This is a genomic window from Mesorhizobium sp. M1307 (assembly GCF_040318155.1).
Taxonomy (GTDB): Bacteria; Pseudomonadota; Alphaproteobacteria; order Rhizobiales; family Rhizobiaceae; genus Mesorhizobium.
Genome location: NZ_JAMYLR010000038.1, coordinates 1 through 56,131 on the forward strand (window position 1 = coordinate 1; position 56,131 = coordinate 56,131).

A 56,131-nucleotide genomic window follows, 5' to 3' on the forward strand; every position below is an offset into this window, starting at 1 on the left:
ATGGAGCTCCGCATCTCTGCTCAGGTAAGTAGCGACGTTCGCAAGACGTTTGAGCGTTTTTGACGACTGCGGCTATACCCAAATCCGTATTGACACCAGATGAGGCCACCGACGCCTCTTATGAAAGAAACCACGGACGTCAGGTGGCGTGCAGCAATCTCTCGCGACCACTGGGAGCGATCCCCGAATGCGCATCGGAGTAGACGAGCTCGAATGTGTGTATGGTTTGCGCCGCCTTCACCTGAGGAGAATCTTTAACCGTGAGTGGCACTCATGGTCGGCCACGGCGCCTCGCCGTCATTCATGCTGCGTCGGTACGGTGGGTCCGCTGACAGGGGAGGACTCGCACGAGCCGATCAGCGATGGCAGGGCGCTCGCAGCGATGATCCCGAAGGACACTCACTCGAAAGAGACCACTCGTTTTCTCGCTCATCTAATGGAGGGGCTCGCCCGCTAGCTCCAGGGACAACACCGGCCAAAACATCTATCTCGGAAATCCGGCGCTTGAACAAAGATAGAGCGGCGGACACCTCGAGTTGAAGGTCCGCCGTTCCGGGTCGTTCAGATCACAAGAAACGAACCTGCTGCAAGCGACAGACCTGGAGAGAGGGTGGCGAACTGTATTTGAGCTGCGCCACCGATCCCGTCGCTGTCGAAAGAGAGCGCCCCGGTTGAGCTGTTGTAGATTATATGGTCGGAGCTGTCATGCGCAGCCGTGCCAGCAAAGAAAGCATCGGATGAAAGGCCACCCAGCTTAAGCCCGGCAAAAACGGCGTCGTCGAGGTGGATCTTGTCGTGGAGTTTGTTGAAGTCGGTGACCTTGTCGATATTGCCGGCTCCAAGGGCGCTATTGAACACGAAGGCATCGTTGCCTCCGTTACCGCTCAAAATATCGGCACCGCCGCCACCGTTGATGATGTTCGCGCCGGCATTGCCTTGGATGGTCTGGGCAAAGGCGTTTCCGGTCAGGTTGATTGCCGTGGTGGCGGAGGGATACCTCGTGGCGAGAAGCTCGACCTCCGAGCCGGCCGCAAGCGCATAGCTCACCGTGGTGGCTATGTTGTCGCGACCGCCGCCTACCGCCTCGATCACTCTGTCGCCGACATTGTCGACATAGTAGCCGTCGTTGCCGCCATAGCCGACCATCGTGTCGGCACCACCGAGGCCATTGAAGACATTGCTACCGGCATTGCCTTGGATGGTCTGGGCGAACTCGTTGCCGTTGAGGTGGACCGGCGCCGTGCCGGACGGATTGCTGGTGGCGAGAAGCTCGATCTGCGAGCCGGTGGTAAGCGCATGGCTCATCGAAGTGATCACCTTGTCGGTGCCGCCGCCTACCGCCTCGATCGCTTTGTCGCCAGCATTGTCGACATGATAGGTGTCGTTGCCGCCATAACCGATCATGGTGTCCGCGCCGCGTCCGCCGTTGATGACATTGGCGCCGGCATTGCCCTGGATGGTCTGGGCGAACTCGTTGCCCGTCAGATTGATCGCCGTCGTACCGGACGGGTTCGTGGTGGCGAGGAGCTCAATCTGCGAGCCGGCCGAAAGGACATAGCTCACAGAGGCGAGCACCTTGTCGGAGCCGCCGCCAGCGGCCTCGACCACTTTGTCGGCAGCATTGTCGACATAGTAGGTGTCGTTGCCGCCATAGCCGGTCATGGTGTCGGCGCCACCGCCGCCATTGATAACGTTCGCGCCGGCATTGCCCTGGATGGTCTGGGCGAACTCATTGCCGGTGAGGTTGATTGCCGCCGTGCCTGATGCATTGTTGGTGGCGAGAAGCTCGATCTCGGAGCCGGCCGCAAGGGTATGACTTACGGAGGCGAGTGCTTTGTCGGTACCGCCGCCCGCAGCCTCGATCTCCTTGTCGCGGATGTCATCGACATAATAGGTGTCATTGCCGCCATAGCCGATCATTGTGTGGCCGCCGGCCCCGTGAAACACATCGTCGCCGCTGGTGCCATACAAGGTGTCGCTTGTGTCGACGGGAGGCGGAGTGGTCCCCGTCGTTGCAAGGTTGTGTTCCCGGAAAACGGCCTGCAGTTCCGAAGAACTCTCCAACGCTGTGTCGCCTCGCTGCGAACCCCAGGCGTATGCGTAGTCGAAGGCGGGTGACGGAACCAGCTTGGCCCAGTGCTCCATCATGATTTCCATCTGGGCGGCGGTGGGCACCACATATTTGCCACCCATATCGGTGTTATACTCGCCGCCTCCAAACGCCTGGTAGCCCGGAACGATCTGGCTCGTCGGGATGCCCGATGCCTGAGCGGCAGCGACGAATTTGTCGATCATGTTGTAGTCGACCGGGCCATCCGTGCGGACCGGATAGACATCTATGCCGTAGTAATCGATACCCGTATTGGCGGGATTGTACGTGCCCCTGAAATCCGGATTCGCCGACGTCCCCAAGCTCATCATTGTGATGTAGGTCTTGGCGCCTGGAAAATGCTCATGGATCCAGTCGGATTCTGCCTTCAGATTTGCGGCAGAGGCGTAGGTACCCCATTGGCCGGTGGGATCCGGCTCGTCAACCAGGAAGAACCCAAATACGTTCGGATTGCCGAGGAAAGGAGTAACCTTGTCGATAAAGGATTGGGTTACTCCGTTGGCCTCGTCGAGGTAGACCAAGCCTTTCATGCCCTCTGGCAGCTCGTTGACCTGGTCAACATATTGCACGCTAGCCAGATTGAATCCGGCTTTTGCAATGTCCGTGCCGGATCCGCCCGACGTGTAATGGAGAGTCGCCATCCATAATCCCTCATTTTGATTCGATAGCGCCCCGCGGATGCCTGCCTACTAGAAGGTGTATATTAGCGCCAAATCACATACCTGCACGCCCTGATAGAATGATTGATCGGCGGCAGGATTCTCACGTTGCGGCGAAAAATATACTTACGGATAGTCGACATTGTGCGATAAAAGCAAATTTATCTTCAGAGATGCCCCACGTCTTTTTCCAAACGATGCTTATTGATATTTCTACGACATTCTACTTGTTGCTGACAGCACAAGATAACATGATCGCCGTCGTTAAAAACGAAATTGAATTTTATTAAAAATTAGTTTGATGATTGCGCCGGTTGCTACTAGATAGGCGTTGAGCGCTGACTTATCTGAAGAAAAGCGACAAAAAATCCCGATGTTTTTGATTATAAAAGTCTCAAACTATAAGATCGAACGCCAAGCCGTGGCAGAAAAACTGCTTTTCTCCACAAGATGCATTTGACTGCCGGCCAATTGAGCCGACATTAAACTAAGATGCCAGCCGGATCGCGCTCTCTGCCGGAGACACCAATTTGTTGTGGACAGATACCGCAGATACCAGTCCGCGACCAAGGTGTCTGCAACTGAGATTACGACTCGGGGGATCGTCAGAATTGGAGAACTGGCTGGGGCGCCAGGATTCGAACCTGGGAATGTCGGTACCAAAAACCGATGCCTTACCACTTGGCGACGCCCCAACAGCCGGAGCGTGCCCGCTGTGCGCGCGGCCTTATAGGACGAGCCGCGAGAAAGCTCAATGCCGACATATCGACTATGCGCGACCGACCCGCCAGTTTTGCAATCGTCACTTTGAACGGACCTATTCACCCCACACCGCCACTTCATTGCCGGCCGGATCGACGAAATGGAACCGCCTGCCGCCGGGGAATGAAAAGATCGGCTTGACGATGGTGCCGCCGGCATTTTCGACGGCGCTCAATGTTTCCTCCAGCCTTTCGGAATAGAGCACGGGCAGCGGCTTGGCCGGCGCATCTTGCCCATCCGCCTGAAAACCGCCGTCCAGCCCTTCGGCAAAAGCTGAATAGGTCGGCCCGTAATCGGTGAACGTCCATGAGAAGGCCGCGCTGTAGAAAGCCTTCACGCTGTCCAGCGTTCCGCCCGTCGCTGGCATTTCCAGATAATCGAGCTTTCCGGTCATTCTCATCGCTCTGCCTTTTGTTCTCGATATGTTCTACAACAAAGCTTTCCAAAAAGCAAGTCTTTTCGGCGCCGGTTTTCCTTAATCGATTGTAGAGGCCGGCCGGCTTGGTCGATGCCTTGCCTTTCGCACTGCAGCATCATATCGCTCGATTTGTCAGTATTTCCAATCTCCTGCAACCGGGGAGCAAGCATGACCAAATGGGTCTACACCTTTGGCGATGGAGCGGCGGAAGGCCGTGCCGGCGACCGCAATCTGCTCGGCGGCAAGGGCGCCAATCTTGCCGAAATGTGCAGCCTGGGCCTGCCGGTGCCACCAGGATTCACTATCACCACCGAGGTCTGCAACGCCTATTACGCCAACGGCCACGCGTATCCGGCCTCGCTGGAAGCGGATGTTGCGGTCGCCCTCGACCATATCGGCCGGCTGACCGGGCGCCGTTTCGGCGATCCCTCGAAACTGCTTTTGGTGTCGGTGCGCTCCGGTGCCCGCGCTTCCATGCCCGGCATGATGGACACCGTGCTCAATCTCGGCCTCAACGACGAGACGGTCGAAGCCCTGGCCGCCGATTCAGGCGACGCGCGTTTTGCCTATGACAGCTATCGCCGTTTCATCCAGATGTATTCCGATGTCGTCATGGGCCTCGACCATGAGGTCTTTGAGGAAATTCTCGAAGACCAGAAGGGCGGCCTCGGCCATGAGCTCGACACCGAGCTGACGGCCATCGAATGGCAAGGCGTGATCGCGCTCTACAAGGCCAAGGTCGAGGAGGAGCTCGGCAAACCGTTTCCGCAGGATCCGAACGAGCAGCTGTGGGGCGCCATCGGTGCGGTGTTTTCCAGCTGGATGAACAACCGCGCCATCACCTACCGGCGCCTGCACGATATTCCCGCAAGCTGGGGCACGGCGGTCAACGTTCAGGCCATGGTCTTCGGCAATATGGGCGACACTTCGGCCACCGGCGTTGCCTTCACCCGCAATCCTTCGACCGGCGAAAAGCAGCTTTACGGCGAGTTCCTGGTCAATGCGCAGGGCGAGGATGTCGTTGCCGGCATCCGCACGCCGCAGAACATCACCGAGGCGGCGCGCATTGCCGCCGGCTCCGACAAGCCGTCGCTGCAGAAACTGATGCCGGACGCCTTCCAGGCTTTCGTCAGCATCTCCGACCGCCTGGAAAAACATTACCGAGACATGCAGGATCTCGAATTCACCATCGAGCGCGGCAAATTGTGGATGCTGCAGACCAGGTCAGGCAAGCGCACCGCCAAGGCAGCGCTGAAGATTGCCGTCGACATGGCCAAGGACGGGCTGATTACGAAGGAGGAGGCCGTCGCCCGCATCGATCCGGCCTCGCTCGACCAGTTGCTGCATCCCACGATCGATCCGAAGGCGGCGCGCGATATCATCGGCGTCGGCCTGCCGGCATCGCCAGGTGCTGCCACCGGCGAAATCGTGTTTTCCTCGAACGACGCCGAGGAGGCCAAGACACAAGGCCGCAAGGCGATCCTGGTGCGCATCGAGACCAGCCCCGAAGACATCCATGGCATGCATGCGGCCGAAGGCATCCTGACGACGCGCGGCGGCATGACCAGCCACGCCGCTGTTGTGGCGCGCGGCATGGGCAAGCCTTGCGTTTCGGGCGCCGGCTCGCTGCGCGTCGACTACAAGGCCGGCACGCTGATGGCGATGGGATCGACGTTCCGCAAGGGCGATATCATCACCATCGACGGCGGCAACGGCCAGGTGCTGAAAGGCGCGGTACGGATGCTGCAGCCGGAACTCTCGGGCGATTTCGCCGCCATCATGGAGTGGGCCGACGGCGCGCGCCGCATGAAGGTGCGCACCAATGCCGAGACGCCGCTGGATGCGCGCATGGCGCGGTCCTTCGGCGCCGAAGGCATCGGTCTTTGCCGCACCGAACACATGTTCTTCGACGGCGACCGCATCGTTGCTATGCGCGAGATGATCCTGGCCGATACGGAAAAGGATCGGCGAACGGCGCTGGCCAAGCTGTTGCCGATGCAGCGCTCGGATTTCCTCGAGCTGTTCGAGATCATGGCCGGGCTGCCGGTGACGATCCGATTGCTCGATCCGCCGCTGCACGAATTCCTGCCGAAGACCGAGGAGGAGGTGGCCGAGGTCGCCGCCGCCATGAATGTGTCGCCGGACAAGCTGCGGCGGCGCACCGAAGCGTTGCACGAGTTCAATCCGATGCTCGGCCATCGCGGCTGCCGGCTTGCCGTCTCATATCCCGAAATCGCCGAGATGCAGGCACGAGCCATTTTCGAGGCGGCCGTGGAGGCCGGCAGGAAGGCCGGCGCGCTGGTGGTCCCCGAAATCATGGTGCCGCTGGTCGGGCTGGCGAAGGAGCTCGACTACGTCAAGGCGCGGATCGATGCCGTCGCCAAGAGCGTGATGGAGGAGACCGGTGTCAGGATCGACTATCTTACCGGCACGATGATCGAACTGCCGCGCGCCGCGATCCGCGCTCATATCATTGCCGAGGCGGCCGAATTCTTCTCTTTCGGCACCAACGATCTGACCCAGACCACCTTCGGCATCTCGCGCGACGATGCGGCCTCGTTCCTCGAGACCTACCGGAAAAAAGGCATCATCGAGCAGGATCCGTTCGTGTCGCTCGATATCGAGGGCGTCGGCGAACTGGTGCGGATGGCGGCCGAAAAGGGCAGGGCAACGCGACCGGACATCAAGCTCGGTATTTGCGGCGAGCATGGCGGCGACCCGGCCTCGATCCATTTCTGCGAGAAGGTCGGCCTCGACTACGTCTCGTGCTCGCCATACCGGGTGCCGATCGCCAGGCTGGCCGCCGCGCAGGCGGCGGTACAGGCTGCGAAAGAACGGCCGCGGATAGGAGTTAAGGAGTCCACCGGCATCTGACCTTGCCGATTTGTGACCGAATTCACGCGAACGTGCGTCTGTCGGCTCCAAATCCCGACATCGTTTCTGCCCAGTTTCCGGCCCCCGAACCCGGCCCGGTGCCAGAAACAGATGTTGCAGAACCCGCCCACGCACGTCCGCTCGATTCTCATCCTCCAGACGAAATTCATCGGCGATCTTGTCCTCGCTTCCGCGCTCGCCAGAAACCTGCGCCTCCAATATCCAAATGCCAGGATAGTGTTCCTTTGCGAGGCGAACTTTGCCAGTTTCCTGTTGGCTCATGGCATCGCCTCGGACGTGGTGGCGTTCCGGCGCGTACGGATGCGTGGCACCCCTGTGCAGCGTGGTCGCGAGCTTTACGCGATGGTGCGCGCTCTGCGCCGGTTCCGGTTTGACCTGACCATCGACCTGGCGATTCCAAAACCTCACGCAACATCGTCAGGTTCGTCAACGCCAAGACCCGCGTCGGATATGATCCTCCTGAAAAACCGTTGCGCTGGCTGGAACGCCAGCCCGCCAACGTCCTAGCCAAGCCGTTTGGCTTTGGTGGCCAGCATTATCTCTACCGCTATCTTTCGCCGCTTGAGGCGCTTGGCGTGGAGTTGCGTGCGCCGGTCCCAACGATTGAGCCGCTGCCGCTGGAGACCGCCAGGGCTTTGGCGCTCCTCGACCGGCATCATCTTCGGCGTAACGCCTTCATAGCCGTTCATGCAGGAGCGAGCTTCCGGGGGCGGCAATGGCAGCCGGAACGTTTTGCGCTGGCGATCGACGAGATCTCGCGGCAGACCGGGTTGGACTTCCTGCTTGTCGGCGGCCCCGATGAACGGGCATCTGCCGAGCGCATCGTCGCCAAGGCCGCTTCGCCGGTCGTCAACGTGGTCGGGGCGCTGTCGCTGGCAAGGCTCCTGGCGGTCCTCGGCCAGGCACGCCTGTTTCTGGGAAACGAGAGTGGCCCGATGCACATGGCCGCCGCCGCCGGAACGCCGGCTGTCGGCCTGTTCGGCCTGACCGACCCGGCCGTCTGGGGGCCTGTCGGCGGGGTCAGTGTTACGCCGCGGCCCTCCATGCCTTGCGAGTGCATAGCCAGGGACCTGTGCCGCCGACCCGATCCGAGCAAGGCTTGCTGCGTCTGGCGACTTGAGGTCAAAGCGGTGGTCGACGCGGTGCTCGCGATCCTTTCACGTAAGGTTAAGGACGTGGAGCACGCATTGTGACCTCGCGCTTGCCAAAGGTCAGACCGGCGGTCAAATTGCTCCTGCCGACGCTTTTGCAGGGGCATCGTCCCGATTTCCGCCTTGATGGCGGTCTTGGGGTCGCCGCTTCAACTTTGATCCGGCCGACCTGGAAATAATCGATGCGCCCGTTCCAAAAGTTTTTTTGCGCCATTGCGATATCGCTGTGGGCTGTTTCTCCTGGCAACGCCCAGTTGCTCGTCGCACCGACGCTGCACATCAAGGCCGAGGCGGGCGGCGGCCGCGTCGCGCTGACGCTCGATGCGTGCGGCGGAAGGACCGACACACGGATTCTCTCGGCGCTGGTGCAAAACAAGATTCCTGCCACTATTTTCGTCACCGGCATCTGGCTGAAGCACAACGCCGCCGCCGTCGAGTTCATGCGGGCGCATCCCGAACTGTTTGAATTGGAAAACCATGGCGGCCGCCATGTCCCGGCCGTCGACACGCCGCAAAAGATCTACGGCATTCGCAGTGCCGGCAGCCCGGAGGCCGTGCTGGCCGAGGTCGAATCGGGTGCTGCCGCGCTTGCCGTGACCGGCGAACCGGCGCCGAAATGGTTTCGCGGCGCAACCGCCGAATACAGCCCGTCGGCAATCGCGATGATACGCAAGCTTGGTTTCAAGATCGCCGGATTCTCAATCAACGGCGATGGCGGCTCATTGCTCGGCGCAAAAGAAACCGCCCGGCGCATTGCCGCGGCGAACGACGGCGACGTCATCATCGCTCACATCAACCAGCCGACCCATGCGGCCGGCGAAGGCGTGGTGCAGGGACTTCTGGCGCTGAAGGCCAAGGGCCTCACCTTCGTGCGTCTCGACGATGCCGACGGCGTCGGCGATGAAGGCACCACCGACTGATCAGTCGGGCGTGGCCTCGATGGTCACCTTGTTCGGATAGAACGCGCCGTGGTCGCGGATATCGGCCATCTCGTCGAACGGCCGCTCATAGGCCCACATCGCATCCTTGCCTGCATCGCCGGCGGGCAGCACGCTCCAATAGCTGGCATCGCCCTTATAGGGGCAATGGGTCGAGTGTTCGGTCTTGCCAAGCTGTTTGAAGTCGATGTCGCCGAACGGAATGTAGAAAACCGGGGGGTAGGGCGATTCGGTCAGCACTTTGACCTTGTTGGACGAAGCGATGACGACATCGCCGGCGCGCACCATCACGGTGCCCTTGTAAGGCTCGACTGTGATGACCTTGCCCGGATTGCGCTGAAAGCCGGGTGAGGGGTTTGCGATCTGGTCCATATCGGATCTCCTTGCCTCTACCCCAAGATGTGTCTGGCAAGCGCGTTGCGCAAGACCTGCCAGCCACCAGCGGGCATCGCCCGCAGGTGGCAGTCTTGCGCATTCCTCCGGTATCCCGGCTAAAATCAGGCGGCGGCCTGGAAAGCGTCCATCAGCCCGGCATAGGCGGCGGCAATGCCGGCCACCGGATTGGTGCTTTTCGAGGTGGTCTCGACCTTCAGCGCACCACCGCTGGTCGGCAAGGTGAGCAGCAGGAACTGGCGATTGCCGGCATCGCCGACCGATGCGGCGGCGACGTGCTGGGCTTCGCCCTCGTTCTCGACGCACATCTTGAACAGGAGTGTGCCGCCGACCGCCTCGAGAGCGCCGCCAACGACCTCGACGAATTCATCTTCGGAAACGGTTTTGGCGCCGGGAACCAGATCGGCCGGCGCCACATCGGTCGCCACCAGATCGGCCAGGCTTTCGGCAAGCGTATTTTCCAGGGCTTTGTCGTCGAGCTGCGCGTCCATGCGAACCTCTTTCATTCGCCAATCGCGCCCCACCTTTTAATCAACGTTAACGCCGAGCATGGCCGGATTGTGGCGAATTCGGCCTCAATTGGCTCCATGCCCCGCTCCAGCCCGATCCTGGCTGGACAATCCGCCGGTTCGTCCCACAATGGCGAAAAAATAACGGGAGGATCAAGATGCTCGGGCTGATGCAGGAATGGCCGCTGCTTTGCCATAAGCTGATCGACAATGCCGAGAGGCAGCACGGCAGCCGCGAAATCGTGTCGCGTTCGATCGAGGGGCCGATCGTGCGCAGCACATATGCCGAAATCCATGATCGTGCCCTGAAGGTCGCCGAGCGGCTCGAGCGTGACGGTTTCGGGCTTGGCGACCGCATCGCGACCCTGGCCTGGAACACCGCGCGCCACATCGAGGCCTGGTACGGCATCATGGGTGTCGGCGCCATCTATCACACGCTCAACCCGCGGCTCTTTCCCGAGCAGATCACCTGGATCATGAACAATGCCGGGGACAAGGCGATCTTCGTCGACCTGACCTTCCTGCCGCTGCTCGAAAAGATCGCCGGCGCGGTCAAGTCGCTGAAGCAGGTTATCGTGCTGACCGACAACGCGCATATGCCGGAGACTGCGCTGCCCAATGTGGTTGCGTACGAAGAATGGGTTGCTGAAGCCGACGGCAACTTCGCCTGGAAGACATTCGACGAAAACACCGCCGCCGCTATGTGCTACACCTCGGGCACGACGGGCGACCCGAAAGGCGTCCTCTACAGCCATCGTTCGAACGTGCTGCACGCCATGATCGCCGCCATGCCCGACGCCATGGGCCTGTCGTCGCGCGACACCATACTGCCGGTCGTGCCGATGTTTCACGCCAACGCCTGGGGCCTTGCCCAGAGCGCGCCGATGATCGGCGCCAAGCTGGTCATGCCCGGCTGCAAGATGGATGGCGCTTCGCTCTACGAGCTGCTCGATACCGAGAAGGTGACCTTCAGCGCCGCCGTGCCGACGGTGTGGATGATGCTCCTCCAGTATCTGGAAGAGACCGGCAAGAAACTTCCCTATCTGCAGAAAGTCGTCATCGGCGGTGCGTCCTGTCCACGCGCGATCACGACGAAGTTCCAGGACAGTTACGATGTCCAGGTCGTCCACGCCTGGGGCATGACCGAGATGTCGCCGCTCGGCACGCTGTGTACCCTGAAGCCGGATTACGCCGGGCTGAAGGGCGAGGCCCGCCTCGGCGTCCAGCAGAAACAAGGCTTTACACCGTTCGGCATCGAAATGAAGGTGACGGACGACGCCGGCAACGAACTGCCATGGGACGGCAAGACCTTCGGCCGGCTCAAGGTCCGCGGGCCGGCCGTCGCGCGCGCCTATTATGGCGGCATCGGATCCGAACAGTTCGATCAAGACGGCTGGTTCGATACCGGTGATATCGCGCATATCGACCCCGGCGGCTACATGCAGATCACCGACCGCGCCAAGGACGTGATCAAGTCGGGCGGCGAATGGATCTCGACCATCGAGCTCGAAAACCTCGCGGTCGGCCATCCCGATGTGGCGGAGGCCGCCGCCATCGGCATTCCGCATTCGAAATGGGGCGAGCGGCCTTTGCTCGTGGTCGTGCGCAAGCCGGGTAGGGAGCCGACCAAGACGGATATCCTGGCTTTCATGGACGGCAAGGTGGCGAAGTGGTGGATGCCGGACGACGTCGCTTTTGTCGGTGAAATTCCACACACCGCTGCCGGCAAGATCCAGAAGATTACCTTGCGCCAGCAGTTCCGGGATTATCACCTGCCGACGGATTGACCGGAGATGCGGCGTCTTTTCGCCTTCAAGCCGCCGCTGAAAGGCACTATGCCTTTGTTCGGGTTGGGGCAGCGCAGAAAACAATGATGGTAATTCCCGAGCGACAAACGTCGAGGGCTGCCGGTTGGTCGCGGCGCACCGGCGCTTTTTCGGCGGTGCTGCTGCTGACGGTTGTCATCGGGCACCGATATGATCTCGTCGAGACGCCGGCTTTCCTATGGGTGCTCGGCGTTGTCGCCTTGCTGGCCGCGTTTGCGCTTTTGTTTGCCGGCTTTGCCTTTGCGCGATTGTGGAATTTCGGTGATCGCGGCGGCCACGACCTGACCGCCGGCGCTTTGTTGGCGCTTCTGGTGCTCATCCCTTACGCTGTCGCGGCCTATTGGGCGGCGACCTATCCGCCGCTGCGCGACATCTCGACGGATTTGGACGACCCACCGGTGCTCGATATTTCTACCCGGACAAAGGACATGAACGAGCTTTTGCCGCCGACGCCGGGCGAGCAGCGCCTGCAAATCGAAGCTTATCCGCTCGTTAGCGGACGCAGCTACACCTTGCCTTTCGATCGCGTTCTGGAGGCGGTCAAAACCGTGCTCGATCGGCGCGGCTGGGAGCTCACGGCGCCGTTTCCAGACGCAGCAGGGCAAAGCGACGTGACGGTCGATGCGCTGGCCAAGAGCTTGCTGCTTGGTCTTCCCGCCGATGTCGCCGTCCGCGTGACCGACGACGGCGATGCGGTCATCGTCGATATGCGCTCGGCCTCGCGTTACGGCCGCTACGACCTTGGCGACAATGCAGCGCGCATCACCGATTTCCTTTCCGAACTCGACCAGGAAGTCGCCGGCCAGGTGGGCGTGGCGCCGGCGGAATGATACCCGAAGTGTGCTACGTTGCCGGCGAATAGATGCCGTCGATAGCCGGCGCGCCATCGGTGTGGACCAGGCCGCGCGCCACCAGGTCTTCCAGATGGGCAAGCACCGACAGGCCGGCCGCGCCATGCAGGCGGGGGTCTGTGTCTCGATAGATCGCGTCCACCATGTCCTTGATTGTCCGGTCGCCGCTGTTGATCCGCTCCAGAATTGCGCGTTCGCGCATTTTGCGATGCGTTTTCAATCCGCGCATGAAGCTGCGCGGCTCGGTCACCGGCCCACCATGACCGGGCAGCAGCAGCCGGTCGTCACGTTCGATCAGCCGATCGAGCGATGTCATGTAGTCGGCCATCGCGCCATCCGGCGGTGCGACGATCGTGGTTGCCCACGCCATGACGTGATCGGCCGAGAAAAGGATGCCGGTTCCCTCCAGCGCGAAGGCCGCGTGATTGGCGGTATGGCCGGGCGTCAGCACCGTCCGGATCGCCCAGCCGTCGCCGTCGATCACCATATCGTCCGGCAGCGCGATATCAGGAACAAAGTCGGTGTCGGCGCTGGCATCGAGTGGATTGACCTCACCGGTGCGCAACGGCCGCGCCGGGCGATGCCGGCCCTCCGCCAGAACCACCGCACCAGTATGCTGCTTTAACCGAGCCGCCAGCGGCGAATGGTCGCGATGCGTGTGGCTGATGAAGATATGGCTGACCGGCCTGGTCCCGATCGCTTCGAGCAGTGTTCGAAGATGTGCCTCGTCATCCGGTCCGGGATCGATCACCGCCAGCGTCTCGCGCCCGACGATATAGCTGTTGGTTCCGTGAAAGGTGAACGGGCTTGGGTTCCTGGCGGTGACGCGTTGAATACCAGGCGCAACGGCTACGCCCTGGCCATAGGCCGGATCGAAGCGTGTATCGAATTTCAGCGCCATGCGAACGTCGCGACCTTTTTTGGGACGAGGCCAAAACCGATTGCCGCATAGCACGGAAGCCAATATAGGAAAACGCAAGGCCGCGTTCGGCGGCAATCCGGAACGGGGAAGACTATGGCAATTGCAACGACGATGCGTCCGCTCATTTCTCTCGCTTTGCCTGAAAAGGGCGCGGCCCGGCTGGCAGGACAGCTTTTGCTGGCGATCGCCGGAACGTTGCTGCTGATCTTGTCTGCCAAGACCAAGGTCATGCTCGGACCGGTCGATATCTCGATGCAGACGCTCGCCGTCCTGCTGATCGCCGCCGCCTTCGGCATGCGCCTTGGCGTCGCCACGCTGCTTCTCTACATGGCTGAGGGCGCGCTGGGCTTTCCGGTCTTCCAGAGCACGCCGGAAAAGGGCATCGGCATCGCCTACATGCTCGGTTCGACCGGCGGTTATCTTGCCGGCTTCGTCGTCATGGCGGCGATCGTTGGCTGGGCTGCCGACCGGGGCTGGGATCGCCATCCTATCAAGCTCTTCAATGCCATGCTGGTGGCCGAGATCGTCATGATGGCAATGGGCTTTGCCTGGCTGGCGCTGTTGATCGGCCCGGAAAAATCCTGGCAGTTCGGGGTGGTGCCCTTTATCGTCGGTGATCTGATCAAGGTTGCGCTGGCCGCGAGCCTGGTGCCGGCTGTCTGGTCGCTGCTGAAGCGTTCGTGAAGCCGGTCGAGCGGTGATAACCTGTTCTGCGCGACAGTGATTTTTCGCCGTGGCCGTGCAGGATCTTTGTCGCTGGCGGCAGGCGCGACGCCATCCGTCACATTAGCTTCAAGTCGACGGACTAAGTACCAGAACCAACGGGCGATTCGTCACGACCAGCGTAACCAAGCACCTACGTATGGAAATAAATTGCTCGACATAGCATCTCAGCCAGCTGAAAAAGAAAGCGGCTCGGTGATTATTTAGGCACAGCTAAATTTCTGGACAATGTGTAGGAAATTCTTAACCCAACCGCCTTGACTTTAGTGGCTTGGTTGCTTGCTGGTATCCACACACTGTCGTAACCGTTGACCTGAGATCATGCCGCCGACCGCCGAAGGAAGACACGTGAGTAGCGCGGAAAAAACAACGAGCAAGGCAACAGCCCTGTCGCCTGAGCCGACCGCCGCGCCGGCAACGCGCTGGTATGCGGCCAGCGTCTTTCCCGGGAAGGAGCATGTCGCAGAGCGGCATCTCCGGATCCAGGGATTCGAGCCCTTTGTGCCTCGCTGCGAGAAAACCGTGCGTCATGCCCGGCGGCTCGAAACACGGTCTGCGGCTTATTTCCCGGGTTATATGTTCATCGCCCTTGACGTTGCGCTGCAACGTTGGCGCTCGGTCAATGGAACATTCGGTGTGCGTTCCCTCGTCACGCAAGGCGACCGGCCTTTGCCGGTCCCCTCGGGTCTGGTAGAGCGTTTCATTGCGTTGACCGGTAAGGACGGGCTGCTTGATTTCAGTGGAGGCCTCGCAGCAGGCGCCTCGGTCCGAATCCTTTCGGGCCCTCTCGCGGAAACGATCGGTCGCCTTGACCGGCTTGATCCAGCCGGAAGGGCTCGGGTTCTAGTTGCCATCATGAATGGCGAGATCCCTGTCGATCTGGATGCCAGGGATCTAGTAGCCATCGCGTAGTCGCAAGGGTAAGGCGCGGCGAGGCGATGTAAATCGTTGTAGGATCGGCTCTCGGGTTTTCACCCGGGAGTGCGGTAGCCGTTGTTAATGGGATACGCGCTGTGTGGCGAAGTTGCCTCATCGGCGCTGATTGAGAGTACGCAATATGCGAATAACAATGATTGGTGCCGGCTATGTAGGGCTCGTCTCCGGCGCCTGTTTCGCCGATTTTGGCCATCAGGTCTGCTGCGTCGATCGTGATGCGGAAAAGCTTGCCATGCTCAAGCTTGGCAAGATACCGATCTACGAGCCAGGGCTCGACGATCTCGTCACGACCAACACCCTGCAAGGTCGCTTGCGATTCGACGACAATCTGGCGGATGCGGTTTCTCAATCGGATGTCGTCTTCATCGCCGTGGGCACGCCGTCACGGCGTGGCGACGGGCATGCCGATCTGTCCTTCGTTTACGACGCGGCCGCCGAAGTTGGTCGCGCACTCAAGGGGTTTACGGTCGTGGTGACGAAATCGACCGTCCCCGTCGGTACCGGCGATGAGGTGGAGCGAATCATCCGCGAGCAAAATCCCGCTGCCGATTTTGCGGTGGTTTCCAATCCGGAGTTTCTTCGCGAAGGATCGGCGATCGAGGACTTCAAGCGGCCCGATCGCATCATTGTCGGGACCGATGCCGAAAGGGCCAGAGCGGTGATGGGCGAGATCTACCGCCCGCTCTCGCTGAACGTCGCTCCGATTTTCTATACGAGCCGGCGTACGGCGGAACTCACCAAATATGCCGGCAACGCGTTTCTTGCCATGAAGATCACCTTCATCAACGAGATTGCCGATCTCTGCGAGCGGTTGGGAGCCGATGTCCAGGACGTCGCGCGCGGCATCGGCATGGACAACCGCATCGGCTCCAAGTTTCTTCACGCCGGGCCAGGCTACGGCGGCTCCTGTTTCCCGAAAGATACCCTGGCGTTGGTCAAGACCGCGCAGGACGCGGCAAGCCCCGTCCGTCTTATTGAGACGACGGTATCGATAAACGACCAGCGCAAACGGGCGATGGCGCGCAAGGTTGTCGAGGCCTGCGGCGGCTCGGTGCGCGGCAAAACCATCGGTATCCTGGGCCTTACGTTCAAGCCAAACACCGACGATATGCGCGATGCCCCCTCATTGGCCATCATTCAGGCGCTCAAGGATGCCGGCGCTTCGATCAAGGCCTATGATCCGGTCGGCATGGAGCAGGCGCGCAAGATGATCGAGGGCATTGAATTCGGGGAAAGCGCCTACGCCGTGGCCGACGGCGCGCACGCGATCGTCATCGTCACCGAGTGGAACGCGTTTCGGTCACTGGATCTGAAGCGGCTTCGTGCAATGATGGCGACGCCGGTGATGGTCGACCTGCGAAACGTCTATCGCGGCGAGGACGTCGTGAAGGAAGGCATAGCCTATTCGAGCGTCGGCCGAGAGCGGCATCCTGTCCAGTGAGCGTCCAGCAAGAGCCTGCTGCAATTTGGAATCTTCGGGGTTAAACGTTCCTGCAGAGAACAAGGTAAGCAGGCAAAAAGCATTTGAAGAGACTTAGAATTCAGTAACTCGCAACAGAGATTTTGAACTTGAATATAGTGATGATGAATCGGCCAAGACAGCGCCACCTCGTGCACAGGGTCAGGTTTCAACTCCTGGGCGGTTTGGCTTTTGCAATCATGCTCCCTGTTCTTGTGAGGATTTTATTTGATCCATCAATTCTATATTATTCAAACCTGCAGATTACCATATTCGCAGGCGTTATCGCGCATACAATAGGTTATTTTGCTTTTCGACGTATAGGTAATTTCCCGGGCATCGCAGCCTCGGGCTACATATTTCCGACATTTGCTTTTTCTTACGGGATTGTATATTTAGCGATTTTCCTGTTTAGGATTGAATATAGCGGTTTCCAGGCGGCCAGCAGCTTGACGTTGTCAATTCTCTGGTACTTTGTCTTGACCATCATAAGCCGGCGCCTTGACCCTTACAGTCTTGCTGTGGTTCCAGGCGGCGCCGTTGATCGCCTAGAGGAGATAGGCGGGGTAAACTGGCATTGGCTTGTATCCCCTGAAATGATCATTGAGCGCGTCAATGGCGTCGTTGCCGATCTGCGCGCTGATCTGTCGGGCGATTGGGAGCGCTACATAGCCGACCGGGCGCTTGCGGGCGTTCCGGTCTACCATGTCAAGCAAATCACCGAATCGCTGACTGGTCGCGTCGAAATCGAGCATTTATCCGAGAACACGCTGGGCTCGCTTAATCCCAATCAGGCCTATATCAAGATCAAACAGGCAATTGACTGGGTCTGTGCGCTGTTGGCGCTGATCGTGCTGGCGCCCTTCCTGTTGTTGATAGCGATGATGATCAGGCTGGAATCTCCCGGACCCGCCATATTTCGACAGGAGCGCCTCGGTTTCGGCGGAAAGTCCTTTACGGTCTACAAGTTCCGGACGATGACCGTCAGTGAACCTGAGGCGGCAAACGTTCGCAGTCTCGCGGTCACCAAGCCGGGTGACAGCAGGGTTACCCGGCTCGGCCGCTTCCTTCGCAGAAGCAGAATTGACGAACTGCCGCAGCTGATGAATATCGTTCGTTCGGAAATGAGCTGGATTGGACCTCGCCCTGAGGCAACAGTTTTGTCATCCCACTATTCGGTGGCGTTGCCATTCTACCGCTACCGAAATATCGTCCGTCCCGGAATTTCAGGGTGGGCTCAAGTGAATCAAGGATACGTCTCGGAGGACGACGACGAGACCGAGAAGCTGCACTATGACTTCTATTACATCAAGAATTTCTCGCCGTGGCTTGATTTCGTTATCGTGTTGAGAACGCTGAAAACTCTGCTAAGTGGGTTCGGATCTCGATAGAGACCGTTCTGGATTTTGGCTACCATCGAAATTTATCTGTCGAACACTGCGCCAGGATAATGCTTGGCGGTCATGTTTCTTAAGCTGCCGAAGGGTATGAAATGAGCCGAAAAACCGCGCTAATTACAGGCATCACCGGCCAGGATGGGGCTTACCTCGCCGACCTCCTGCTAGCCAAAGGATACGCAGTCCACGGCATCAAGCGCCGGTCGTCGTCCTTCAATACGGGCCGTATCGATCATCTCTATCAAGATCCGCATGAAACCGGGGTCAATTTTTCACTGCACTATGGCGACATGACCGATGCGACGAACCTGATCCGCATAATCCAGGAAGTGCAGCCGGACGAGATCTACAATCTCGCCGCTCAATCGCACGTCCAGGTGAGCTTCGAGACCGCGGAATACACGGCGAATGCCGACGCGATCGGTACACTGCGCCTTTTGGAAGCGGTCCGGCTGCTTGGCCTGACAAAAAAGACGCGTTTTTATCAGGCGTCGACTTCCGAGCTCTATGGCAAGGTGCAGGAAGTTCCACAGAAGGAAACGACGCCCTTTTACCCCCGTTCGCCCTATGCCGCCGCAAAGATCTATGGCTACTGGATCACGGTGAACTACCGTGAAGCCTATGGCATGCACGCTTCCAACGGAATTCTGTTCAACCACGAAAGCCCGTTGCGCGGCGAAACATTCGTGACTCGCAAGATCACGCGAGCTGCCGCGGCGATCAGCCTGGGCCTTCAGGACAAGCTCTATCTCGGCAACCTTTCCGCCGAGCGCGACTGGGGGCATGCACGCGACTATGTCGAAGGTATGTGGAGGATTCTCCAGCAGGAAGCGCCGGACGACTATGTACTGGCCACAGGGGTCAAGAATTCCGTTCGGAAATTTGTTGAACTCGCCTTCGCCGAGGTTGGGGTCCGCATTCAGTGGAACGGTTCGGGCGTCGACGAAAAGGGCGTGGATACGAAGTCCGGCAGGATATTGGTCGAGGTCGATCCACGCTACTTCAGGCCGACCGAAGTCGACCTCCTGCTCGGTGATCCTTCGAAGGCGGAACGGGTCCTCGGCTGGAAGGCGACGGCGTCGCTTGATGAGATGGTGCGCGAGATGGTTCAGTCCGACCTAAAGGTGGTGGCACGCGAATACGAACATCGCCGGCTTGACGAAGAGCGCGATCGCAAGGCGGCCCGGTAGGCGCGAAAAGTCCCGCGAACATGAAGATTTCCGTTCTAACGGTCTGCTGGAACTCGGCGGCAACAATCCGTCATACGCTCGACAGTTTCTTGGCCCAGGATCACCAGGACAAGGAGCTGCTCGTCATCGACGGAGCCTCGACCGACGAAACGCTCGCGATTGTCCGCTCCTATGCCGGGCAAGGATTACAGGTCATCAGCGAGCCCGACCGCGGCATGTATGACGCTCTGAACAAGGGCCTGGCACTTTGCACGGGCGAGGGGATCGGCGCCCTTAACGCCGACGATGCCTTTCATGACGCTTCCGTGCTCGGCAGGATCAGCGAGGTCCTTGCCGAGAACGACATTGTCCACGGCCACCTCGACTTCGTCGACAATCATGAGAGCAAGCGGGTAGTCCGCCGCTGGCGGGCAGAGCCAAGGCCTCATGATGGATTCCGTTCCGGCTGGATGCCTGCCCACCCCACCTTCTATGTTCGCCGCGCCGTTGCGGAAAAGAACGGGCTGTTCGATCTGGCGCTCAAAGTCTCCTCCGACTACGACTGGATGCTGAGAGCCGTCGAACTCCATGGATTCAGGATCGCGACGATCGATCAGGTCCTCGTCGACATGATGATCGGAGGAGCCAGCACCAGGAGCTTGCGTTCGCACATCGGGCATAATCTGGAAGCCCTGCGTTCCCGGCGCCGGTGGTTGGGTTCAGGTCCGGTCGATTACGCGCTTATTGCAAAGCCGGCACGGAAGTTGGGACAATTCTTGTCCAAACAACCTCTCAAGTCCAAGAGATAGAGACCTGGCGGTGCTCGATAGGGACGGCGTTTCATCGGACGCAGTGAAGCGGGACGGTACGCCGTGAACGACAGCAAGCCGTCCAATGCAGATATCGGAAGTGCAGCAGAGCCTCGTCACCAAAGCATGGGAATCATATATGTGAAATCGGGTTCGGGACACAGGCAATCTTATGCTGACCTGTTGGGACCGGTTTTGGGCCTGTCTCCTGTAATGGAGCCAATGTCGCGGGCTCTTAAAAAAAGACTGCTGGCGGCCGATCGTCTCTTTTTTGCGACCCTCGATGACGAACTGGTTTCTTTTGCCTCGATAGCTCTTCGACGGGCGGCTCTCGGAAGGGCGACTGTTGCATTGTTCTTGGGGCCGCAGTCCTGCTTCGGAGCCTTCAACCTCAGGCGGTTTCTCAAAAAATGCGTTTTTGTTGTTCTGAAGCATGCGCCAAAGGTCACGGTCGCGAGTATCATACCCCTCAGTCTGGCTCCGGAATACGGCACCGTTGTCAATGTCGGGCTCCATGATCCGCAGTGGTGGGACATGCACAATGGTCACATCCTGAGACGACCCGGCGATACGCCGGTCGCGACTGAAGTCCACCGCCTGGCTGCTGGTCGGCCGATTGTCTGCTGGCTTGGTGCTGCCTCGGTGCACAAAGGCTTTGCCTTCATGGTTGAAATTCTCGAGGCCAATCCGGATATCGCCCAACGGCTGTGTTTCATAAGCGCTGGGACGGCGAATTCGGAGCAGGCATTGGCTTCTCGGTTCAGGTCGACGGGAGGAATTCATATTGACCGGCGGCTCACCGATGCCGAGTGGGAAAGCCTCTATGGTGTCGCTGACGCAGTGTGGGCCTGCTACGATCCGAGATACGATCAGGCGTCGGGAGTTTTTGGCCGGGCGCTGCAATTTGGCGTTCCCGCGATTGTGCGCCGTGGCTCGTTGATCGAGACGGCAGCTCGGAAGTTCGACGCTCCGGTCCATGCGATCGATTTTGGCGACTGTCACGCGGCTGCAACTGAACTAAACAAGATTGCCAAGGCAGACCGGGGCACGGCGGCAACAAAAGAACGTGAGCAAAGGATAGGGTCGTGGCGCAGTGATTTCATCTCCTTCACAATGCGCGCCTTGGAAGGGTCATGCATGCCAGCACCGGATTCTTCGAGGGAGCGGCATGACCAAGCCTGATGCCCCATCTTATAACCCGGACCATGGCATTGTGGCTGCTCATAAATGGTGAAGAAAGTATTGTATTTCCATCATGCGACCGCCCTGGGAGGTGCGCCGAAGAGTTTGGCATTGTTGATAAAATCGCTGGATCGCAAGGAATTCTCTCCAATAGTGGCAATGCCGCTTCGCCCCGGCAATTCCGGCGTGCGCGACTTATTCGAAGGTGCCGGCGCGGAGGTAATTGAGGAGCGGGACATTCGACCTTTCCATGGATCGACAGTCGCGCCGTGCAAGGACGTGAAATCGAAGATACACGCGATACTGTCCTTTCCGCTTCTCGTTAGATGCGCTAGGAAGCTAGTCCGTGACATACGACCGGACATTGTTCACCTGAATTCCACCTGTATGGTAGCCGCCGCCAAGGGCGCGCATCACGCCGATCCCTCAATCCCCGTTATTGCTCATGTCCGTGAACCGATTCTGCACAACTGGTGGGGTAACATTCTTCGCAACTTAAATAAGACGCACGTCGATTATTTCGTTGCTATCGATAAAGCCGGTCTGGATAGCATTGGCCCTTCCGCCACCCCCGGATCGGTTGTTTACAATAGTGTCGACAGCAGTCTCTTCCGTACGCCGGACGAAGGCGTTGCTGAATTGAGGCGAAAATTTGGATGGGCAGAGGGCGATGTCGTATTCCTGTCATTGTCACGAGTTGCGGAGTCAAATGGCATTCTGCCTTTCGTTCAGGCGGTCAACTCGCTTGAGGCAAACCTTCCCGAATGCGCTCGATTTGTATTCGCCGGTTTTGGAAAATACGAAGATGGCTATGGAAAAGCAGCATTGGAGGCGATAAACGCAAGCCGCCGGTGCAGCGCCATGCCATTCATAGATGATATCGTTCCCGTTCTCACGGCCAGTGACGTCGTAATTGCACCCTTTCTGACAAGTCACAGTGCTCGGTGCATTTTCGAAGGAGCGTCGGCAGGACGCCCGGGCTTGGTCACCCGCTTGCCGAATTTGCTTGAACTGATCGAAGAAGGTAGAACCGGCTTGAGCTTTGAAATGTCCTGTTCCGGCGGTCTTCTTGAAGCGCTTGAAAAACTCTGCCGGCGCGATACCCGCCTCGCTATGGGACGGAGCGCACGCCAGTTCGCTATGGCCAGGTTCCACATCGATCAAAACGTCGCGGCAATTCAAAAACTTTATCGCGATCTGTCAGAATCAGGCCGTTGATGTCCCCCTTTAAGTTACTTGATCAAACTGAGCGCCTATTCTGGAGTGCACTTGCAACGCTTCAGTTTGCGGTGAGGGGCAGAAAGAGGCCTCGTCGCTTGTCCGTTCTCGGGCCAGTTGGGCTAGGAGGGGCGGGCGTCCTCGAGATCGGAGATCGCGTAACTATCGTCAGTAAATCCAGGTTCAATCGAGCCGGTATAAATCATCCCACTCAGCTGGTTGTTGGGTCATCAGGAAAACTCTCCATAGGGGATAATGTTGGAATTTCCGGAGCGTCTATTTTTTGTGTCGAGAACATAGCAATTGGAAATAATGTTCTGGTCGGAGTGAATTGCAATATTTTTGACACCGATTTTCACGCCGTCGATTATCTGGACCGGAGGCAAGGGCGGGGTACACTTTCCGCGCCAATCGTAATCGAGGACGATGCCTGGCTCTGCGCCAACGTGACGGTCCTGAAAGGGGTGAGGATTGGTGCACGCTCGGTCATTGCGGCCGGGAGCGTCGTCACCTCCGACATCCCGCCGGATTGCCTGGCGGGCGGCGTGCCCTGCAAGGTAATACGTTCCTTGGATACCCGCGCATGTGGGGTCGAGTGAATGATGAACTGTTTCCTCAACATCGCCCCGATGGCCGGCAACGGTTTGGTGATAACGTCCTGCATGACCATAGTATGTTGTTTCGCTAAAGGGGGCGGGCGAAGCAGATTGCGGCATATGCCACCTAGCTACGCGAATGGCCCCGTGACCAGCCGACAATTGCGCAGTGGGCTGTTATTGTGACGAAGGGCCCATCCGATCGTTCTGATACATCGATAGATTCAGCACTGTCTAATGAGCATTTAACGCGCGATCTCGGGAGACGCACGGCATCTGGAGGGATTATAGCCCTCTGCACCCAGGCCTTAATTCTTCTCACACAAGTCGGCTACATGGCGCTGATGGCACGTTTGCTCCAGCCCGATGACTTCGGTCTGGTGGCCATGGCGGCGTCCGCCACGGCGTTTGTCGGAGTCTTCGCCGACTTGGGTCTGTCGATGGTGACCATCCAGCGCAAGGAGGTTGATCATGACACCATCAGCGCTCTATTTTTCGTCAATCTTGGCGTCGGTTTCGCTCTCATGCCGCTGACATGGCTGATGGCGCCGGTCGCAACCTGGCTCTTTAATGACTCTCGCGTTTTTCACCTTATCCTGGTTCTGGCGGTAGCCATTCCGATCACTGCGACCGGTGCGCAGCACAAAGCGCTGTTGGTTCGCAACATGCGTTGGATGTCATTGCAAAGTGTGAATTTTGGCAGTCTCTTGTGTGGATTTGCTGTCGGTATTGCAATGGCATGGGGCTGGGATTTCAAATACTGGTCCCTCGCTGCGGCGACGCTCACCACGGCTTTGGTTGGCACGGTCGCCCAGTGGACGCTGTCACCTTGGCGTCCGACCAAGGTCGCGAATTGGAAAAATGCAAGATCGGCCATTAATTTTGGAATCCATTACAGTGGATCCCAATTCACAAACTACATCAACCGCCAATCTGACAATGTGCTGATCGGCTGGAAATCCGGTCCCGGCGAACTCGGATTCTACACCCGCGCTTATTCTTTGTTCATGTTGCCGATAACGCTCGTCAGTGGACCAATTGGCTCGGTTATCATTCCAATGCTGAGCCGACTCCAAACCCAGCCCGACAAGTGGGCTAGAACCTACCTCAGCGCTATGCGACTTACACTCATGATGAACACGATATTGTGTATCCTCATTACCATCAATGCGGAACAAATTGTAGCGCTCGTTTATGGAGAGAACTGGTCGAAGTCCGGTACTATTTTGATGGTACTTTCGTTGTCCCTGATTACGAGTATTTCCGGTCAGTTTGGTGGCTGGGCGCTCATCTCTGTGGGTCGAGCTCGCGAGCTATTTATATTTTCCATATTTTCGTCGGCTATTCGCTTTGCGGCCTTCTTATTTGCTGTTCAATGGGGTGCCTCTGGAGTTGCGCTTGCGTGGTCTATCACGTCATGGGTATTTACCCCAGTACTTTGGATTTATGCAACAAGAGATACAAAGCTAAGATTTGCGGACCTTATGAAGGCGGCGGGGCCCTTCTTCTTTGCTTATGTTGCGGTCGTCGCCTTGTTTCACTTTTCTGGGATTTCGTTCGGCCTCTCATCTGACACCTTATCTCTGCCAGTCGGGGGCAACATCGTGTTGAACTCGACCATCACGATCGCAATCTATGCAATTTTTGTCGTTGCTCCGTATCGTTTCGCCGGCTCCATGTTAGGGGACATGCGGCTTTTTCTGGACAAAGACGAACGTCAGAGGACCTAAATCGTTGAAAATAATTGTTGAAACCACGGTTTTTTTGAACGGCGGAGACGCCGCGATCCAAGTCGCAACAAAACGCATTCTCAGGACCGCGTTCGGAGACAATGTTGAGGTCGTTTTTGCGGACATGGACGAGAAAGTCGCTGCAAAGTATTATCCGGAAAGCAAATTTATTTGTTTTCCTTCCGCGCAGATTCGTAAGAGCATAGCTGTTCGATTGGTGAATAGATTGACCAAAGGACGGCTAGAGTTCAAGGTGATTTATTCGATTGTAATCGCAATGACTTTTGTTGAGCGGTATCTTCGATGGTTGAAATATCTTGGATATGGAGGAGCGGTGGCTCGGGCTTTGCGGGAATATATCGCCGCAGATCTTATTGTTTCGACGGGTGGCACATACCTTTCAAAGAAACATCTTGGGTCGGTTGCACTCCGTCTGCCAGAATATGCGAGGGACATTTATCTCGGAAAGCCGCCCATTTTTTTCACGCAATCTATGGGTCCGTTTGGCGACGATCGCATCTTCCGCCGACTTGCGATCATTCTGAGAAAAAGCCCACTCATACTGGTCAGAGACCAAAAATCCATGGCTTTTGCGAAAGAGCTCACCGGATACACAGGTAACATTGAGACAGTGGCAGACAGCGTTTTCGTTCTGACGGACCAGAACCAGATCGAGAAACGTCGCGCAGCATCGCGGGCTGGGACGCCGGGACGGCGGCCAAGGATCGCTGTTTCGGTGCGGCCATGGGCGGATTTCGGGGAACGAGGCTTGGAGGTTGGCCGAGCGAAGTACCACCAGTCGGTAGCTCGGGCCGCAGCGTGGCTGGTGGAGGAGGCTGGGGCCGAAGTGACGTTTGTTTCGACTTGTCAGGGGATTCCCGAGTATCGTTTCAACGACTCGGATACAGCGCGAGATGTCTTGAAATACCTACCAGATCACGTTCGAGACAGCGTAGTCGTCGATTCGCAGTTCAGGAACACTGAAACATTGCTTCGCAAGATCGATGAATTCGATGGCGCTATCTGCACACGCATGCATATGTGCATTCTGTGTCTGTGCCGCGGCGTTCCAGTCTTGCCGATTTGCTATGAGAGGAAAACCGCGGATCTTTTCCAGTCGCTTGATTTGCAGGAATACATAACTTTCATCGATAAGATTGAGCCGGATAGTTTTCGCGCTCTTGTCGAGCGCTGGTGGCAGGACCAGGAATCGATAACAGAAAAATCATGGCGGGGGACGCTTGAGTTGCGTGACAGTGCTCAATCCACTGTCGGTATTCTCAAAAACAGATTTGCACCGGTGGAATTGCAGCCGGAGACGGTGTCATGATTGCGGTTGTTTCGCAATTCTTCAACACGCCTTCCGAGACCTTTATCCGAGATCATGTTCGCCACCTTGCGCCCGGTGAGACTGTGCTCGTCTGCCAGGGCCCCGATGGCTCCGATCAGTTCGGCTATCCAGTTCTTTCCGGGGTTCCGCGGCCGTCGCCGCTTAGCCGGCTACCTGCCCGCGTCGCCAATGTGACGCGCCTATGCTGGCTTGCGTATGTCCGTGATGGGATGTCGAGGAGGGATGAAGACAGAGTTGTCGAATTTTTCAAGGCCCACAATGTGGAGGCCGCCCTTGTCGAGTATCTGACGATGGGTGCGCTGTTTGCCCCCGCTTGTCGCCGCGCCGGCGTGCGACTGTACGCCCATGCCCATGGGGCGGATTCTACCGTGATGCCTAGGAAGCACTTGTGGCGACGTCGTTACCAACATCTCTTCGCCAGCGCTGACGGCATCATCACGCCATCACGTTTCATCGCCAATCGCCTGCTTCAAATAGGCTGTCCGAATGAGAAACTGCATGTCAGTCCATGTGGAGTTTTGCCCGAGCGCTTCACATCATCGAAGCGCGAAAGCGGTCGGCTCCTTTTCGTGGGGCGGTTCGTTGAAAAGAAATCACCGCACCTGGTGATCGAGGCGTTCGCCCGGATCGCTTCAAGGTTTCCCGGGGTACGGCTTGACTTGGTTGGCGATGGGCCGCTCATGGCGCGATGCGAGGCATTGGTTAGGCAGGAAAACCTGACGGACGCTATCGTCTTCCACGGCTATCAAAGCACAGAGTTTGTTCAAGCGATGATGCAGGACGCTGCAATCTTCGTGCAACATTCCGTGACGGCCCGCAACGGGGATATGGAAGGCCTGCCGGTATCGATCCTGGAGGCCATGGCAAGCGCGCTCCCCGTTGTGGCGACACGTCACAGCGGCATTCCAGAGGCTGTTGTCGATGGTGAGACCGGCATACTTGTAGACGAACACGATGTCGAAAGCACGGCAAAGGCGTTTGCTAGCCTCTTGGAAGAGCCTCGCCGTGCTGCCGAGATGGGGCATGCCGGGCGGCGGCGTGTGCTGGATCATTTCACGCAACGGCACACGCGCGATCGCCTTCGACATGCCATGATGCTGCCGGCCATGGCGAAACCCCTCGACTTCGCTGAAGGCCAGGTTCAATGAAGAATGTCGACCAGTGGAAGCCCACGAAGTTCGAACGGACGGATAAGGGCGTTTGGCGCTCGAATCGCAAGGAGGTACCGGCGCGGTCGCGCTTGATCGCCGATCGACTGGCGTCCGTCTATGCCACTGCGATCGCTACTCATGCTAAGGGCCGTCTCGCCGATCTGGGCTGTGGGGCGGTTCCGCTTTACGGGATCTACCGCGACTATGTCAGTGATGTGTTCTGCGTCGATTGGCCGGGCAGCACACATGGCACTGCCTATGTCGACCTGTTCGCGGACCTCAATGAGCAGTTGGGCCTGGAGGAAGGGAGTTTCGATACGATCATCGCCAGCGATGTTATCGAACATTTGCATACGCCGCAGGCATTGTTCGACAGTGCAGGCCGGGCCTTGAGGCCTGGCGGTAAGCTGATACTCGGCGCGCCGTTCCTTTACTGGCTGCACGAAGTCCCTCACGATTACCATCGCTACACCCGTTTTGCACTGGACCGGATGGCGGCGAAGGCTGGCTTAAGTACAATCGAGTTGTCATCCTACGGCGGCGTCACAGATGTTCTTTCCGATCTTGCCACGAAGGCGGTGTCAACTCGGCCCTGGATTGCCGATTCTGTCTACTGGCTTACCGGGCTGATGCGAGCGTTGCCTCCCGTCGAGAAATTAGGGCTGGCGACGCGCGAGAGCATGCCGATGGGTTATCTACTTGTAGCTGAAAAACCCTCAGCCCCGTCGGCTTCGGGGGGAAGCTAAAATGCACAACCGCCGAATACCGCGCCTCCGACCAGGGTCGTCGACAGCTGTCGGGCTCGATTCATCAACCGCGCAGAAGCGAGACGCAAACGTTCCGTTACGTGCATGGCGGACATTCAGAAATCGGTGTGCGCCAATCGCGTTAGGTTCGCCGTGGGTGGACTAGTCCCATGACTCAGAGAGCCAATACTCATTTCGACACACCGGCCGGGTTCGCTCGAGCAGGGTTTGGCCCCCGATTTGCACGTTTGAAAGGTTACGTTGACCGGCGCATTTTGTTTTCTCCTGCGACGGCGTTCGCGCTCGCAATCTGTGGCGTGTACGCTTTTGCCGGGTGGGTAAACAGGTTCGATCCAGAGGGAAGTACCGGGTCGATCCTCGTAAGGTTAGCCATCGTTCTGATAACGTTTGGCTCATATGTGCTTCTTCCGTCAAAATTGAGGTCGTCAACGGCCGCGCTTCTTCCAATGAAGCTCTTTTTTCTTCTTTATCTGTGCAGACTTGTTGAGAATGTTTACTTGTCTTCGATAAACATATCGCCAGGTCCTATGATGGTATTCAGTGTTTTCCTGGTGTCCAGTGTCGGCGCAACGCTTATTATCGCATCCATGGATAGGGCCATAAGAAACACGGATATGATTCTTGTCATGAACGCGCTTTGCGTCGTCTTTCTGATTGGGCTCTATCTCAATAGAGACGTGCTCTTCGCGGCCCAAGGCGAGAGGATGTCTATGGACAAAATAAACCCCATAGCGATGGGGCATACAGCTTTCGCATTCTTGATATACTTTTTCCTTATCTTGGGAAAGACAAAAAAACTGACGATCCAATCTATGGTGCTTGGACCGATGTTATTGCTTGTTGTTGTATTCTCGAAGTCTCGCGGTGCTTATATTGCTGGCGCTGGATCTATATTGATATACATACTATTGCTTAAAGGCTCAAAAAGATTGTTCGCCGTTTTGGGAGCATTGGTTGTCGCCATGGCAATTTTGGCGACCAGCGGCGTGGAGCTCATCGACGTTGTCATTGCGAGACTTCAGACGATCAACGTGGATGCCGATCAATCCACAATGATACGCAGCCAATTGTTCGCTGGAGCCTGGAGACAGTTTCTCGAAAATCCGGTGTTCGGGCGTTATGCAGTCGAGATGCAGTTCAACTTCTATCCCCACAACATCTATCTTGAATCCCTGATGGCGATGGGCGCGCTGGGGTCATTGCCATTTGCGGCTCACATAGTCTTGGCGCTCAGATCGACGGTCGGTATCATTCGGTCCGGCAAATTCCCGCTCGCTGCAGTGCTGGCCGCCGTGCTGTTCATCAGGGAAGCGATCGCCGGCATGGCAAGCGGCAGCCTATGGGGAAATTCAGTTTTCTGGGTCACCTCCGCTCTGACGATATCGTTTTGGTATGGATATCAGGGATTCCTTGCCAAAGCTCGCAATGCGGAAATTCGCGCTTACTAAGGTGGAAGTTCCGGCATATCGGCTAAATGCCGTGTCCCTATCAGCACCCCAGAACCCGAGACCAAATTCAAATAGGAACTGCCATGCGTATTTTTCAAAATTCTGGCATCTCGACAAGTTATCGGGCCAGACTCACTGGGCTTACGGAGGGAGTTCGCGGGTTCGAACGTCAAAGAGAAGTGTTTCTGAACGACCGCTACGGGGCGTCGCATATTCTGCTGCCGGCGCTCGCAGGCAGCCCAGAAGCGTTTTTCACGAACGGAGATGACGAATCGCTGCAGCGGGCATGGGCGATCGAAAACGGGCTGGGCGAAGACGCATCGCTGGCCGATATCCTTCTTGCGCAGATCGAGCATCACAGGTCCGACATCTTCTACAATCTTGATCCATTTCGTTACGACGGCTCTTTCGTGCGTCGGCTGCCGGGGCATGTGAAGCGAAAGATTGCCTGGCGCGCTGCGCCTGGCAGGATCGATTTTTCGGGATATGATCTCGTCGTTTGCAATTTCCCGTCAATGCGAAGACTCTGGGAAGAGCAGGGGGCCAAGACGGCTCACTTCTTTCCGGCCCACGATCCGGAGCTCGATGCCGTTGCCGCAAACCGGAGCAGGGATGTCGATGTGCTCTTCTTCGGCGGCTACAGCCGCCATCACCAGCGTCGGCGACAGATTCTGGAAACGGTCGCGCGACTCTCCGACCGTCGCAAGGTCGTTTTCCATCTGGATCTGTCGCGCTATACACCGCTCGCCGAGACGCCGCTTGGCTGGTTCGGCCCTTTGCGAGCGGTCCGCCGGCCGCGCTTGATTCGTGCCGTCAGTGCGCCTCCGGTATTCGGCCGCGCCATGTATGCCGAACTCGGAAGGGCGAAGGTCGTGGTGAACGCCTCAATCGACATGGCGGGCCCGGACCGCGGCAATATGCGCTGTTTCGAAACGATGGGTGCCGGCGCGCTGCTGATTTCTGATGGCGGCAACTATCCCGCACCGATGCGCAATGGAGAAACCATGGTCGTCTATGACCAGCCGCAGGAGGCGTCGAAGGCAATCGAACGTCGGCTGGAGGACGGAAGCTGGGACAGGATCGGTTGGGCCGGCAATCGCGTCATGCGTGAGGAATACAGCAAGAAACATCAGTTTGAGCGGTTTGTCCAATTGGTGTAGCGGACGATTTGAACCTTCGTTGTAATTCTGGCTCTAGCCCAATACTCCCTCGCGCCTAAGTAACAAGCGAGTCAGCCTAGCGAATCTTGCCCTGCTCTCGAAGGAATTTTAAGGTAGCCTGCCACCACTCCGCTTTTTCTTCCCATTTCGCAGGCCCATCCCGTGGGCCGCCACGCATCGTGCCCCAGATCACGATTCCGTCGGCCAGCCTTCTGCAGGTGTCCAGTTGAGCATACCAGAGGTCGCCTGGCAGGAAGGCAATGGTCTTGTGAAACTGAGGCCATAGGAAGCAATAGACCGGCTTCCCCTGTGCTGTCCTTCGCGCTTCCCCGATGTTGGCTTTCGCGTAGGCGACCCAGGCATCCTTGTCGCCGTAAAATGTATAGAGAGAGGGGAAGAGCGCATCGACGTAAGGGACGAGAGAGGAAGCAACAACCGTGTTTTGCTGCTTCCAGTCGTTCAGGGCCGCGGGCCCATTGTGGCCGATCGCTCTCCAATGATCCCTGATCGGCAAAACACTATAGAGCCCAATCTTGACGTTCGGGGCCGCCTTTTTGAACGCGCCGAGCGTCTTCTGGTATTTCGCCAGGGATGATGCCTGATCGGGACCTTCCAACGGCCAGCTTTCGATGTCGATATTGAGGTATTCATTGGTCCTCGGCAAAGCCAGCGCTTGCCGCACCTGGCCGGCATCAGGAACATCCGGTCCGAGAACATGAGGGTCGGCAATCGTAAGATGTTCGAAACCAAACGCCTGGAAATTGGGCCCGCCGATGAACCGTATGGCTTCGAAAAGCTTGAACGGCGTGTGCGTCTGCGAGGTCGCGGGCACTACGCCGGCCAAAAGGCACAACATACAAAACACTGTCTTGAAAAACATTACGCTCGGTATCCAGCGTCGCCAATTGGCGAATTTTTGCGCGGCCGAAATTTGCACGATTTGAATCCCTATAAGCTGAACTTGACGAGTCGAGAAACGGTAGCGTAGCTGGGAGCTTCGGACAACGTCTTGACGGAAGCGTGATCGACGCGCCGCTGCAAGTTGATCGAGGCGAGGCCCTGTCTCTTTTAGAGTTCGGGTCATCCCTCTGGAATAATGGACCGCGAAGCATGAAGGCCTATGACCAAAGGTACCGTAGGGCTCGTCAACCTAGCATGGCGACGCACAGTGCGGGCACATCTGAAGGGGAGATCGAGATCGTCTTGACGCGTCCGACTTGCACATTTGTTGCTGGCAATCCGGCCCAGGTGATCCGGCAGATCGGTCGTCTCTATGCCTGAAATGGCCATGACCTGGGAAGATGCCGTTCGCTGGTGCATGAACGAGCCGTCGATGAAGGATCTGGCCCGCGCCGCATATTTCGATGATCCGGTTGTTGCGGCGCGGCGTTACTACGAAAGCGCGGAGTTTCAGGCGGTTCGGAGCATGATCCCGCGCAAGGCCGGCCGTGCTCTCGATCTCGGCGCCGGCAACGGCATCCTCTCCTATGCCCTGGCGCGCGAGGGCTGGTTGGTTACCGCCGTCGAACCCGATCCAAGTGCACTTGTCGGTGCTGCTGCAATCCGGACGCTTGCTGAGAAGACAGGCACGAACATCGATGTGATCGAGGCGTTCGGCGAAGCTATTCCGTTGTCGGCCGCCGGCTATGATCTGGTCGTTGCAAGGCAAGTGCTTCATCATGCGCATGACCTGCCGGCATTCTGCCGCGAAGTTGTGCGGCTCTCCCGCAATGGCGCGACGTTCCTGTCGTTGCGCGACCATGTGATTTCCGGACCGAAACAACTGGAACCGTTTCTGCGCGCTCATCCATTGCATCATCTCTACGGCGGGGAGAATGCCTTCACGCTGGCAGACTACCGCACTGCGCTCGAAGGGGCGGGGCTGACGATCGATTGTGAAATGAACTCCTTCCAATCGGTTGTGAATTATGACCCGACGACAGCAGCCGAAATTCGCGAGAGGCTCGCCGCGGCCTTCGGTCCTCTGTCGAGGCTCGTCCGCCGGGCGCTGTCGCCTCTGCCCTTCGGTGCCATTGCTGGAGCAGCGGCATTGCTTGACCGCCGGCCCGGGCGCCTGGTCTCTTTCCTTTGCCATAAGCAAGGGAAGGGTTGATTGGTGATGCGGCTGAAAGAGGCGAAACCTGTCTGGGTGACTGGAGCCGGTGGTTTCATCGGCCTTCACCTGTCCCGGTTCCTTGCCCATGAGGGGCATCAGGTTGTCGGCTTCGGCCGAAGACAAGCACCCGGATTCGTGACCACGACCGGCGGTGCATTTTTTTCCGGCGGCGTAACCGAGGAAGCGTTGAATGCGGCTCTGGCTGCGCACGGCCGCCCGGCGGCCGTCTATCATTTGGCGGGAGGCGCAACGGTTGGCCAGTCGGTTGCCGAACCACTGAGGGATTTTGAACAAAGCGTCGTTTCAGCCGCTTGTGTCCTTGATTTCCTGCGCCATCACGCACCCGATGCACCCGTCGTTCTTGCATCTTCCGCTGCGGTCTATGGTGGCGGGCATGTCGGCTCGATCAGGGTCGACGCCACGCTTGATCCCTACTCCCCCTACGGCTACCACAAACGCATGGTTGAGGAGCTGGGCCGGTCATATCGCGCGGCATACGGGCAACCGGTCTCGGTGGCACGGCTTTTCTCTGTCTATGGCGAGGGGCTGCGCAAGCAACTTCTCTGGGATCTCTGCGGCAGGCTCGCGGCAGGCGAAACCGACATTGTGCTTGGTGGCACCGGAGCGGAAATGCGCGATTGGCACCATGTCTCGGATGTCGTGCGATTGATCCATCGCGTCTTGCCCGCCAACGCGGCAAGCTTTGCCGTCTATAACGGCGGTGCCGGCGCCGCCGCGTCCGTCAGGACGATTGCCGCGATGGTCTTGGAAGCCTGGGGCGGGAACTATCGCCTCTCGTTTTCTGGGGAGTCCCGACCCGGCGACCCTGTCAATCTGATCTCCGATCCCTCCGGCGTCCCGGACGGACTCCAGTTGCAGGTGCCGCTCAGCAGGGGCATTGCCGGCTATGTCGATTGGTATCGTGCTGAAATTCTCGCCGAACCGGTCCACCGTCTGCGCTGCGCTGCGCCTTGATTACCGTCGGCTTCACGCTCATTGGCCGCGGATCCTGGTCAGGCGGCGAGTCCTATCTACGCAACATGTTGAGCGTCATCGCCTCCGAGTTGGGCGGTAGGGTTCAGGCGAAGCTGTTTCTCACACCCGAGCAGCGTTCAACTGTTGGCGCGTCCTTCGATCATATGTTGGCTGCGCCCGCTATCGTTGATGAGCGGGTGATAGGCGCCGGGCTCGGCAAGCGAGGGCTGATCGCACTCGCTGGCGGAAGCGATCGGGCTTTTGCCGATCTTATGGTCGCACACGCTGTCGATCTCGTATTTGAAGTCGCTCAGTGGTTAGGCAACCGATTTCCACTGCCGGTCATTTCGTGGATTCCGGATTTTCAGCACCGTCGCCTACCGCATCTGTTTCCGCGTCGCGCCTGGTGGCGCAGGGAACTCGGGTTCCGTCTGCAGACGTCCGGCAATCGCACGATAATGCTCTCGAGCGAGGATGCGCTCGCCGATTGCGGAACATTCTACCCGGCCTCGCGCGGCAAGACTGCCGTGGTGCGCTTCGCCATCGATGTCGATCCAGGCGCCGTCATGGCGCGCACCGAAGCCGCACGCCGGGCGCACGATCTGCCCGAGCGCTTCTTTTTCCTGCCCAACCAGTTTTGGATCCACAAGAATCACGGACTGGTTGTCGACTCGTTGAGGCATATAGACCGGCTTGGGGCGTTGGGTTCAGTGCCACCGATAGTCCTCACGGGGCGCACGACCGACCCACGCGATCCGACCTTGTTCAAGCGTCTGATGGGCCTGGCGCAAACGTATCGGGTTGAGAGCCATTTTCGACACCTCGGATTGATCCCCTATGACGACGTCGTCGCCCTGATGGGTGCAACGGACTGTCTGATAAACCCGTCCCATTTCGAGGGGTGGTCGACCACCGTTGAAGAGGCGAAATCGCTGGGCGCGCCCATGTTGCTGTCCGACATCCGGCTGCATCGCGAGCAGGCTCCGGACGCGCTCTTCTTCCCGCCGGACAACGCCGAAATCCTGGCGCAGCGTCTCCTTGAAATCGGGCGGCAGCCGACTGTTGTCCGCGACAGTGTCACCGTGCTGCAAGGCCGGCAACAGGTCCGCCGACGGGGTTATGCGGCAGCACTGCTTGCCTTGTTTGAAAAGACCAAAACCGCCGCGCGTTGATTGTTGAATCGGGAGTGAGGAATTGTCGATCGGGAAGATGGCCGTACTTGCGTTCATAGCGTTGGGGTTTGCGGGCGGCTTTCTTTTCATCGCCATCAACAAGGGAACGAATATTCGCGCACAGGCGCCGAAGCCGGTGGATGTCCCCACATCGTTCGATGGCAAGCTTGACGTCCAATCAATCGACGATCTGCGGGTCGCCAGCCGCAAGATCGTGCTGTGCGGCGTCGCATTTGCCAAGCCCCCGTCAATGCGGGTCATGGTCACCGAGTCCATGCGCCGGGACTATCAAGGACTCGCATTGACATGCAAACCCGTAGGCTTGGGGACACCGTGCGACGGCAATGTCGCGCCGAAATTCCGTGACGCCGTCGTCGTGCAGTGCGTCACCTCCGACGGTACGGATCTGGCTGCAAAGCTCGTCGAGGCAGGCATTCTGTGCGGGCAGCCCGCGCAGGCGGGCTCGACCTACAAGTCTTGCGCGCCAGGCTCGTAATTCTTGCCTCGAATGGAAGAAGGCTGGACGGACGATGTCACGACATTGTCGATTACAAGGGTTTGTGTAGTGTGTCTGAGCGACTGTGGCGCCAGATCGGTCGCCGGTAGCCCGCTATTAGCCGGCTGTAAAGATGGCTCGTTACGATATTCTGACGGTGTGTTCTATCAACCACACCGAAACCAAAAATTATCTCGCATATGCGAAATGGGTTGGAATTGGCGCAGAAAGCTGTTACGCGCTTTTGAGTACCTTAGCGGTTGTGCGGGCCTCAGGTAACGTGGGACAGAAGGATTGATGCGGATGAACCTAGTTTTGAAAAGTGCGTTGGCCGGAGTTGTTGTGTTGACCGGCTTCGCCCCGGTGTCGTCTTTCGCGCAGGACGGGTCGTGCACCTGTGCAACCGCCTATAACGGCGTAAATCCGATTGGATCGCTCGGCCGCGTCAATGGCGACGTAATGGTCTCGCAGGTGGCTGGCTACGGCCCGGCGCAAGCGGGCGGCGCGCTGGATTTCGGCAGTCGTGTCGTGGTTGGCGCCAAGGGCTCGGCTTCGGTTCAGGTCGGTGGCTGCAATCTGAGCGTTCCGGCGAATTCGACGCTTGATATCTCGCGGGTCGAGAACAAGATTTGCCTCAATGTCCTGGGTTCTGAGAAGACCGCTCAGACGGGCAATCCTAACACAAACAACAACACGCCGCTCTTCATTTTTGGCGGCATGGCTCTTGGGGCCGGTGTTCTGGCTGCAACGGCGGACAAAGATCACGGCCACGCCGTTAGCGACTAAGTCGGCCGGTAAATAGGGCAACGGCAGCAGAGGCGTGTGGCGCTTCTGCTGTGTCTGTTGTTGGCGACAGAGCGGCGCTGGCGTGTATGCTGGTATCGTGGCCGCGGTATCAGTAGGATCGGTTAGCCAAGGCGACATGCGGATGTCTGAGGCTGGCGAACATGCCGGGATGAAGGGCGAAGTGCCGCTCGATTTAGGAAAAATGGTCGAATCTCAATTTTCGCTGCTGCGTGTTGGTGCAAGTTTCGGATGCGACGTCCCGCAAACGCGACGATCAAAGTGAATCCTGTGGAGGGCGGCATGTGTGTAGCGCTCGAAACATAAGGCGCAGCTGTTGTCGGTGGTGCGGCGCTGATCATCGGCCTGCATGATGACGACAACTCTGTCCGCCAGTAGCCGGGATCTGGCATCCATCATATCGCGTGAACTTGACAAATGCGTCATTCGCCGTTTTGCGGGTGACGCATTTATACTTTTTGGGGATGACGTCGCCACGTTGCTTCGTTGCAGTCACAAACGCCCATGATCGATCTGCATTCCCATATCTTGCCCGGCCTCGACGACGGCTCGCCCAGTCTTGCCGAATCACTGGAAATGGCTCGGCTGGCAGTCGCAGACGGAACGACCCACATGGCGTGCACGCCACACGTGACACCGGGCGTTTACGAGAACGGAACATCGAATATTGTCCGAGCGGTCCAAGAGTTGCACCAGGCGCTGCGTAGCGCCGCAATACCACTTGCTCTCTACGTCGGCGCCGATGTTCATATAGCACCGGATCTTCCGGACCAATTGGCGGCGGGCAGCGTACCGACCTTGAACAGGTCCCGCTATTTTCTGTTCGAACCGCCGCATCATGTCTTACCTCCACGAATGGAGGATCTTGCCCTACGCCTCATAAACGCCGGTTTCATTCCGATTCTTACTCATCCGGAGCGTTTGACCTGGATCAAAACGAATTACGAGGTTATCGAGAGGTTGAATGCGGTCGGTTGCCTTATCCAGCTTACCGCAGACTCGATTGTTGGTGCTTTTGGACGCACGGCGCTTTATTATTCGGAAAAGCTGATTGACGAGGGCAGGGTGGATATCATCGCATCGGATACTCATAGCGCCACGCGCCGCCGTCCTGGACTTTCTAAGGCGGTTGCTGCTGCTGCCAAGCGATGTGGGGAAGACGAGGCCCGCAACATGGTGTTGAAACGTCCAGGCGAAATATTGGCGAACCGGCCCATCGAGGCGGTCGGAAAAGCACGTCCGAATAAAACAAACGCCGGCAACGCCGGGCGCTTTGGAGGATTGAGCCGCTTGTTCAAGGGCGGGATAGCGTGATGGTGATTGTTCGTTTCGCAAAAAGCAACATAGGCACAACACTCGCCTTGCTAGCTTCGCTTGCAATGTCGGCATGCACGAGCACCTCGTCGACGACACCCACTTCTTCGAGTTCGGTCGATGCGTTGCAATTGACGTCATCTTCGACGCCACTTGCGGGCGGTGGTGCTCTGCAGGTGGTAAAGGATCTGCCTGCGCCGCAAAACACCCAGAACGGCAGCGAGCAACCTTTGTCTCCGAATGATGTGCTCGAAGTGAATGTTTTCCAGGTAGACAATTTGAACAGAACCGTTCAAGTCGACTCCAGCGGACAGATTTCGCTTCCGCTTATCGGGACCATCACCGCCGCCGGGAAAACGGTGCGTCAGTTAGAGCAGGAAGTCGAAACCGCCTACGGCGCCAAATACCTGCAGTCACCCGACGTGACGATTTTCGTCAAGGAGTCGATCGGACAGCGCATAACCGTCGATGGCGAAGTCAATAAGGCTGGTATCTATCCGGTGTCGAGCAATTCTTCTCTCATCGACGCGATTGCCCTCGCTGGAGGGTTCAATACGATTGGAGATGCAAAAAAGATCTTTGTCTATCGCAATATCGGTCCAAACACATTGGTTGCTAATTACAATATGGAGCAGATTCGTGGTGGCAAGAGCCGTAATCCACGTATTTATGGTGGCGATAAGATTGTCGTCTTCGCTTCGAAGTCGAAAATCGCGATGGGCAACCTCAAGGACGCTCTCGGTATTGCGTCAAGTGCAGCCCGAATTGCAGTGATCCCGGGACTTTAAATCGAGGCCGGTCTGAATTTCGGAATACAGACAAACCTAGGATTACCTCGCGCCATGCTCGATCGTAACAGACAGCATCAAATTGCAGGACCAGGACACGGCCAGGCCCTGTCGGCAGACCTCTACTATGACGGTGCGCAAAACTATAGCCTCTATGGCCGCGACTACTCCGAACAGGACGAAGGCTTCAGTCCGCTAAAGCTGCTGTTTTACGCTGTCCAGTACCGCTGGCTAATCGCCATGATGGCGGCAGCTGGACTTGTCGCAGGCGTTATTGTTACCATGATGCAGACGCCAAAATATCAGGCCACAACGCAATTGGAGGTACTGGTTCCTTCGGCCAAGGTCTTCCAGGACATCGAGGTGGTCTCTGAAAACAGCGACTTGCGGGCCTTTCAAACGGCCCGGGAAAAGCTGAAAAGCCGCGCATTGGCCCAGCGTGTGGTGTTTCAACTGGGTCTGAGTGAAAAGCCCGACTTCCTGTTTCCCACCGCGGACTTTTCCCTCGGCAATATTTTCTACCGCGCGTTTGGTATTTCCAAATCGCCCTCCATTGAGGAGAAAACTCCGGAGCAACGCGAAGCAATTGCGATTGGGCGCATTCTAAGAGATCTCACCGTCAACGTCGTTCCCAACACGAGCCTGCTATCGATCACGTTTGTCGATCAGAAGCCGAAATATGCAAGTGATGTTGCCAATCAGGTGGCGCAAAGCTTTATTGACCAGCGCCTCGACCAGACCAGCGAAACATCCGACCTGGCCCGGCAGTTCATCCAGGAACAGGTTCTGCAGGTGAAGCAGAAGCTGCAGAAATCCGAAGAGGATCTGGTCGCTTATGCGAAGGATGCGGGCATCACGATAACCGGCGACGATAAATCGCTGATAGGCTCGAATATCGAGGCGCTGAACACCGCTCTAGCGACCGCGATCCAGGACCGTCTCGATGCAGGGCGGGTTGTGGACCAGATCGACAAAGGCCGCGGATCAAGCCTCAGCCCTGTCTTGGAAAGCAAAGGTCTGCAAGCACTCAGCGACAAACTGGCGGATCTAACCAGTCAATATCAGCAGAAACTGGGGATCTTAAAGCCTGGTTTTCCGGAAATGCAGCAGCTCCAGTCGCAGATCAAGGAGTTGCAGCGACTCTATGACAACGGCGTCCTGGCCATAACCGATTCGCTGCGCCTGAAATATCAGGAGGCACAGAACAAGGAGGCCGATCTGAAGGCCAAACTTGCCGAAATGGAAAAGCAGCAGGTTGTCTTCAATGATAAGAACATCAAATATACGATCCTTAAGCGCGAAGTAGATTCAAACCGGTCGCAATACGACAGCCTCATCACCAAGCTGAACGAGGTCGGTGTCAGCTCCGAACTCAAGACGCAAACCGCCGCAATCGTGGACTTTGCGACCCAGCCGAATAGCCCATATTCGCCGCGCGTGAGCATCAACGTCGCGATCGCGCTGGCGCTTTTCCTGGCTCTGAGCGCGTCCATCATCTATGTCATCGAGCTGTTGAACAACACCTTTACCAATCCCGAGCAGGTTGAAAAAGAGCTGGGACTGGCAATGCTCGGCATCTTGCCGCTTGTCGATGACCGGGAACTCGTGGCCGCTATCGCCGATCAGAAGTCCGGGCTGTCAGAGGCCTATCGCTCGCTTCGTACATCGTTGCAATTCTCCGGCGCGGAAGGCGCGCCACGATCGTTGGTTGTCACGAGTTCGGAGCCCTCGGAAGGTAAGTCAACCACTTCATTCAAGCTCGGACAGGATTTTGCCGCGCTCGGCGCAAGGGTTCTCATTGTCGACGGCGATCTCCGCAAACCGAATCTTCACCGCCTGTTTGGTCTGGACAATACAATCGGCCTGAGCAATCTGCTGACGAACACTGTCCGCAAAGAGGATCTGGCGAGCATTTTCAGGGCGACGAAATATCCCAACGTCACCGTTCTGACCTCTGGCACGATCCCGCCAAACCCAGCGGATTTGCTCTCGTCACCGAAGATGGCTCTTATCATAACCAATCTCGGCAAGCGCTTCGATCTTGTCATCATCGACGCGCCGCCGATCGTTGGCCTTTCGGATGCTCCTATTCTCAGCCGGCTCGCTGAGGGCACATTGATGGTCATCTCTACAAATCAGGTGACGCGCAAGTCGGCCAAAGCGGCGTTGAAGCGCATGCGAGCCGCCGGTGCCAATGTGGTTGGGGCCGCGATGTCCAAATTTGCGGTGAACAAGTTCGACTACAACTACGCCTACAAGTACATGAACTACCAATATTACAACTACGGCGCGGATACAGCGAAGATTGAGGGCAACGTGGATCATGGAGCAGACCAGCCCGCTTATGCAAAATCTCCGGCGTTCAAGCGTTTGGTTCGTCGCATCCGTTCTAGTATTGGCGGCTTCGTCGATCGGGCTAAGTCGGTTACTTGAGACGGAAACGCCAGCCGTTTCTCTTGCGCTGGATCCGCTGAACGTCGATGCGCTGATAAGCGAGATCACCAGCGATCTGAACGACACGAATAACGCTCCGGAACTTGAGGCCTTGCTTGCCAAGGCCAAGGATGCGCTTCGTTTCAATCTGGCCGACGCACGTCTCTACAGCCTGATCGGTGAGATCAAATATCGGCAAGGCGAGAAAGACGAAGCCTATAAGCTTTTCGATCAGGCCCTAGGATTGTCCAAGACGGAAATCCATGCGCTCCAGAGGTCTATCGGCCACTCGACCGAGACAGGTGATCTGTCAAGGGCTGTCGGCGAGATCGACACATTGCTGCGGCGATGGCCAGACCAATTTCCGGCGATCTCCGATGGCCTACCGAAAATCCTCTCAGATCCCGACGGATACCAAGCCGTGCTGACGGCCATCAAGGCGGAGGCGCCTTGGAGGGTCAGTCTGATCTACGCCCTTAGCAAAACCTCCGAGGGGCTCGATTTCGCAAATCGGCTGCTGCTCGACTTGACCGGATCAAACGCGCCACCAAATTCGGGCGAACTCAGTGCCGTCATCAACGGGTATTTTCGCCAGAGGGAATATGGACCGGCATATCGGCTATTTCTTTTCAGCCTGTCCGATCAAGAGCGGAAGCTGGTTGGATATATTTTCAACGGCACGTTTGAGCCGGTCGCCGGCGGCAAACCGTTCGATTGGCAGACTCGCGATCAATCGGGCCTGGAAATTACATTTGCGAAATCCCAGGATGCGGTGGAAGGCGAGAGTGGCGCGACGGTCCGGTTTTTGAACACACCGGTCAAGAACACAGCCCTTCAGCAGTACGTCGCGCTGCCCCCAGGCTCCTATAGGATTTCGCTGGTCGCCTCTGCACGCAACCTGAAGCTTCCAAAGGAGTTGTTCTGGTCGATCAGATGTCTGGGGCCGGCCGGTGAGATCGCACGGTTCAACATTCCTGAGGGCACATTTAACCGACAAAGTCTGAGTCAGGTTTTTTCGGTCGGGCCGACTGACTGCCCCATGCAACTGTTGACACTGCAGACGGCCGCCATTGCCGAGAGCTGGCGATTTCGATATGTCGGCACCTTGGTAATGCACAAATTGAGCATCGAGAGACTTCCATCTTGAATGACCGTTCGTCGGAATGGGATAAATATTTCCTCGGCTCGGTCTTGTTCGTATCGCTGCTGATCGGCGGCGGCACGGCAAGCGGCCTCCTTACCGACACGCTGATCGAAGTCGCGGCAATTGCCTCGGCGGCGGCCGTCTATTCGCAAGCTCCTGGCCAGAGAAGCCCCCATTCTGTTCTGTGGCTGTTGATCTTCGCCGTGGCGTTGATCGTTTTGCAAATCGTCCCATTGCCGGCAGCCATATTCAACGGGTTGCGGCCGGAGCTGTTGCTCGGAGATGCCTGGGTTGGAGAAAGCCGTTTTCGCTTCATCAGCGTTGGGCTCGGCCGCACGGTCGAATGTCTGCTTTACCTTTTGGCCGCGACGGCGTTTTTTTTGGCCGTATTGCGTTTGCGTGCCGAGCAGGTCAGCGCGCTCCTGCCGTTTTTCTTCATGGGCGTTATCTGCAACGGTTTGGCGGGAGCAATTCAATATTCGCTCTCCGACGATGTCGCTATTGTCGGGCTGTTGCCTTTTACGATCAATGCCGGGCTTTTCGCCAACGTGAATCATTTTTCGGCGTTGCTTTTTGTGTCTATCCCATTCGTTGTCTATTACGGTCTGTTCCGTGGACATCTCTTGGCTGGATCCTTCGGCCTGATCGCGCTTTTGCTGCTTCTTTTGGCCGCCGGTTCCCGCGCCGGTGTTCTGATTGGGTTGGCGATCACCGTGTTATCCGTGATCTTTCTCTCAGCCCGTTCGAGGGTGAGCGGGTTCGGCGTTCTCCTGATTTTTGTCGCGCTTTCGATCTACACGATAAGCGCCTGGACCAAGCTGGATGCACAGGCCCTTGATCCGGCGTTCGGGCGAGGAGAATTTGCGCGAAGCACAATCGAGGGCATCAAAGACAATTGGGCGACAGGCATTGGATTCGGGAATTTCCAGAAAGCCTATCAGATATACGAAAGAGCAGGCATGATTTTCAGGGAGTATGTGAATCATGCTCACAATGAATATCTTGAAATTACCTTCGAAGGGGGAATTCCTGCTATCCTGCTTATGGTAGGCTATTTCGTATTGCTTTTGATTGCATTGGTTAGAATTCGCCGTGACCCACTGCAGAAAGCGGCATTCCTCTCGGTATCTTTTCTTCTCATTCACTCGCTGGTTGACTACCCATTGCGAACCGGGGCGCTGGCGATGACCTTTGCCTATATGAACGCCATCATCTTTCACAGAGGATTTGCAGAACGCTTGAGCCGCAAGAGCGAGATGATCGAGATCGATCACAACGGTGACAAGCTACTTGTTCCCATCGAACGTTCGTCCTAGCGACCTCGTCGCCACGGCTGGTGCCGCCAGAACGTGGCCGACCGCTGTGAGGCGAGCCGGCTCCTGGCTCTCGGGTTCCGAGGCTCAGGCAACATTTTCCTGCCCCTACCAAGTGCAATCGCTCGCTGAGCAGAAATTTCCCAGTTTACCCATCTGCATGGAAAATTCATTCCCGAACCATTCGGCCGCAAGCCTGTCTTGCATTGTTCTGCGCAGGAACGATCTGCTAGAACGCCCCCACGAGAATAGATTGTCCGGAAGGCAGTTTGAATCGGGCGGCTGAAGGTCGCCTCCGTTGACGATACAAGCCCTTCCGTGGATGGGTACGAAAGAACGCTCGCAGTCCATGAACATCGCGCTTACGCACCTTCAGCGGCTTGAGGCCGAATCCATCCATATTTTTCGCGAGGTGGCCGCAGCCTTTGCCAAGCCGGTCATGCTCTATTCGGTCGGCAAGGATTCGTCCGTGCTCATGCACCTGGCGATGAAGGCATTCTATCCGGCCAAGCCGCCGTTTCCGTTTCTCCATGTCGACACGACCTGGAAATTCCGCGAGATGATCGCCTTTCGCGACCAGATGCAGCAAAAGCTCGGTTTCGACCTCCTGGTCCATGTCAATGAAGACGGCGTGCGCGACAACATCAATCCGTTCGACCACGGCTCCAACACCCACACGCATGTGATGAAGACGGTGGCGCTGCGGCAGGCGCTCGACAAATACGGGTTTGACGCTGCCTTCGGCGGCGCGCGGCGCGACGAGGAGAAGTCGCGCGCCAAGGAGCGCATCTTCTCGTTCCGCAACGCCCAGCACGTCTGGGATCCGAAGAACCAGCGGCCGGAGATGTGGAAGATTTTCAACACCCGCATCGCTGCCGGTGAATCGATCAGGGTGTTCCCGTTGTCGAACTGGACCGAGCTCGACATCTGGCAATACATTCTCCAGGAAGACATCCCGATCGTGCCGCTGTATCTGGCCAAGGAGCGGCCGGTCGTCGAGCGCGATGGCATGCTTATCCTGAGGGATGATGAGCGCATGCAGCTGCGGCCCGGCGAAACAGTGGAGAACCGGATGGTGCGGTTCCGCACGCTCGGCTGCTATCCGCTGACCGGCGCGATCGACTCGGAAGCCGACACTCTGGAGGCGATAGTCGGCGAAATGCTCACGGCGCGCACTTCCGAGCGGCAAGGTCGCCTGATCGACCGTGATGAAGCCGGCTCGATGGAAAAGAAGAAGCGCGAGGGGTATTTCTGAGTATGCGCCACATCATGGCCAAGAGCCTCGCCCCGACCGACGGCGTCCGCGACTATCTGGCGGCGCAGGAACGAAAGTCGCTGCTGCGCTTCCTGACCTGCGGCTCGGTCGACGACGGCAAGTCGACGCTGATCGGGCGCCTGCTTTCCGACACCAAGCAGATTTTCGAGGATCAGCTGGCCACGCTCGAGCGCGATTCGCGCAAGCACGGCACCACCGGCGACGACGTCGACTTCGCGCTGCTGGTCGACGGCCTCGAGGCCGAGCGCGAGCAAGGCATTACCATCGACGTCGCCTATCGCTTCTTCGCCACGCCAAAGCGCAAGTTCATCGTCGCCGACACGCCCGGCCACGAACAATACACGCGTAACATGGCGACGGGTGCATCGACCGCCGATCTCGCCATCGTACTGATCGATGCCCGCCAGGGCGTATTGCGTCAGACCAGGCGGCATTCGATCATTGCCTCGCTGCTTGGCATCCGCCACATCGTGCTCGCCGTCAACAAGATCGATCTTGTCGGCTTCGACGAGGCGGTTTTTGAACGGATCGTCGCGGATTACGCACAGTTCTCACGTGAGCTCGGCTTCCAGACGATCGTGCCCATTCCGATGTCGGCCCGCTACGGCGACAACGTTACCGGCCGTTCCGACAGGACGGACTGGTATTCCGGCCCGACGCTGATCGAACATCTCGAAACCGTCTCGGTCGACGAGGCCGCGGTCGAATTGCCGTTCCGGTTTCCGGTCCAATATGTGAACCGTCCCAATCTCGATTTCCGCGGCTTCGCCGGCACCATAGCCTCCGGATCGGTTGCGCCGGGCGACGAGGTGGTCGTCGCGAAATCCGGCAAGTCCTCCCGTGTCAGGCGCATCGTTTCGCATGGCGGCGACCTTCAGCAGGCTATCGCCGGCCAGGCCATCACCCTTGTCCTCGACGACGAGGTGGAAGTCTCGCGCGGCAATATGCTGGTGTCGCCGGCAGCGCGGCCGCAGGTCGCCGACCAGTTCGCCGCCAACATCGTCTGGTTCGACGAACATGCATTGCTGCCCGGCCGCTCCTACATCCTGCGCACCGAGACCGACCAGACCAGCGCCACCGTCACCGACCTGAAATACCGCGTCAACGTCAACGACTTTGCCCATGAGGCGGCCAAGTCGCTTGAAATGAACGAAGTCGGCATCTGCAACATCTCGACGCGGTCGCCGATCGCCTTCGATCCGTTTGCCGAAAACCGCACCACCGGCGCCTTCATCCTGATCGACCGCATCACCAACGCCACGGTCGGCGCCGGCATGATCCTGCATTCGCTGCGCCGCGCCGAAAACATCCACTGGCAGTCGCTCGATGTCGGCAAGCGCGCCCGCGCCGATATGAAGAACCAGCGGCCGGCCGTGTTCTGGTTCACCGGGCTTTCGGGCTCGGGCAAGTCGACCATCGCCAATCTGTTCGAAAAGAAGCTGTTCGCCACTGGGCGCCATACCTACATTCTGGATGGCGACAACGTCCGTCACGGCCTCAACCGCGATCTCGGTTTCACCGACGCCGATCGTGTCGAAAACATTCGCCGCGTCGCCGAAGTCGCGCGCCTGATGGCCGACGCCGGGCTGATCGTCATCGTGTCGTTCATCTCGCCGTTCAGCGCCGAGCGGCGCATGGCGCGCGAATTGATGGCCGACGGCGAATTCGTCGAGGTGTTTGTCGACACACCTTTCGAGGAATGCGCCAGGCGCGATCCGAAGGGCCTTTATGCGCGGGCGTTGAACGGCGAGATCAAGAATTTCACCGGCGTCGATTCACCGTATGAGGTGCCGGAAAAGCCCGAAATTCATCTCAAGACACTCGGCAGATCGGCCGAGGAGATGGTGGACGCCCTGGAACACTGGCTGAACGAGCGGGACATTGCCGAAGACCAATATGATAGCGGCGGCGGTATCTGACGACGAAGCGATGCTCGCCGTCTTCGAGCACCTTGCCTTGGCGGCAGGGCGCGAGGTGATGCGTGTCTTTCGTGTCGGCTGTGCGGTCGACCAAAAGTCGGACAGTTCGCCAGTGACGGAGGCCGATCGCGAGAGCGAAAAGATCATCCTTGCCGGGCTACGCGCCGCATTTCCAGAGATTCCATGCGTGGCCGAGGAGGAAGCCTCTGCCGGCATCATGGCGCCGGATCTCGGCGACGCCTTTTTCCTGATCGATCCGCTCGACGGCACCAAGGAGTTCGTCAACCGGCGGACCGATTTCACTGTCAACATCGCGCTGGTTCGCCATGGCGTGCCTGAGATCGGCGTCGTCTTCGCGCCTTGCACCGGCCGCTTCTTTTCCGGCCGGCCGGGCAAAGCGGAAACCATCGAGATCAATGACGACTACGAGATCGTCGATCGCCAGCCGATTTCGGCAAGGGCCGGTATGGTGCCGCTGACCGTCGTTGCCAGCCGCTCCCACAACACGCCGGAAACCGAGGCCTATATCCGCGCGCTGGGCGCTGCGGAGATCGTTTCGGTCGGCTCGTCGCTGAAATTCTGCCTCGTCGCCGGCGCCGAGGCGGACGTCTATCCACGCTTCGGCCGCACCATGGAATGGGACACTGCCGCGGGTGACGCAGTGCTACGCGCTGCCGGCGGCATGACGCGCACGCTGGATGGCGAGCCGCTCGCTTACGGCAAGCGCAACCAGAGCGATGACGAGGATTTCGCCAATCCGCATTTTATCGCCAGCGGGAAGGCTGCTCAATCCCCATAGACCTTGGTTGCGCAAACCAAAGGACCGCGTCAGACCTGACCGGCGTTCTTCGGATGCACGACCTATCGCCTCCGGTAAGCGCAGTTCCAGACCGGTGTGAAAGCGCAGGTGTGACGGTTTGACAGTAACTGCTGGCCGCGATCAGAGCTTCTCGGATCGATGATCGAATAGGGAACTTGGCTGTCGGAATGTGCAGCGTGACGCGATCCGCGATGCGCTTGCCCACAGTAGCGATGATCGCCACCAAGGATGGCGTCGGGAACTTCGCGCTCTCAATCCGAATTGTGTTGCTCGGGCCGTTCGGCGATAAAGAGAGTATCGGGGAGAAGCCCAAGACGCTCGCGATCGGCGGCAGGTATACGGTCTGAATGTATTCGAGCGACCGTAAAACCCACGTCCTCGATACGCTCCTTGATATCGGGTCCGTAGGCTCGCACGTGATCTGATCCGCCGAAGCGCTTGTCGCGCTCGCTCCGTGACATGGATGGCGTCGCTTCGAGCGTTTGACGATAGATAAGCGGTACTTGGATCCAGACCTGTCCTCGAGGCTTAAGGGATGACCAAACTTGCCGAAAAACATGCCGATCGTCAGGTACGTGCTCCATGACATGACACAAGACGACAATATCGAGATCGCTGGTGCCGTTCATGTTCATTAGGTCAACCTGCACGGTATCGGGGCCGTACCGTCCGGGCTCGATATCGCCTTTAATGAGGGTGCCCACCTGAGATAGTCTCTTTGAAAGCCCCTTCTCGCTCGGCGCAATCTGAAGAATTCTAAGCGGTCCCGCCGGAAGCCCGAGAAGCTTACGGTCTAGAGCACAAATCAAAAACCGCTCACGATCCAGGGCATGACAAAGCGGGCAAATAAGCGTGTATCGCCCGAAACGGTAAAAAGCCGCCACACCGCGATCGCAGGCATTGCAGTGATGAGCCTTCCTCGTCGGGAGGAGTGTCAGGGTGAGGGCTCTCAGCCAATCTCCGTACGAATCAAGTTTGCGTGTGACCCGCCGCGTTGTGATACGATCAGCATAGCTGCGAAAAAGAGATAGAAGTCGGCTTCCTCGAGCGTTGTTCCACGATGGTTTCAGCATGTCGGCCTTCTAAGGTATTTGACCCGAGGACCGATAATTAGCGCCCCCTGATATAACGTCGAGTCAGCGGAGCAGCAGGAGATTCGCCCCGTCATGGCATCGACCGTGATATCGAGCAGACCGGCGATCTCAGCCAGCGGCTCGTCAAGCACCGGTTAAGTCCAGACCCAAGCCGATCTCCAACCCCAATACAGGATCGGCAACCTCACAGATCGCGGCCACTCCCGAAAGGTATCCGGAAACGATCGCTTACCGATCAGATATGCTCGGGGTCTGTAAACAACAGGGTTACGGTCCCCATCCAACCTGCGGCAAGCGAGGCGCAGCCGCCAACTCGGTCGGTTGGCGTGGTCGAATTCCGTTGGTGACCCTTCCGGTCGACGCTCCCCGGACCTTCACACGGTGTATCCAAATTGCTGTATACCGATACACTTGAACGGCTATACGAGCGAGTCATGGCGTTCCACATCCCGAGACCGACGTGCTGGCCCGCTGGGTCGCCGCACTTAAGAGGATTGGTCTGACAGAGGCCGTCCATGCCGCGCTCAAGCATGAGCTTGAGCGCGAACACGCTAGACCGTCTCTGGTAGAGATCGGCGTCAGGTTCTGCCGTTATTGACTGATGTTCATCGACGCCTCGGCCCTGACGGCGCTGATGACCAACGATGATGCGCGCGAACTCCTGGCCGGGACCCGGCGCGGCTGAACGGTGTTGAACGGACTTTACTTGGCTGGCCGCGGTCCAGATTTGATCACGTTCAAGAACCTAAAATGCGGCGGGCTTGCTTCGGATGGTTAAGGCCAGGAGCGCCTCCGAAAGTCGTTTCTTCGCCCGCTCCACCCCGTTCTCGTCGATTGCCTCAACATCGAGGAACAAGTCGAGACCAGTCGCATGCTCGCTGATGACCTGAGGGCGCTGGGCGAGTTCACCCAGGAGGCCCTCGACTTCGTAGGGGACAACCTCCCGGCTGATCCCCTTCATGGCAATCGGGGCTAACGGACGCGCCCGGACAAGGTCGCGCACGAGCGCATAAGTCTCATAGCTGAGGCAGATGCCGCCGGGCTCGGCAATCGACTGCAGCCGGGCCGCCAAGTTCGCCTCGGCTCCAATGATCGTGTAGTCCATCCGATCATCGGAACCGAAGTTCCCAACGTTGCAATAACCCGTGTTGATGCCCATGCGAGCTCGGAAGGGCCGTTCAACTCCGCGGTCATGCCACACCCTGTTCAACTGCTCCAGCCGACGCTGCATGTCGACAGCCATGCGCAAGCAGGCTCTCGCGTCTTCCTCGACGCCTTGCGTCTCGGGGTCTCCGAAGAACACAAGAAGCGCGTCGCCGATGAACTTGTCGACGGTGCCGCCGTGTTTGAGCGCGATCGTCGACATCTCGGTGAAGTACTCGTTGAGGAGAAGCGTCAGGTCCTCGGGCTGGAGCCGTTCCACGATCGCGGTGAAATCCTTGACGTCGGAGAAAAAGATCGTGAGCTTCTTGCGCTCGGTCGCGATGGTGACGTCCTTCTGGCCGCTGAAGATGCTTTTGTAAATTTGAGGCGAAAGGTATTTGGCGATCTTCAATGAAATCGCGGCCAGGAAGTCGTTTGCCTCCGAAAGCTCCTTGTTGATGCCCTGAATCAACGCGGACTGTCGACGCTGCAGGAGAATGAACGTCAGGCCCGCCGCCGCCGCGAAACCGAAATATAGGAGCAGATACTTGAAGGTCAGGACGTTCGCAGCGATAGGCTGATTGACTGATATCTCCTGGATCCCTCGGACATCCCCTACCTTCCAGTCCGTCTTGGGGCTGTCCGGGTGTGAGTTATGGCAGGTCACGCACACTTGTCCCATTATGACAGGGGCCGCGGCGCGGACCTGCCGGTCAAACAGTGAGCCCGAGACTTCGATGATCGGCTCCTTCGGGTTGGCGCGCAAAGCCAAGATTGCATTCCGCTCGAAAACATCGAGCTGGTGGGGCGCGCGACCTTTGAAAGGCAGATCCGAGACGAACCGATATTTGACCGACCCGTCATGAGCGCTGATGCGCTTGCCGAGTTCGATCGAGAGGGTTGCTGGAATAGGGATCGCACCTGGCACGTCCCGATAGTTGTGCGTCGCAGTCACGGCGCCGTTAGCTTGCAGCACGCGTCCCACGACGTCGCTGCCGTAAAATCCGCGCATTTCGTCGATGATGCGGCTGATTTCGCTGGCTTGCCTGCGCAGCATCCGTTCCGACAGGTCTCGGAGGTCGAGCCAGGCTGCGACGGGCAGACCGATAAGCCCGATGACCACTGCCGCCACCAGGAGCGGTCCCATGGTGCGCTGCTGACGCGCAATCTGTTCACCCAGTCCAGCCATTGTGCAAGCCCCCGGCCGTCACAGTATCTGAACTATAGCTCATTCCCGGCACGGTACTAGAGTCAGTCTTGGCTCGATGAAAACACGTCAGCCCTGCAACGTCGGACCGACCTTGAGCGGTTGTTGCGAAGCCCTGACCCTCACAGCGGATTTCGCATTCTGGCGCTAGACGGACAGTGAATCAGTGAAAGGGATGTCGCAACGTCGGTTATGGCCCGGAATGCGCTCCGCGATAACCGCTCAGGGGTCAAAAATTCACCTCTGGCAAGGTTAAAACTTCTGCGGTCGGAGAGCGGGTAGGAAAAGAAAGCGTCCCGCAACGCGTATCCGCGCTTCGGCCGCACTATGGAAAGGGACCCTGCGGCGGGTGACGCGGTACTGCGCGCTGAAATTGTCGCCGGCAAGGACATGCTGAGCGCGGATGCCTTTGCCAAGCTGCTCGGCACGTCCCGGGTGGCGGTCAACGCCAAGCGGCAAAATGGGCAAGTGCTCGGGATCGATGGCGCCAAGCGCGGTTTCCGTTTTCCTGTCTGGCAACTCGACCAAGACGGTCGTCCCTTCGAAGCATTGCCGGCGCTCCATGCGATGTTGGGCAACAGCGCCTGGGCGGTCTATCGGTTTCTGGCGTCGCGCCATGGCGCCCTCGATGGCCGGACGGGCCTTCGAGCGCTTCAGCAAGGCGATGACGCCTCGGTGTTGGCCGTGGCGGAAGGCATGGCCAGGGGCGATTTCGACTGAATGCCCGGCCTTCCACCTCCAGCCGATTTCGGGCGTGCAAAGCTCGAAATCGAGACCATACCGCGGGGTCGGACGTTCGGTCGGATCTACTGGAGCACCTATCCTGATCCATTGGGGTACGGGAAGTCGCCGAGCCGGTTCAGCGATCCTCGACGCCGCGTTGACGCCAATCGGTTTGGCGTTCTTTACCTCGGTGACTCCCTGAAGGTGTGCTTCCTAGAGACCGTGCTCCGCGACCGCCGCGAAGGAATCCTTGACGATCTTCCAATAGAAGAGGTGGAACTGACCCGACGGCGCTACGCGGAGATTGCGACCACGACAGACCTACGCTTGGTCGACCTCAGAGGCGACGATGCCGTCAGGATGGGTGTGCCGACCGATGCAGAGCGAGCTTGCAAGCAATCCTGGCTTGGCTCCTTATGACGCAAAGCTTGTGGAGCGTGAGAGCGCGTCCCACGCGGCGACCTCGTCCCTCATGCCATCCAGCTTCTGATCGACCAGTCCCAGCGCGTCCTCGCCCAGGAACAAGCGCACCGGCGGATGTTCCGAATCTATCAACACGAGAAGCGCTTGCGCGGCTTTGGCCGGATCGCCCGGCTGATTGCCGCTCTTCGCCTGCCGTGCGGCGCGGATCGGGTCCATGACGATGTCATAATGGGCGATGCTGCGTGCAGCGCGGCCATTATCTACGACCGTCGGCCGATTATCGATTACTTACGCAGGATCGACGATGACCGTCTTCTCGGCATGATGGACCTGCGGTTCATGTCGAAGCCTTTCTTTTTCGTGCTTGCCCGCGACCAGGTTTAATTGCGCAAAACCAATGCGGCGTCCAGAACCACCCATCGTTAGGATTCTGATCACACTGAGGAACAACGGCTCGCTGTATTCGTTGGCCATCCGCGAGACAAGGAGAGCCAGATATGCCAAGCGAATGGAAACGGGATCGCAACAAGGACCATGCTGCCAACCTTTCAAAAACGACGGGCGTCGAGCCTAGGCACGAGCGCCAAAAAGCCCGTCCCGACGCCAATGATCTGACCGACCAGGAAGAGATGTGGGAGAGCTCCGAGACGGAAGAAACGGACGGGCGTGTCGCCGACGCGGGCGACGTCGGTGGCGGTCAGCCTTCGCCTTACGAACCGGAAGTGCAGGCGGATACGGTTGCAAAGCAGACAGAGCGTAACAAAGCGGACCGGTAGGGAGCCGAGATCGTAGCGGACTGAGCTTGCCGTGCTACGGCGCGCCTGCGACGGCGCCCACGATCGCCATGGCGAGCCAGTCAAGATCGATTTCGCCGTCCGCCACGAGTTTCTCATCGCCATGGAAATCCGCAGCTTCGAAGGGTTGGCTTCGGTTTGCCGTTCAAGCTCCGTGACGATCGCTTCGCGGACCTTTTCTTCCATCATCTGCCTTACTCCTGCTCCGCCCCGCTTGGCGGTACGGTTTTGTCCTCCGGCTGAGTTTCCTCCCCTCGATGAAACATGCCGTCACCACTTGGGTTCCCTGGCTTTTGACGTGATGCCTGCCGTTTCAAGTTTCAAGCGTTTTGGCGAGGAACGGAACGCGGAGCAGGCCGACCGTGTTTCGCTATAAGGCAGTAATGTTGGAGGTATGAAATGCCAGCCAAATCCAAGGCCCAGCAGATGGCGGCGGGCGCCGCCCTTGCGGCCAAGTGCGGTGAAAAGAAGAAGAACGAGTTGAAGGGTGCGTCCAAGTCGATGGTCAAGTCGATGAGTAAGAAGGAACTCCACGACATGGCATCGACCAAGCGCAAGGGCAAAGTCGAACATGCATCCAAATCGTGAGTAGATGGTCGAGCGCAGCCAATGCCAAGCACCAACTCGTCGATTTCGCCGTTACTCGCCCGCTCGACCCCGTTTGAAAGCAGCGCTACTTTACTTTGAAAGCAGTTGGACCGCTCAGACGCTGATCGCGATAAGCTTGAGCACGGACGCAACCCACTCTGGCTAATGCTTGGGCCGTACGGGCCTTCAGCATGAATTGAGGGGCTAAGTGGGAACCGTTCGGAAGGCTGTCCTAGTTGCGCTCCTTGCCTTCCCGCTTGGCCTGTTCAAGATCGTCATCCGATAGCAGGCGGACGTCGGGATCGACGGCGCTGCCGTCGGCAGGCGCAAATTGCAACTTTCCATGTAGGGCGTCGGTTTCTTTCGCCGGAAGTCGACGAACTCCTTGGCGTAATAGTCTCGTGCCTGCTCAACGTTTTTTTGCCGGTCACGATGTCGTGCATGAGATTGAGCGCTAGGAAATTAGCCTGCTCGTCATGGCAACGTGCAGAAACTTCGCCTGCCGTGCGTTCGGCTATCACGCTGCCATCGAACTCGGCGAGTTGGGTGAACTTGTCGGGCGGGACCTTGCAGTCGATGACGGATTCGAAGGAGTCGTTATGGGGCGCCGGAAAATTGTGCTCGTAGAACGCCTTTGACGCGACTATCCGCTTCCATGGGCCCGGCTTGTGCCAAGTCAGCTGAGAGTCTGTGACCTCATCGGGTTCGCCATACTGGTTGATGACCAACTGCCCGGCCTCACGAGACTCTTCGGGCCAGCTCTCGATCTGTCGTACTGCTTGCTTCTGTGGCATGAACTATCTCCATTCGACGATACGTGCCAACCGCGACCACCCGAATTGGTTCCCTGGTGGTTCCGGGTCCCCTTGCTTGCTTTGTCGCCCTGCTCGCCGTCCGCGCACCCGACAGACCGAACGTGCCGACAGCTTCAGCGAAGCTCTGCTGTTATCCGATTTCCCGAGTTACGCCGCCGCGGTGCGGCGCAGGACCGATGCGATCATCCCGTGCTTCCGATGCGACAGCGTCCAGGAGCAGGGTAACCTCGACATTGACGCTGGTAATGGCTTGCGAGTGAAGGGGCTGATTGGCCCAATCGGCGATGGAGACTACCAATGGGTAGTCCTGAACCGGCACCTCATGGATCTTGATCGACGTCCCCGTACGATCCAACAGCAGAAGCAGAGGAGTCATCCCCCCGTCCGATTTGCTCGCGATCGCGACAACTCGCTGAACATCCGCATGGCTGTCAACGCGAACATTGAAGAGTATTCGGCCTCCAGATTTTTCGGCGCAGTCGCCTGCTACGGAATCGAAGCTGGCCGCAGGAAAATCTGCAGCTTGGACAATCATCTCGATCAAAACCGTTTCAAGTTGTGGCGTGCTACCCATCCAGCAATGTAGTCGGGAGACTCCCGCATAAATCAAGCAGGCGCCGTGGCGTATTCCCGGATCATCGGCACAGGCGGTCGGGAATGAGTTTTCGTGTGGTTACGGGAAGCATTCGAAGCAGGCGAGATTCTACAACTTGTCTTGGACCCTGAACTCACTTTGGTGTTGGCGCAGGCCCGGGGATCGGATAACTGGCTCGCGCGAAGACCCCCGTATCCCTCTCGACTCTATAGAGCGCGACTCGATCCGCCTTTCGTCCCAAAACCCCGGGTCGGTCGTTCTGACGTAGACCGGGGGGTTGAACCAATGAAGAGCTAAGCGGCTATTCGCGAAGGTCGAACGCGACGAACAGGCCAAAGTCTGGGGCAACATCGACAATAAGCTCCACCAGCTTGGAGTGGCCCCTCGGGCCGGACAGGATGGTTCTGGCAATTGCCCCCTTTTTGTAGCGTAGCGCGGCGGTCAGCGTTTGCTCGGGCGGAGTTGGTCAGGGTTGCGCAGCCCGGGCGAGCGCGGATCGCGCTTGGCAGCTGATGGGGATGATCAGGCGCGCTTCTTGAAGCGCCAGGACTCGTTTCCGGTCTCGATGATCTCGCAATGATCGGTGAGACGGTCGAGGAGCGCTGTCGTCATCTTGGCGTCGCCGAAGAGGGCGGGCCATTCTCCGAACGCCAGGTTGGTGGTCACGATGGTCGAGGTCCGTTCGTAGAGCCTGCTGATCAGGTGGTGGAAGAGCAATTGCCCGCCGGCTAACGCGAACGGGAGATAGCCGAGTTCATCGAGCACGACGACGTCAAGCCGGGCGAGGTAATCGGCGATACGGCCCCGCTTGCCGTCGCGATGCTCGGTCTCGAGCCGGTTGACGAGATCGACGGCGTTGAAGAAGCGGTCACGTAAGCCGTAACGAATCAGGGCCCGGCAAGGCGATTGCCAGGGCGACTTGCCGGTTCCGGTGCCGCCGATGAGCACGGCGGCAACGTCACCAGAAGGTGCGGGCCAATGGCGCCTCTACAAGGGGGCCGACGACGCAGTAGGCGCTACCCAGATCGCTGCTTACAACATGACGCAGAAGGAAAATGCCAACGTCCGGCCTGGACCGCCCGCAGGCCTTTGTTGCGCCAGCGCAACATGATCAGCATCACAAAGGCAAGGTTTCGGGTACTGAACGTCAGGCAGCAACAGGTCATTTCTCTTTGCCATCTGACCTAGCCAAAGAAACCAAGGGAGCAGCCAACTCGGATCGATATGTTATCCGGCTGCACCGGCCCACCGTGTCATGCCAGTCGGTCGCGTCGCCGTTTTGCGCGATCCTGAGTGAGCGAATGCGAGTTCCTGACGGATCATTTTGAAAATGAGGGCTTTATGTACCCTGAAGCACTGATGATTCCGCGGGCGATTATGCACGAAGAGCTGCTTTCGCCAATAGGCCGGCCGACAACGGCTGAGCGCGCTGTTCAGCTAGCCCGGCCGCGCATGCGATAGGACGGCTTCCAGAAGCAGGGTAACCTCGACATTGACGCCGGTGGTGGCTTGCGAGTGAAGGGGTTGATTGGCCCAACGCGCAATGGAGACTAGCAATGGGAAATCCTCAATCGATACCTCATGGATCCTGATTATGCTGTTCGCAGCGGGGTCGCTATAGGCCGGTAACGTCATCAGGTGGAGCTTGT

At 58.2% G+C, this 56,131-nt stretch carries 51 protein-coding genes, 1 tRNA gene and 2 pseudogenes; 40 read left to right on the forward strand and 14 right to left on the reverse strand.

What is annotated here, in order from left to right:
• Positions 1-561 precede the first annotated feature (561 nt).
• The 3 genes from NKH16_RS27500 to NKH16_RS27510 all read right to left on the reverse strand — a co-directional run bounded on the left by NKH16_RS27500 (position 562) and on the right by NKH16_RS27510 (position 3,931).
• Entirely contained in the window at positions 562-2,751 is a 2,190-nt protein-coding gene (locus tag NKH16_RS27500; protein ID WP_352902804.1) for a calcium-binding protein, read from the reverse strand.
• A 638-nt stretch (positions 2,752-3,389) separates the two neighbouring features.
• Positions 3,390-3,464, reverse strand: a tRNA-Gln gene (locus NKH16_RS27505).
• 122 nt (positions 3,465-3,586) lie between these two features.
• Complete coding sequence (locus NKH16_RS27510; RefSeq protein ID WP_352902806.1) at positions 3,587-3,931, reverse strand: VOC family protein; 345 nt, start codon at positions 3,929-3,931, stop codon at positions 3,587-3,589.
• Positions 3,932-4,117: 186 nt separating this feature from the next.
• Between NKH16_RS27510 and ppdK the strand changes: the two genes are divergently transcribed.
• The 4 genes from ppdK to NKH16_RS27530 all read left to right on the forward strand — a co-directional run bounded on the left by ppdK (position 4,118) and on the right by NKH16_RS27530 (position 8,915).
• A complete protein-coding gene (gene ppdK / locus NKH16_RS27515) occupies positions 4,118-6,823 on the forward strand; it encodes a pyruvate, phosphate dikinase (RefSeq protein WP_352902809.1) in 2,706 nt (901 codons plus the stop codon).
• 111 nt (positions 6,824-6,934) lie between these two features.
• Positions 6,935-7,351, forward strand: a complete 417-nt coding sequence (locus tag NKH16_RS27520) for a glycosyltransferase family 9 protein (protein WP_352902812.1) — start codon at positions 6,935-6,937, stop codon at positions 7,349-7,351.
• Positions 7,315-8,037, forward strand: coding sequence for a glycosyltransferase family 9 protein (locus tag NKH16_RS27525; protein ID WP_352902815.1), 723 nt, complete (start codon positions 7,315-7,317; stop codon positions 8,035-8,037). Before NKH16_RS27520 ends, NKH16_RS27525 begins: the two co-directional genes overlap by 37 nt.
• Before the next feature lie 140 nt (positions 8,038-8,177).
• Positions 8,178-8,915 (forward strand): polysaccharide deacetylase family protein, encoded by a 738-nt coding sequence (locus NKH16_RS27530; RefSeq protein ID WP_352902817.1) that lies wholly within the window; start codon positions 8,178-8,180, stop codon positions 8,913-8,915.
• On the opposite strand, the gene NKH16_RS27535 is transcribed toward NKH16_RS27530, so the two are convergent.
• Together NKH16_RS27535 and NKH16_RS27540 are read right to left on the reverse strand one after the other, a co-directional pair.
• Positions 8,916-9,305, reverse strand: a complete 390-nt coding sequence (locus NKH16_RS27535; RefSeq protein WP_352841030.1) for a DUF427 domain-containing protein — start codon at positions 9,303-9,305, stop codon at positions 8,916-8,918.
• Between the two features lie 125 nt (positions 9,306-9,430).
• A complete protein-coding gene (locus NKH16_RS27540) occupies positions 9,431-9,817 on the reverse strand; it encodes a hypothetical protein (protein WP_023678741.1) in 387 nt (128 codons plus the stop codon).
• Positions 9,818-9,993: 176 nt separating this feature from the next.
• On the opposite strand from NKH16_RS27540, the gene NKH16_RS27545 reads away from it, so the two are divergent.
• Together NKH16_RS27545 and NKH16_RS27550 are read left to right on the forward strand one after the other, a co-directional pair.
• Complete coding sequence (locus NKH16_RS27545) at positions 9,994-11,622, forward strand: fatty-acid--CoA ligase (RefSeq protein ID WP_352902821.1); 1,629 nt, start codon at positions 9,994-9,996, stop codon at positions 11,620-11,622.
• Between the two features lie 83 nt (positions 11,623-11,705).
• A complete protein-coding gene (locus tag NKH16_RS27550) occupies positions 11,706-12,491 on the forward strand; it encodes a DUF1499 domain-containing protein (protein ID WP_352451724.1) in 786 nt (261 codons plus the stop codon).
• Positions 12,492-12,504: 13 nt separating this feature from the next.
• Here NKH16_RS27550 and NKH16_RS27555 read toward each other — a convergent pair whose 3' ends face one another.
• Positions 12,505-13,413, reverse strand: coding sequence for an MBL fold metallo-hydrolase (locus NKH16_RS27555; protein ID WP_352902824.1), 909 nt, complete (start codon positions 13,411-13,413; stop codon positions 12,505-12,507).
• Between the two features lie 114 nt (positions 13,414-13,527).
• Here NKH16_RS27555 and NKH16_RS27560 point away from each other — a divergent pair, with 114 nt between their 5' ends.
• The 15 genes from NKH16_RS27560 to NKH16_RS27630 all read left to right on the forward strand — a co-directional run bounded on the left by NKH16_RS27560 (position 13,528) and on the right by NKH16_RS27630 (position 30,530).
• Positions 13,528-14,118 (forward strand): biotin transporter BioY, encoded by a 591-nt coding sequence (locus NKH16_RS27560; RefSeq protein ID WP_352902827.1) that lies wholly within the window; start codon positions 13,528-13,530, stop codon positions 14,116-14,118.
• Positions 14,119-14,505: 387 nt separating this feature from the next.
• On the forward strand, positions 14,506-15,069 hold the full coding sequence (gene nusG, locus NKH16_RS27565; protein ID WP_023721763.1) for a transcription termination/antitermination protein NusG: 564 nt from the start codon (positions 14,506-14,508) through the stop codon (positions 15,067-15,069).
• Positions 15,070-15,214: 145 nt separating this feature from the next.
• A complete protein-coding gene (locus tag NKH16_RS27570; protein WP_352902830.1) occupies positions 15,215-16,534 on the forward strand; it encodes a UDP-glucose dehydrogenase family protein in 1,320 nt (439 codons plus the stop codon).
• Between the two features lie 140 nt (positions 16,535-16,674).
• Positions 16,675-17,943: a sugar transferase gene (locus NKH16_RS27575; RefSeq protein ID WP_352902833.1), complete on the forward strand. Its 1,269-nt coding sequence runs from the start codon at positions 16,675-16,677 to the stop codon at positions 17,941-17,943.
• A gap of 101 nt (positions 17,944-18,044) precedes the next feature.
• Entirely contained in the window at positions 18,045-19,139 is a 1,095-nt protein-coding gene (gene gmd, locus NKH16_RS27580) for a GDP-mannose 4,6-dehydratase (protein WP_352902836.1), read from the forward strand.
• A gap of 20 nt (positions 19,140-19,159) precedes the next feature.
• Positions 19,160-19,927 carry a glycosyltransferase family 2 protein gene (locus NKH16_RS27585; RefSeq protein WP_352902839.1) on the forward strand — a complete coding sequence of 256 codons (768 nt, stop codon included), beginning with the start codon at positions 19,160-19,162 and terminating at the stop codon, positions 19,925-19,927.
• 63 nt (positions 19,928-19,990) lie between these two features.
• Complete coding sequence (locus NKH16_RS27590; RefSeq protein WP_352902842.1) at positions 19,991-21,109, forward strand: glycosyltransferase family protein; 1,119 nt, start codon at positions 19,991-19,993, stop codon at positions 21,107-21,109.
• 45 nt (positions 21,110-21,154) lie between these two features.
• Positions 21,155-22,327, forward strand: coding sequence for a glycosyltransferase family 4 protein (locus tag NKH16_RS27595; RefSeq protein WP_352902845.1), 1,173 nt, complete (start codon positions 21,155-21,157; stop codon positions 22,325-22,327).
• Positions 22,327-22,926: an acyltransferase gene (locus NKH16_RS27600; protein ID WP_352902848.1), complete on the forward strand. Its 600-nt coding sequence runs from the start codon at positions 22,327-22,329 to the stop codon at positions 22,924-22,926. The genes NKH16_RS27595 and NKH16_RS27600 overlap by 1 nt, the downstream gene beginning before the upstream one ends.
• 179 nt (positions 22,927-23,105) lie before the next feature.
• On the forward strand, positions 23,106-24,653 hold the full coding sequence (locus NKH16_RS27605; protein WP_352902850.1) for a lipopolysaccharide biosynthesis protein: 1,548 nt from the start codon (positions 23,106-23,108) through the stop codon (positions 24,651-24,653).
• Between the two features lie 4 nt (positions 24,654-24,657).
• Positions 24,658-25,983 carry a polysaccharide pyruvyl transferase family protein gene (locus tag NKH16_RS27610; RefSeq protein WP_352902853.1) on the forward strand — a complete coding sequence of 442 codons (1,326 nt, stop codon included), beginning with the start codon at positions 24,658-24,660 and terminating at the stop codon, positions 25,981-25,983.
• A complete protein-coding gene (locus tag NKH16_RS27615) occupies positions 25,980-27,152 on the forward strand; it encodes a glycosyltransferase (RefSeq protein ID WP_352902856.1) in 1,173 nt (390 codons plus the stop codon). The genes NKH16_RS27610 and NKH16_RS27615 overlap by 4 nt, the downstream gene beginning before the upstream one ends.
• A complete protein-coding gene (locus tag NKH16_RS27620; protein WP_352902858.1) occupies positions 27,149-27,901 on the forward strand; it encodes a class I SAM-dependent methyltransferase in 753 nt (250 codons plus the stop codon). The genes NKH16_RS27615 and NKH16_RS27620 overlap by 4 nt, the downstream gene beginning before the upstream one ends.
• Positions 27,902-28,536: 635 nt before the next feature.
• Positions 28,537-29,370, forward strand: a complete 834-nt coding sequence (locus NKH16_RS27625) for an O-antigen ligase family protein (protein WP_352902860.1) — start codon at positions 28,537-28,539, stop codon at positions 29,368-29,370.
• A gap of 83 nt (positions 29,371-29,453) precedes the next feature.
• The gene (locus NKH16_RS27630; protein WP_352902863.1) at positions 29,454-30,530 is read left to right on the forward strand and encodes a glycosyltransferase family protein; all 1,077 of its coding nucleotides are present in this window, start codon (positions 29,454-29,456) and stop codon (positions 30,528-30,530) included.
• A gap of 76 nt (positions 30,531-30,606) precedes the next feature.
• On the opposite strand, the gene NKH16_RS27635 is transcribed toward NKH16_RS27630, so the two are convergent.
• Positions 30,607-31,467 carry a hypothetical protein gene (locus NKH16_RS27635; protein ID WP_352902865.1) on the reverse strand — a complete coding sequence of 287 codons (861 nt, stop codon included), beginning with the start codon at positions 31,465-31,467 and terminating at the stop codon, positions 30,607-30,609.
• Between the two features lie 351 nt (positions 31,468-31,818).
• On the opposite strand from NKH16_RS27635, the gene NKH16_RS27640 reads away from it, so the two are divergent.
• The 13 genes from NKH16_RS27640 to cysQ all read left to right on the forward strand — a co-directional run bounded on the left by NKH16_RS27640 (position 31,819) and on the right by cysQ (position 47,079).
• On the forward strand, positions 31,819-32,643 hold the full coding sequence (locus NKH16_RS27640; RefSeq protein ID WP_352902868.1) for a class I SAM-dependent methyltransferase: 825 nt from the start codon (positions 31,819-31,821) through the stop codon (positions 32,641-32,643).
• Positions 32,644-32,649: 6 nt separating this feature from the next.
• Positions 32,650-33,621, forward strand: a complete 972-nt coding sequence (locus NKH16_RS27645; RefSeq protein ID WP_352902916.1) for an NAD-dependent epimerase/dehydratase family protein — start codon at positions 32,650-32,652, stop codon at positions 33,619-33,621.
• Entirely contained in the window at positions 33,618-34,793 is a 1,176-nt protein-coding gene (locus tag NKH16_RS27650; RefSeq protein ID WP_352902871.1) for a glycosyltransferase family 4 protein, read from the forward strand. Before NKH16_RS27645 ends, NKH16_RS27650 begins: the two co-directional genes overlap by 4 nt.
• A 22-nt stretch (positions 34,794-34,815) precedes the next feature.
• The gene (locus tag NKH16_RS27655) at positions 34,816-35,289 is read left to right on the forward strand and encodes a hypothetical protein (protein WP_352902874.1); all 474 of its coding nucleotides are present in this window, start codon (positions 34,816-34,818) and stop codon (positions 35,287-35,289) included.
• 342 nt (positions 35,290-35,631) lie between these two features.
• The gene (locus NKH16_RS27660) at positions 35,632-36,075 is read left to right on the forward strand and encodes a hypothetical protein (protein WP_352902919.1); all 444 of its coding nucleotides are present in this window, start codon (positions 35,632-35,634) and stop codon (positions 36,073-36,075) included.
• A 522-nt stretch (positions 36,076-36,597) separates the two neighbouring features.
• Positions 36,598-37,407: a tyrosine-protein phosphatase gene (locus NKH16_RS27665; RefSeq protein ID WP_352902877.1), complete on the forward strand. Its 810-nt coding sequence runs from the start codon at positions 36,598-36,600 to the stop codon at positions 37,405-37,407.
• A complete protein-coding gene (locus NKH16_RS27670; RefSeq protein WP_352902880.1) occupies positions 37,407-38,195 on the forward strand; it encodes a polysaccharide biosynthesis/export family protein in 789 nt (262 codons plus the stop codon). Before NKH16_RS27665 ends, NKH16_RS27670 begins: the two co-directional genes overlap by 1 nt.
• A 54-nt stretch (positions 38,196-38,249) precedes the next feature.
• The gene (locus tag NKH16_RS27675) at positions 38,250-40,628 is read left to right on the forward strand and encodes a GumC family protein (protein ID WP_352902883.1); all 2,379 of its coding nucleotides are present in this window, start codon (positions 38,250-38,252) and stop codon (positions 40,626-40,628) included.
• The gene (locus NKH16_RS27680; RefSeq protein ID WP_352902886.1) at positions 40,519-41,775 is read left to right on the forward strand and encodes a tetratricopeptide repeat protein; all 1,257 of its coding nucleotides are present in this window, start codon (positions 40,519-40,521) and stop codon (positions 41,773-41,775) included. The genes NKH16_RS27675 and NKH16_RS27680 overlap by 110 nt, the downstream gene beginning before the upstream one ends.
• Positions 41,772-43,088 (forward strand): O-antigen ligase family protein, encoded by a 1,317-nt coding sequence (locus tag NKH16_RS27685; protein WP_352902889.1) that lies wholly within the window; start codon positions 41,772-41,774, stop codon positions 43,086-43,088. The genes NKH16_RS27680 and NKH16_RS27685 overlap by 4 nt, the downstream gene beginning before the upstream one ends.
• Positions 43,089-43,434: 346 nt before the next feature.
• The gene (gene cysD / locus NKH16_RS27690) at positions 43,435-44,340 is read left to right on the forward strand and encodes a sulfate adenylyltransferase subunit CysD (protein WP_352464033.1); all 906 of its coding nucleotides are present in this window, start codon (positions 43,435-43,437) and stop codon (positions 44,338-44,340) included.
• Positions 44,341-44,342: 2 nt separating this feature from the next.
• A complete protein-coding gene (gene cysN, locus NKH16_RS27695) occupies positions 44,343-46,280 on the forward strand; it encodes a sulfate adenylyltransferase subunit CysN (RefSeq protein ID WP_352841107.1) in 1,938 nt (645 codons plus the stop codon).
• Positions 46,281-46,290: 10 nt separating this feature from the next.
• Complete coding sequence (cysQ, locus tag NKH16_RS27700) at positions 46,291-47,079, forward strand: 3'(2'),5'-bisphosphate nucleotidase CysQ (RefSeq protein WP_352902922.1); 789 nt, start codon at positions 46,291-46,293, stop codon at positions 47,077-47,079.
• A 272-nt stretch (positions 47,080-47,351) separates the two neighbouring features.
• On the opposite strand, the gene NKH16_RS27705 is transcribed toward cysQ, so the two are convergent.
• On the reverse strand, positions 47,352-48,173 hold the full coding sequence (locus tag NKH16_RS27705; RefSeq protein WP_352902891.1) for a methyltransferase domain-containing protein: 822 nt from the start codon (positions 48,171-48,173) through the stop codon (positions 47,352-47,354).
• Positions 48,174-48,615: 442 nt separating this feature from the next.
• Between NKH16_RS27705 and NKH16_RS27710 the strand changes: the two genes are divergently transcribed.
• Positions 48,616-48,792 carry a type II toxin-antitoxin system VapB family antitoxin gene (locus tag NKH16_RS27710; RefSeq protein ID WP_352902925.1) on the forward strand — a complete coding sequence of 59 codons (177 nt, stop codon included), beginning with the start codon at positions 48,616-48,618 and terminating at the stop codon, positions 48,790-48,792.
• A 147-nt stretch (positions 48,793-48,939) separates the two neighbouring features.
• Here NKH16_RS27710 and NKH16_RS27715 read toward each other — a convergent pair whose 3' ends face one another.
• Positions 48,940-50,526 carry an adenylate/guanylate cyclase domain-containing protein gene (locus NKH16_RS27715; RefSeq protein WP_352841112.1) on the reverse strand — a complete coding sequence of 529 codons (1,587 nt, stop codon included), beginning with the start codon at positions 50,524-50,526 and terminating at the stop codon, positions 48,940-48,942.
• 318 nt (positions 50,527-50,844) lie between these two features.
• Between NKH16_RS27715 and NKH16_RS27720 the strand changes: the two are divergent.
• Together NKH16_RS27720 and NKH16_RS27725 are read left to right on the forward strand one after the other, a co-directional pair.
• Positions 50,845-51,264: pseudogene (locus NKH16_RS27720) on the forward strand (hypothetical protein); the annotation flags it as partial.
• Entirely contained in the window at positions 51,265-51,687 is a 423-nt protein-coding gene (locus NKH16_RS27725) for an RES family NAD+ phosphorylase (protein ID WP_352902894.1), read from the forward strand.
• On the opposite strand, the gene NKH16_RS27730 is transcribed toward NKH16_RS27725, so the two are convergent.
• Positions 51,682-51,906, reverse strand: a complete 225-nt coding sequence (locus tag NKH16_RS27730) for a Rossmann-fold NAD(P)-binding domain-containing protein (protein WP_352902897.1) — start codon at positions 51,904-51,906, stop codon at positions 51,682-51,684. The two genes, NKH16_RS27725 and NKH16_RS27730, sit on opposite strands and share 6 nt — an antisense overlap.
• A 12-nt stretch (positions 51,907-51,918) precedes the next feature.
• Here NKH16_RS27730 and NKH16_RS27735 point away from each other — a divergent pair, with 12 nt between their 5' ends.
• The 3 genes from NKH16_RS27735 (at position 51,919) to NKH16_RS27745 (ending at position 53,072) form a co-directional block, all read left to right on the forward strand.
• On the forward strand, positions 51,919-52,074 hold the full coding sequence (locus tag NKH16_RS27735; RefSeq protein ID WP_352902900.1) for a DUF4334 domain-containing protein: 156 nt from the start codon (positions 51,919-51,921) through the stop codon (positions 52,072-52,074).
• Between the two features lie 113 nt (positions 52,075-52,187).
• Complete coding sequence (locus tag NKH16_RS27740) at positions 52,188-52,466, forward strand: hypothetical protein (protein ID WP_352902902.1); 279 nt, start codon at positions 52,188-52,190, stop codon at positions 52,464-52,466.
• A 417-nt stretch (positions 52,467-52,883) separates the two neighbouring features.
• Positions 52,884-53,072 (forward strand): DUF3008 family protein, encoded by a 189-nt coding sequence (locus NKH16_RS27745; RefSeq protein ID WP_352902905.1) that lies wholly within the window; start codon positions 52,884-52,886, stop codon positions 53,070-53,072.
• 275 nt (positions 53,073-53,347) lie between these two features.
• Here the strand turns inward: NKH16_RS27745 and NKH16_RS27750 are convergent, their stop codons facing one another.
• From NKH16_RS27750 to NKH16_RS27765, 4 genes and pseudogenes are all read right to left on the reverse strand, one after another.
• Positions 53,348-53,866 carry a hypothetical protein gene (locus tag NKH16_RS27750; RefSeq protein WP_352902907.1) on the reverse strand — a complete coding sequence of 173 codons (519 nt, stop codon included), beginning with the start codon at positions 53,864-53,866 and terminating at the stop codon, positions 53,348-53,350.
• Positions 53,867-54,017: 151 nt separating this feature from the next.
• Positions 54,018-54,431, reverse strand: a complete 414-nt coding sequence (locus NKH16_RS27755) for a hypothetical protein (protein ID WP_352902910.1) — start codon at positions 54,429-54,431, stop codon at positions 54,018-54,020.
• Positions 54,432-55,004: 573 nt separating this feature from the next.
• Positions 55,005-55,430 (reverse strand): annotated as a pseudogene (locus tag NKH16_RS27760) (ATP-binding protein); the annotation flags it as partial.
• A gap of 489 nt (positions 55,431-55,919) precedes the next feature.
• On the reverse strand, positions 55,920-56,131 hold a 212-nt coding region (locus tag NKH16_RS27765), incomplete at its 5' end, for a hypothetical protein (RefSeq protein ID WP_352902913.1).

Bases quoted from the DNA above. Each gene is read 5' to 3' on its own strand.
- NKH16_RS27725 (WP_352902894.1), top strand. From the start codon at position 51,265: ATGCCCGGCCTTCCACCTCCAGCCGATTTCGGGCGTGCAAAGCTCGAA.
- NKH16_RS27665 (WP_352902877.1), top strand. From the start codon at position 36,598: ATGATCGATCTGCATTCCCATATCTTGCCCGGCCTCGACGACGGCTCG.
- NKH16_RS27575 (WP_352902833.1), top strand. From the start codon at position 16,675: ATGATGAATCGGCCAAGACAGCGCCACCTCGTGCACAGGGTCAGGTTT.
- ppdK (WP_352902809.1), top strand. From the start codon at position 4,118: ATGACCAAATGGGTCTACACCTTTGGCGATGGAGCGGCGGAAGGCCGT.
- NKH16_RS27545 (WP_352902821.1), top strand. From the start codon at position 9,994: ATGCTCGGGCTGATGCAGGAATGGCCGCTGCTTTGCCATAAGCTGATC.
- NKH16_RS27560 (WP_352902827.1), top strand. From the start codon at position 13,528: ATGGCAATTGCAACGACGATGCGTCCGCTCATTTCTCTCGCTTTGCCT.
- NKH16_RS27540 (WP_023678741.1), bottom strand. From the start codon at position 9,817: ATGGACGCGCAGCTCGACGACAAAGCCCTGGAAAATACGCTTGCCGAA.
- NKH16_RS27705 (WP_352902891.1), bottom strand. From the start codon at position 48,173: ATGCTGAAACCATCGTGGAACAACGCTCGAGGAAGCCGACTTCTATCT.
- NKH16_RS27715 (WP_352841112.1), bottom strand. From the start codon at position 50,526: ATGGCTGGACTGGGTGAACAGATTGCGCGTCAGCAGCGCACCATGGGA.
- NKH16_RS27620 (WP_352902858.1), top strand. From the start codon at position 27,149: ATGAAGAATGTCGACCAGTGGAAGCCCACGAAGTTCGAACGGACGGAT.
- NKH16_RS27670 (WP_352902880.1), top strand. From the start codon at position 37,407: ATGGTGATTGTTCGTTTCGCAAAAAGCAACATAGGCACAACACTCGCC.
- NKH16_RS27615 (WP_352902856.1), top strand. From the start codon at position 25,980: ATGATTGCGGTTGTTTCGCAATTCTTCAACACGCCTTCCGAGACCTTT.
- NKH16_RS27535 (WP_352841030.1), bottom strand. From the start codon at position 9,305: ATGGACCAGATCGCAAACCCCTCACCCGGCTTTCAGCGCAATCCGGGC.
- NKH16_RS27585 (WP_352902839.1), top strand. From the start codon at position 19,160: ATGAAGATTTCCGTTCTAACGGTCTGCTGGAACTCGGCGGCAACAATC.
- NKH16_RS27680 (WP_352902886.1), top strand. From the start codon at position 40,519: ATGGAGCAGACCAGCCCGCTTATGCAAAATCTCCGGCGTTCAAGCGTT.
- NKH16_RS27570 (WP_352902830.1), top strand. From the start codon at position 15,215: ATGCGAATAACAATGATTGGTGCCGGCTATGTAGGGCTCGTCTCCGGC.
- NKH16_RS27595 (WP_352902845.1), top strand. From the start codon at position 21,155: ATGGTGAAGAAAGTATTGTATTTCCATCATGCGACCGCCCTGGGAGGT.
- NKH16_RS27630 (WP_352902863.1), top strand. From the start codon at position 29,454: ATGCGTATTTTTCAAAATTCTGGCATCTCGACAAGTTATCGGGCCAGA.
- NKH16_RS27750 (WP_352902907.1), bottom strand. From the start codon at position 53,866: ATGCCACAGAAGCAAGCAGTACGACAGATCGAGAGCTGGCCCGAAGAG.
- NKH16_RS27520 (WP_352902812.1), top strand. From the start codon at position 6,935: ATGTTGCAGAACCCGCCCACGCACGTCCGCTCGATTCTCATCCTCCAG.
- NKH16_RS27735 (WP_352902900.1), top strand. From the start codon at position 51,919: ATGGGCGATGCTGCGTGCAGCGCGGCCATTATCTACGACCGTCGGCCG.
- NKH16_RS27555 (WP_352902824.1), bottom strand. From the start codon at position 13,413: ATGGCGCTGAAATTCGATACACGCTTCGATCCGGCCTATGGCCAGGGC.
- NKH16_RS27730 (WP_352902897.1), bottom strand. From the start codon at position 51,906: ATGGACCCGATCCGCGCCGCACGGCAGGCGAAGAGCGGCAATCAGCCG.
- NKH16_RS27740 (WP_352902902.1), top strand. From the start codon at position 52,188: ATGCCAAGCGAATGGAAACGGGATCGCAACAAGGACCATGCTGCCAAC.
- NKH16_RS27625 (WP_352902860.1), top strand. From the start codon at position 28,537: ATGATTCTTGTCATGAACGCGCTTTGCGTCGTCTTTCTGATTGGGCTC.
- NKH16_RS27550 (WP_352451724.1), top strand. From the start codon at position 11,706: ATGATGGTAATTCCCGAGCGACAAACGTCGAGGGCTGCCGGTTGGTCG.
- NKH16_RS27530 (WP_352902817.1), top strand. From the start codon at position 8,178: ATGCGCCCGTTCCAAAAGTTTTTTTGCGCCATTGCGATATCGCTGTGG.
- gmd (WP_352902836.1), top strand. From the start codon at position 18,045: ATGAGCCGAAAAACCGCGCTAATTACAGGCATCACCGGCCAGGATGGG.
- NKH16_RS27675 (WP_352902883.1), top strand. From the start codon at position 38,250: ATGCTCGATCGTAACAGACAGCATCAAATTGCAGGACCAGGACACGGC.
- NKH16_RS27745 (WP_352902905.1), top strand. From the start codon at position 52,884: ATGCCAGCCAAATCCAAGGCCCAGCAGATGGCGGCGGGCGCCGCCCTT.
- cysQ (WP_352902922.1), top strand. From the start codon at position 46,291: ATGCTCGCCGTCTTCGAGCACCTTGCCTTGGCGGCAGGGCGCGAGGTG.
- NKH16_RS27645 (WP_352902916.1), top strand. From the start codon at position 32,650: ATGCGGCTGAAAGAGGCGAAACCTGTCTGGGTGACTGGAGCCGGTGGT.
- NKH16_RS27640 (WP_352902868.1), top strand. From the start codon at position 31,819: ATGACCTGGGAAGATGCCGTTCGCTGGTGCATGAACGAGCCGTCGATG.
- NKH16_RS27510 (WP_352902806.1), bottom strand. From the start codon at position 3,931: ATGAGAATGACCGGAAAGCTCGATTATCTGGAAATGCCAGCGACGGGC.
- NKH16_RS27500 (WP_352902804.1), bottom strand. From the start codon at position 2,751: ATGGCGACTCTCCATTACACGTCGGGCGGATCCGGCACGGACATTGCA.
- NKH16_RS27600 (WP_352902848.1), top strand. From the start codon at position 22,327: ATGTCCCCCTTTAAGTTACTTGATCAAACTGAGCGCCTATTCTGGAGT.
- cysN (WP_352841107.1), top strand. From the start codon at position 44,343: ATGCGCCACATCATGGCCAAGAGCCTCGCCCCGACCGACGGCGTCCGC.
- cysD (WP_352464033.1), top strand. From the start codon at position 43,435: ATGAACATCGCGCTTACGCACCTTCAGCGGCTTGAGGCCGAATCCATC.